The sequence below is a fragment of the Kribbella sindirgiensis genome, assembly GCF_004331435.1.
GTDB lineage: Bacteria > Actinomycetota > Actinomycetes > Propionibacteriales > Kribbellaceae > Kribbella > Kribbella sindirgiensis.
Genome location: NZ_SJKA01000029.1, coordinates 1 through 56328 on the forward strand (window position 1 = coordinate 1; position 56328 = coordinate 56328).

At 68.2% G+C, this 56328-nt stretch carries 54 protein-coding genes and 1 rRNA gene (1 of these 55 only partly in view); 20 read left to right on the plus strand and 35 right to left on the minus strand.

Features of this window, described 5'->3' with window-relative positions; all coding sequences use genetic code 11:
* Positions 1 to 97 (minus strand): 16S ribosomal RNA (locus E0H50_RS40495); the annotation flags it as partial.
* 926 nt (positions 98 to 1023) lie between these two features.
* Between E0H50_RS40495 and E0H50_RS40500 the strand changes: the two genes are divergently transcribed.
* Entirely contained in the window at positions 1024 to 1695 is a 672-nt protein-coding gene (locus E0H50_RS40500; RefSeq protein WP_131296480.1) for a class I SAM-dependent methyltransferase, read from the plus strand.
* A gap of 3 nt (positions 1696 to 1698) precedes the next feature.
* Here E0H50_RS40500 and E0H50_RS40505 read toward each other — a convergent pair whose 3' ends face one another.
* The 3 genes from E0H50_RS40505 to E0H50_RS40515 form a co-directional block, all read right to left on the minus strand.
* Positions 1699 to 1926 carry a hypothetical protein gene (locus E0H50_RS40505; RefSeq protein ID WP_131296481.1) on the minus strand — a complete coding sequence of 76 codons (228 nt, stop codon included), beginning with the start codon at positions 1924 to 1926 and terminating at the stop codon, positions 1699 to 1701.
* Positions 1927 to 2017: 91 nt separating this feature from the next.
* Positions 2018 to 2221 carry a KTSC domain-containing protein gene (locus tag E0H50_RS40510; protein WP_131296482.1) on the minus strand — a complete coding sequence of 68 codons (204 nt, stop codon included), beginning with the start codon at positions 2219 to 2221 and terminating at the stop codon, positions 2018 to 2020.
* Positions 2222 to 2273: 52 nt separating this feature from the next.
* Positions 2274 to 2627, minus strand: a complete 354-nt coding sequence (locus tag E0H50_RS40515) for a helix-turn-helix domain-containing protein (RefSeq protein WP_131296483.1) — start codon at positions 2625 to 2627, stop codon at positions 2274 to 2276.
* A 140-nt stretch (positions 2628 to 2767) separates the two neighbouring features.
* Between E0H50_RS40515 and E0H50_RS43640 the strand changes: the two genes are divergently transcribed.
* Complete coding sequence (locus E0H50_RS43640; protein ID WP_238151683.1) at positions 2768 to 3061, plus strand: hypothetical protein; 294 nt, start codon at positions 2768 to 2770, stop codon at positions 3059 to 3061.
* A 70-nt stretch (positions 3062 to 3131) separates the two neighbouring features.
* On the opposite strand, the gene E0H50_RS40525 is transcribed toward E0H50_RS43640, so the two are convergent.
* Together E0H50_RS40525 and E0H50_RS40530 are read right to left on the minus strand one after the other, a co-directional pair.
* Complete coding sequence (locus tag E0H50_RS40525; protein ID WP_131296484.1) at positions 3132 to 4193, minus strand: hypothetical protein; 1062 nt, start codon at positions 4191 to 4193, stop codon at positions 3132 to 3134.
* Positions 4194 to 4282: 89 nt separating this feature from the next.
* Entirely contained in the window at positions 4283 to 4912 is a 630-nt protein-coding gene (locus tag E0H50_RS40530; protein ID WP_131296485.1) for a hypothetical protein, read from the minus strand.
* A 210-nt stretch (positions 4913 to 5122) separates the two neighbouring features.
* On the opposite strand from E0H50_RS40530, the gene E0H50_RS40535 reads away from it, so the two are divergent.
* The gene (locus tag E0H50_RS40535; protein ID WP_131296486.1) at positions 5123 to 5947 is read left to right on the plus strand and encodes an aldo/keto reductase; all 825 of its coding nucleotides are present in this window, start codon (positions 5123 to 5125) and stop codon (positions 5945 to 5947) included.
* Between the two features lie 249 nt (positions 5948 to 6196).
* Here the strand turns inward: E0H50_RS40535 and E0H50_RS40540 are convergent, their stop codons facing one another.
* From E0H50_RS40540 to E0H50_RS40560, 5 genes are all read right to left on the minus strand, one after another.
* Positions 6197 to 6880, minus strand: a complete 684-nt coding sequence (locus E0H50_RS40540; protein WP_131296487.1) for a hypothetical protein — start codon at positions 6878 to 6880, stop codon at positions 6197 to 6199.
* Complete coding sequence (locus tag E0H50_RS40545) at positions 6873 to 7436, minus strand: hypothetical protein (protein WP_131296488.1); 564 nt, start codon at positions 7434 to 7436, stop codon at positions 6873 to 6875. Before E0H50_RS40545 ends, E0H50_RS40540 begins: the two co-directional genes overlap by 8 nt.
* Before the next feature lie 170 nt (positions 7437 to 7606).
* On the minus strand, positions 7607 to 10513 hold the full coding sequence (locus E0H50_RS40550; protein ID WP_131296489.1) for a vitamin B12-dependent ribonucleotide reductase: 2907 nt from the start codon (positions 10511 to 10513) through the stop codon (positions 7607 to 7609).
* 108 nt (positions 10514 to 10621) lie between these two features.
* Positions 10622 to 11116, minus strand: coding sequence for a transcriptional regulator NrdR (nrdR, locus tag E0H50_RS40555; RefSeq protein WP_130387741.1), 495 nt, complete (start codon positions 11114 to 11116; stop codon positions 10622 to 10624).
* Positions 11117 to 11462: 346 nt separating this feature from the next.
* The gene (locus tag E0H50_RS40560; RefSeq protein ID WP_131296490.1) at positions 11463 to 12887 is read right to left on the minus strand and encodes an MFS transporter; all 1425 of its coding nucleotides are present in this window, start codon (positions 12885 to 12887) and stop codon (positions 11463 to 11465) included.
* A 157-nt stretch (positions 12888 to 13044) separates the two neighbouring features.
* On the opposite strand from E0H50_RS40560, the gene E0H50_RS40565 reads away from it, so the two are divergent.
* Positions 13045 to 13377, plus strand: a complete 333-nt coding sequence (locus E0H50_RS40565) for a metal-sensitive transcriptional regulator (protein ID WP_131296545.1) — start codon at positions 13045 to 13047, stop codon at positions 13375 to 13377.
* A gap of 38 nt (positions 13378 to 13415) precedes the next feature.
* The gene (locus tag E0H50_RS40570; protein WP_131296491.1) at positions 13416 to 14360 is read left to right on the plus strand and encodes a nucleoside hydrolase; all 945 of its coding nucleotides are present in this window, start codon (positions 13416 to 13418) and stop codon (positions 14358 to 14360) included.
* Here the strand turns inward: E0H50_RS40570 and E0H50_RS40575 are convergent.
* On the minus strand, positions 14353 to 14937 hold the full coding sequence (locus tag E0H50_RS40575) for a TetR/AcrR family transcriptional regulator (RefSeq protein WP_131296492.1): 585 nt from the start codon (positions 14935 to 14937) through the stop codon (positions 14353 to 14355). The genes E0H50_RS40570 and E0H50_RS40575 overlap by 8 nt on opposite strands.
* 74 nt (positions 14938 to 15011) lie before the next feature.
* Between E0H50_RS40575 and E0H50_RS40580 the strand changes: the two genes are divergently transcribed.
* Positions 15012 to 15581: a GNAT family N-acetyltransferase gene (locus E0H50_RS40580; protein WP_238151684.1), complete on the plus strand. Its 570-nt coding sequence runs from the start codon at positions 15012 to 15014 to the stop codon at positions 15579 to 15581.
* On the opposite strand, the gene E0H50_RS40585 is transcribed toward E0H50_RS40580, so the two are convergent.
* Positions 15582 to 16076, minus strand: coding sequence for a LysM peptidoglycan-binding domain-containing protein (locus tag E0H50_RS40585; protein WP_131296493.1), 495 nt, complete (start codon positions 16074 to 16076; stop codon positions 15582 to 15584).
* 368 nt (positions 16077 to 16444) lie between these two features.
* On the opposite strand from E0H50_RS40585, the gene lexA reads away from it, so the two are divergent.
* Both lexA and E0H50_RS40595 read left to right on the plus strand, forming a co-directional pair.
* Positions 16445 to 17296, plus strand: coding sequence for a transcriptional repressor LexA (gene lexA, locus E0H50_RS40590; RefSeq protein WP_131296494.1), 852 nt, complete (start codon positions 16445 to 16447; stop codon positions 17294 to 17296).
* Between the two features lie 48 nt (positions 17297 to 17344).
* Complete coding sequence (locus tag E0H50_RS40595) at positions 17345 to 17854, plus strand: glutathione peroxidase (protein WP_131296495.1); 510 nt, start codon at positions 17345 to 17347, stop codon at positions 17852 to 17854.
* Positions 17855 to 17958: 104 nt separating this feature from the next.
* Here E0H50_RS40595 and ligD read toward each other — a convergent pair whose 3' ends face one another.
* The 5 genes from ligD to macS form a co-directional block, all read right to left on the minus strand.
* Complete coding sequence (ligD, locus tag E0H50_RS40600; RefSeq protein ID WP_131296496.1) at positions 17959 to 18933, minus strand: non-homologous end-joining DNA ligase; 975 nt, start codon at positions 18931 to 18933, stop codon at positions 17959 to 17961.
* On the minus strand, positions 18930 to 20927 hold the full coding sequence (locus E0H50_RS40605; protein ID WP_131296497.1) for an ATP-dependent DNA helicase: 1998 nt from the start codon (positions 20925 to 20927) through the stop codon (positions 18930 to 18932). The genes ligD and E0H50_RS40605 overlap by 4 nt, the downstream gene beginning before the upstream one ends.
* Before the next feature lie 799 nt (positions 20928 to 21726).
* On the minus strand, positions 21727 to 24027 hold the full coding sequence (gene secD / locus E0H50_RS40610; RefSeq protein ID WP_131296498.1) for a protein translocase subunit SecD: 2301 nt from the start codon (positions 24025 to 24027) through the stop codon (positions 21727 to 21729).
* 136 nt (positions 24028 to 24163) lie between these two features.
* On the minus strand, positions 24164 to 24799 hold the full coding sequence (locus E0H50_RS40615; RefSeq protein WP_131296547.1) for a response regulator: 636 nt from the start codon (positions 24797 to 24799) through the stop codon (positions 24164 to 24166).
* Positions 24796 to 25911, minus strand: a complete 1116-nt coding sequence (gene macS, locus E0H50_RS40620) for a MacS family sensor histidine kinase (protein ID WP_131296499.1) — start codon at positions 25909 to 25911, stop codon at positions 24796 to 24798. Before macS ends, E0H50_RS40615 begins: the two co-directional genes overlap by 4 nt.
* A 187-nt stretch (positions 25912 to 26098) precedes the next feature.
* Between macS and E0H50_RS40625 the strand changes: the two genes are divergently transcribed.
* Positions 26099 to 28474 carry an immune inhibitor A domain-containing protein gene (locus E0H50_RS40625; protein WP_131296500.1) on the plus strand — a complete coding sequence of 792 codons (2376 nt, stop codon included), beginning with the start codon at positions 26099 to 26101 and terminating at the stop codon, positions 28472 to 28474.
* A 68-nt stretch (positions 28475 to 28542) separates the two neighbouring features.
* Here the strand turns inward: E0H50_RS40625 and hflX are convergent, their stop codons facing one another.
* Both hflX and dapF read right to left on the minus strand, forming a co-directional pair.
* Entirely contained in the window at positions 28543 to 30024 is a 1482-nt protein-coding gene (gene hflX / locus E0H50_RS40630; RefSeq protein WP_131296501.1) for a GTPase HflX, read from the minus strand.
* Positions 30025 to 30096: 72 nt separating this feature from the next.
* Complete coding sequence (dapF, locus tag E0H50_RS40635; protein ID WP_131296502.1) at positions 30097 to 30942, minus strand: diaminopimelate epimerase; 846 nt, start codon at positions 30940 to 30942, stop codon at positions 30097 to 30099.
* 85 nt (positions 30943 to 31027) lie between these two features.
* Here dapF and E0H50_RS40640 point away from each other — a divergent pair, with 85 nt between their 5' ends.
* From E0H50_RS40640 to E0H50_RS40655, 4 genes are read left to right on the plus strand one after another with little or no spacing between them, the layout of a single operon-like run.
* Positions 31028 to 32008, plus strand: a complete 981-nt coding sequence (locus E0H50_RS40640; protein ID WP_131296503.1) for a helix-turn-helix domain-containing protein — start codon at positions 31028 to 31030, stop codon at positions 32006 to 32008.
* A complete protein-coding gene (locus tag E0H50_RS40645) occupies positions 31998 to 32906 on the plus strand; it encodes a hypothetical protein (protein ID WP_131296504.1) in 909 nt (302 codons plus the stop codon). Before E0H50_RS40640 ends, E0H50_RS40645 begins: the two co-directional genes overlap by 11 nt.
* Before the next feature lies 1 nt (position 32907).
* Positions 32908 to 33801, plus strand: coding sequence for a hypothetical protein (locus tag E0H50_RS40650; RefSeq protein WP_131296505.1), 894 nt, complete (start codon positions 32908 to 32910; stop codon positions 33799 to 33801).
* Between the two features lie 9 nt (positions 33802 to 33810).
* On the plus strand, positions 33811 to 34065 hold the full coding sequence (locus E0H50_RS40655; RefSeq protein ID WP_131296506.1) for a hypothetical protein: 255 nt from the start codon (positions 33811 to 33813) through the stop codon (positions 34063 to 34065).
* A gap of 1 nt (position 34066) precedes the next feature.
* Here E0H50_RS40655 and E0H50_RS40660 read toward each other — a convergent pair whose 3' ends face one another.
* Genes E0H50_RS40660 through E0H50_RS40675 form a run of 4 tightly spaced genes read right to left on the minus strand, consistent with a single transcriptional unit; the run spans position 34067 to position 38032 of the window.
* A complete protein-coding gene (locus E0H50_RS40660) occupies positions 34067 to 35602 on the minus strand; it encodes an N-acyl-D-amino-acid deacylase family protein (protein ID WP_131296507.1) in 1536 nt (511 codons plus the stop codon).
* A 4-nt stretch (positions 35603 to 35606) separates the two neighbouring features.
* Positions 35607 to 36743: an o-succinylbenzoate synthase gene (gene menC, locus E0H50_RS40665; RefSeq protein WP_131296508.1), complete on the minus strand. Its 1137-nt coding sequence runs from the start codon at positions 36741 to 36743 to the stop codon at positions 35607 to 35609.
* On the minus strand, positions 36733 to 37377 hold the full coding sequence (locus E0H50_RS40670; RefSeq protein ID WP_131296509.1) for a MurR/RpiR family transcriptional regulator: 645 nt from the start codon (positions 37375 to 37377) through the stop codon (positions 36733 to 36735). Before E0H50_RS40670 ends, menC begins: the two co-directional genes overlap by 11 nt.
* The gene (locus tag E0H50_RS40675; RefSeq protein WP_131296510.1) at positions 37370 to 38032 is read right to left on the minus strand and encodes a GNAT family N-acetyltransferase; all 663 of its coding nucleotides are present in this window, start codon (positions 38030 to 38032) and stop codon (positions 37370 to 37372) included. The genes E0H50_RS40670 and E0H50_RS40675 overlap by 8 nt, the downstream gene beginning before the upstream one ends.
* Positions 38033 to 38101: 69 nt before the next feature.
* On the opposite strand from E0H50_RS40675, the gene E0H50_RS40680 reads away from it, so the two are divergent.
* Positions 38102 to 39184, plus strand: coding sequence for a M20/M25/M40 family metallo-hydrolase (locus E0H50_RS40680; protein WP_131296511.1), 1083 nt, complete (start codon positions 38102 to 38104; stop codon positions 39182 to 39184).
* On the opposite strand, the gene ggt is transcribed toward E0H50_RS40680, so the two are convergent.
* The 4 genes from ggt to miaA form a co-directional block, all read right to left on the minus strand.
* On the minus strand, positions 39176 to 40978 hold the full coding sequence (gene ggt / locus E0H50_RS40685) for a gamma-glutamyltransferase (RefSeq protein ID WP_131296512.1): 1803 nt from the start codon (positions 40976 to 40978) through the stop codon (positions 39176 to 39178). The two genes, E0H50_RS40680 and ggt, sit on opposite strands and share 9 nt — an antisense overlap.
* A gap of 79 nt (positions 40979 to 41057) precedes the next feature.
* A complete protein-coding gene (locus E0H50_RS40690) occupies positions 41058 to 41747 on the minus strand; it encodes a hypothetical protein (RefSeq protein ID WP_131296513.1) in 690 nt (229 codons plus the stop codon).
* A gap of 8 nt (positions 41748 to 41755) precedes the next feature.
* A complete protein-coding gene (locus E0H50_RS40695; RefSeq protein WP_131296514.1) occupies positions 41756 to 42259 on the minus strand; it encodes a SigE family RNA polymerase sigma factor in 504 nt (167 codons plus the stop codon).
* On the minus strand, positions 42246 to 43250 hold the full coding sequence (gene miaA, locus E0H50_RS40700) for a tRNA (adenosine(37)-N6)-dimethylallyltransferase MiaA (RefSeq protein WP_131296515.1): 1005 nt from the start codon (positions 43248 to 43250) through the stop codon (positions 42246 to 42248). Before miaA ends, E0H50_RS40695 begins: the two co-directional genes overlap by 14 nt.
* Before the next feature lie 122 nt (positions 43251 to 43372).
* Between miaA and E0H50_RS40705 the strand changes: the two genes are divergently transcribed.
* From E0H50_RS40705 to E0H50_RS40725, 5 genes are all read left to right on the plus strand, one after another.
* Positions 43373 to 43633, plus strand: a complete 261-nt coding sequence (locus E0H50_RS40705; protein ID WP_131296516.1) for a hypothetical protein — start codon at positions 43373 to 43375, stop codon at positions 43631 to 43633.
* Positions 43634 to 43755: 122 nt separating this feature from the next.
* Complete coding sequence (locus tag E0H50_RS40710) at positions 43756 to 43998, plus strand: antitoxin (RefSeq protein ID WP_131296517.1); 243 nt, start codon at positions 43756 to 43758, stop codon at positions 43996 to 43998.
* 190 nt (positions 43999 to 44188) lie between these two features.
* The gene (locus E0H50_RS40715) at positions 44189 to 44722 is read left to right on the plus strand and encodes a pyridoxamine 5'-phosphate oxidase family protein (protein ID WP_131296518.1); all 534 of its coding nucleotides are present in this window, start codon (positions 44189 to 44191) and stop codon (positions 44720 to 44722) included.
* A 51-nt stretch (positions 44723 to 44773) separates the two neighbouring features.
* On the plus strand, positions 44774 to 45229 hold the full coding sequence (locus tag E0H50_RS40720; protein ID WP_131296519.1) for an NUDIX hydrolase: 456 nt from the start codon (positions 44774 to 44776) through the stop codon (positions 45227 to 45229).
* Positions 45230 to 45299: 70 nt separating this feature from the next.
* A complete protein-coding gene (locus E0H50_RS40725) occupies positions 45300 to 47153 on the plus strand; it encodes a LamG-like jellyroll fold domain-containing protein (protein ID WP_165547464.1) in 1854 nt (617 codons plus the stop codon).
* On the opposite strand, the gene E0H50_RS40730 is transcribed toward E0H50_RS40725, so the two are convergent.
* Entirely contained in the window at positions 47150 to 47839 is a 690-nt protein-coding gene (locus E0H50_RS40730) for a phosphotransferase (protein WP_131296520.1), read from the minus strand. The genes E0H50_RS40725 and E0H50_RS40730 overlap by 4 nt on opposite strands.
* Complete coding sequence (gene miaB / locus E0H50_RS40735) at positions 47836 to 49320, minus strand: tRNA (N6-isopentenyl adenosine(37)-C2)-methylthiotransferase MiaB (RefSeq protein ID WP_131296521.1); 1485 nt, start codon at positions 49318 to 49320, stop codon at positions 47836 to 47838. The genes E0H50_RS40730 and miaB overlap by 4 nt, the downstream gene beginning before the upstream one ends.
* A 101-nt stretch (positions 49321 to 49421) precedes the next feature.
* On the opposite strand from miaB, the gene E0H50_RS40740 reads away from it, so the two are divergent.
* Positions 49422 to 50939, plus strand: coding sequence for an amidohydrolase family protein (locus E0H50_RS40740; protein ID WP_131296522.1), 1518 nt, complete (start codon positions 49422 to 49424; stop codon positions 50937 to 50939).
* A 71-nt stretch (positions 50940 to 51010) separates the two neighbouring features.
* Here the strand turns inward: E0H50_RS40740 and E0H50_RS40745 are convergent, their stop codons facing one another.
* From E0H50_RS40745 to E0H50_RS40765, 5 genes are all read right to left on the minus strand, one after another.
* Positions 51011 to 53683: a WD40/YVTN/BNR-like repeat-containing protein gene (locus E0H50_RS40745; RefSeq protein ID WP_131296523.1), complete on the minus strand. Its 2673-nt coding sequence runs from the start codon at positions 53681 to 53683 to the stop codon at positions 51011 to 51013.
* A 62-nt stretch (positions 53684 to 53745) separates the two neighbouring features.
* Positions 53746 to 54171: an ArsR/SmtB family transcription factor gene (locus E0H50_RS40750; protein ID WP_131296524.1), complete on the minus strand. Its 426-nt coding sequence runs from the start codon at positions 54169 to 54171 to the stop codon at positions 53746 to 53748.
* A complete protein-coding gene (locus E0H50_RS40755) occupies positions 54168 to 54371 on the minus strand; it encodes a metal-dependent transcriptional regulator (protein WP_131296525.1) in 204 nt (67 codons plus the stop codon). Before E0H50_RS40755 ends, E0H50_RS40750 begins: the two co-directional genes overlap by 4 nt.
* On the minus strand, positions 54371 to 56020 hold the full coding sequence (gene groL / locus E0H50_RS40760) for a chaperonin GroEL (protein WP_131296526.1): 1650 nt from the start codon (positions 56018 to 56020) through the stop codon (positions 54371 to 54373). The genes E0H50_RS40755 and groL overlap by 1 nt, the downstream gene beginning before the upstream one ends.
* A 12-nt stretch (positions 56021 to 56032) precedes the next feature.
* Positions 56033 to 56328: the 3' portion of an NAD(P)-dependent alcohol dehydrogenase gene (locus E0H50_RS40765; RefSeq protein WP_131296527.1), read on the minus strand. 730 nt of this gene lie beyond the right edge of the window; the window shows 296 of its 1026 coding nt (coding positions 731-1026); its start codon lies off the right edge, out of view; its stop codon occupies positions 56033 to 56035.

Sequence of the window (56328 nt, forward strand, 5' to 3'; positions counted from 1 at the left end):
CCGCTCGTGTACCCCCGAAGGGGCCTTACCGCTCGACTTGCATGTGTTAAGCACGCCGCCAGCGTTCGTCCTGAGCCAGGATCAAACTCTCCGTTGAAATCTATATGTCAACCACGGCGAACCATGGAAAACAGACTACATTGAGTGATCCTTTGAATCAGAAACAAAACCATTACTGGCTTGTCATCCGTATTAATTTCAAAGGAATCCGCCACAGAACAAGACAACCAACCACCCAAAATCTCGAAGAGACCAGGGTAGAAGAATCATTGAAAGTCCCATGGACGGGGTTAATGCATCTTTCGGCATTGACTTTCGGCACGCTGTTGAGTTCTCAAGAATCGGACGCACACCGCGCTTCAGACTTTCGTTTGAAGCTCCGGGGCAACTCGCCCAACTTTACTGTTTCGCTTCCAGCCGGTCAAATCGGCCTTTTCGATCCAGTCTCCCTGCGTGACTCAGTGTCCGAAACCCGCCGAGGCGTGTTTCGGCTTCCGAGACCTTCAGGGAGTTTGTTGGAGGGCCGGCCGCTTTCGCGTCCTGCGCCTCGCTCCAACAAGAAGAACATTACTGACATTCGTGGTGCAGATGCAAATCGGGGTCCCGGACCCTCGTCCGAGCCTCCCGGCACCTGCCCTCGGCACCGTCATCCGGCGTCGAGGGAAGCAGTGCTGGTCCCTCCGTTCACTCCACTCGCACGCGTCTCCACGAGCGACACTTCCATGATGCCGCACCACGCAAGTCGTTTTCGGCGAGCGCCCCACACAGCAGGCGAGCGCCGGCGAGACCACGTACGACCCGGCCAGAAAGACGAGGCGGGAGCTGGTCGGCTCCCGCCTCTCACGTACTGCACCGCCCAGCAGACGCCTCTCCGCGAGTGGCCGCTCGTAGCGGCTTAGGTTGAGGCCCGGGGTCATGCTCCGGACGGCATCAGGTGTAACCCCACTCCCCGGTGACCTATTCCCACACCGGCGGCCCCAGTGACCGGGTCGCTGTGGGCGGGCCCGTCGGTAGTGTCGCGCTATGTCTCGTGCCTCCCAGACAGCTCTGGCCGCCTTGGCTCGCTTCAACGACGCACATCCTTGGTCCCACAACGACGCCTACGCGGCCGTCGTGCTCCACCATGCGCGTCGCGTCCGCGCAGCTGGCGGCACGGAGGCCCTTGACGTGGGCTGCGGGACGGGAAACCTCGTCCGACGGCTTGCAGATGTCTTTCCCGCAGTCACCGGCATCGAGCGCGATGTCCCGACCGCGGAGCTGGCTCGGCGTACAACCGCAGACCTCGCCAACGTCAGCATCCTGACCCAGCCGTTCGACGAGTTCCACGGAAGCCGCTACGACCTGATCACCTTCGTCGCGGTGCTGCACCACCTGCCGTTGGAGGCCACGCTCGAGAAGGTACGCGAGCTGCTGCGCCCGGGCGGCCGGCTCGTCGTGGTCGGCGTCAGCCGGGAAGCGCCGGCAGATCTTCCGTGGTCGATCGCCTCGATGATCCTGAATCCGATCGTTGGAATTGCCAAGAGTCCGCGAGGATCCCAGGCGATCCCCACGCACATGACAGCTCCGACCGCGATGGCCGCGGAATCGTTCGAGCAGATCGCCCTCGCGGCCAAGCGCATCCTGCCTGGCGCCCGGATCGGCCGCAGCCTGTTCTGGCGTTACAGGCTGTCCTGGACGGCTCCGGGCCCGCGCTAGCCGCTATCGCGACGGCTGAGGCGCGGAACAGTCGATCTTCGGGTTGGCACCGATGTAGTTGAGCGGACCGGCGACGACCGTGACCAGCGTCGTGCCGACTTTCGCACAGGTCGCGTCGGAGCCTGAGAAGTAATTTCGTTGCGCGGCGGCTGCCAGTCCGATGAACAACCAGACCACCACAACGATCGCAACGACGCGGGACCCATTGGTCGACGCTCTTCGAGTGCGCATGCCCACCTCCCGGATTGTGCGCACCCCCGTGTGGACGCTCTCCCGGTGCCCGGCGTGCCACGCGCGGAAACTCAGAGTTCGCGGCGGAAACTCAGAGTTCGCGAACGTCGAAGTACGGCTTGATGTGTTTGTTCACGTATGCGCCGATGCTCGGTGCGGCCAGGAGTGCCGCATAGGTCGGCTGCGGTACGTCGAAGTACTGGTAGATGTAGCCGTTGACGTACTCGAGCTCCAGCGTGCCGTCGGACCATCCGACCGATCGCACATTCGACGAGTCCACCAGGCGTCGCCTCATCCGCGGCTCCTTCCGCGCTCGCACCGCGCCGCCCAGTCTGCCCTTTCGACGGTCAAGGGGAGGGTGATCGCTCCGGATCTTCGGCCTGCAGCCGTGCCAGGACGCGGGTCAGGTCGCCGAGCGCCGTGTTGAGCTGCGTCAGCACGGTCTTGTCGATCGGTCCACCCCCTTGGTGCAGGCCGAGGTTCGCCGCGAACCGGAGATGGGCGTCGGGCGGCGCCTTCTTGAGGTAGGTGTCGAGGGCCTCCTGGAGAAAGGGACTCGGCACGAGCTCGGGTCTCTCGCGCCACTTGGTGAGCGTGCGCGGCGATATGCCGAGCTGTTCGGCGAACGCCTCGTTCGTCAGCCGCAGCGCCGTACGCAAGGCATGCGCATGCCGGCCGGTCCACTCCTCGATGACTGTCATCCGTGCTCTCTCCCTTGCGCGTCAATTACTCCCTGCAATGAGAATATTCGTTTCGGTGACCGCCGGTGGGCAGAATTTGTGCGCTGTGGATACCGGTCGAGTTCCTGGTGAGGACGCCGGGCCACGCGTTGACTTGGGCCATGGACGAGATCAGCGGGAGAACCGCGACGCTGCTGCGCACCACGCGACAGCGTCATCTGCGCATCGCGAGCAAGTCCGGACCACGCCGCTTCGAGCTGGTCCGGCACCGCGACGTCTCCGGTGTCAGCGGTACGGGCGTTGTCGCGGAAGGAGTCGAGTGGAGCGACGGGACGGTCGCGCTGCGCTGGGGCGGCCACTACCCGACGACGACCGTGTGGCAGGACGGGATCGGGGCACTGCTCAGCGTCCACGGGCACAACGGCGCGACCACGATCCACTGGCTGGACGACTAGACAGGACCTCGCCATGCGCACTCGACTCCGGTGGGGCGGGACAACCCTGCAGACAGCCCGCCTCACCGGCCTATTCGGTGAAGAACTGCTCCCGGTACGACGGATCCGGCTCGGACTGCGAGCCGTTCAGTTCACGCCGGACCGGACCCGTGTCGTGGCGGCCCTCTTCACTGGCACCGGAATGCTTCGGCACCGGACGCTGCGCCGAGTCCCCCGACCTGTCCTCGCTGGTGCTGTCCGGAGCCTTGTCGTCCCGGTCCGCAGCAGTGTCGGCGTTGCCGGCCTCGGTCAGGTCCTCGATTGCCGTGCTGAAGGCGAGTTCGGCGCGGGTCGGCCGCTGGCGTTCGATCTCCTCGGCGGCGGACCGCCGTACGGGGAGATCGTTCGCCGCGGCCGACAGTTCGGCGAGCGTGTCGAGCAGGCCGAGCGCCGTCTCGACCTCACCCGGATGGTTGACCATCCACCAGACCGCGGCCGATCCAGGCGTGGCGAACACGTCGTCCTTGAGGTACGCGCGTTTGTCCTGCTCCATCCGGCGTTCGAGCAACGTGGTCTGCTCGCGGCGATGCAGGGCGGCCAGGTGCAGCAGGTGCTTCTGATCCGCGTCCGGCAGCCGCAGTCGTACTTCGGTCGCCCAGCTCCGGACCTGCCCCTTCTCGTCCAGCGCCGGCTCACCGAGAAGCGCAGCGAGACGGTGCTGGTTGAGCGATTCCTCGGTCACCTGCTGCCGCACCGTCAACGACCGAGCCCTTTCCAGCAAGGCATCCACAGCGACAGCCCCGAGATCAGCGTGCCGCGAGCCCGACAGCACAGTCGACCACTGCACAACAGCCGAGAAGCTGAACTGAAAGTCCGGCGAGGCCGACGGCAACCGCACATCAGCAACCGTCCTGGACGGCGGCCCGGAGAACACCGGCTCCGGATCCGGAAGCACCACCGAAGGAGCGGGCGCCGGCTTACTGACCACCGGCCGGGGTTCGTCCGGCTGCTTCCACACAACGGCCAGCAACACCAGCAAAACCACGATCAACACCACAGCCGCCCAAGCCGGCAACCCCACAACCAGCGAAACGACGTACAGAACCAGCACAATCGCGGCAGCCGTGAGCAGAGAGTTCCGGTGCAGCTTCATGGCGGCATTCCTTCACCGGCGTCGAGCGGACGACGAGTCCCCAAAAGTCTCACACGCCTCACCCAAAGTAGCCGCCGGGCGCGTGTCGGTCAGCCAGTGAGGGAGCGGAGGGCCTGGCGGGAGGGGGTTAGGAGGACCGGTTTGTAGGGGCAGGGTTTGTCGGTGAGGGTTTCGTAGGCTCGGATGGCTCGGTTGGCGGCGTCCCAGCCTTGTTCGGCGGGGGTGCGGCCGAGGCCTCGGTTGCGGACCAGGGCGCCGTAGAAGGCGGAGCAAAAGACGGTGGCTTCGTACCAGCCGATGACGGTGCTGGTGCCGATGTAGGTGACGTCGCCCTGGATGCAGTCGCGGATGGCGCGTTGCCACTTGCCGATGCCGGTCTTGCAGCCGTCGGCGATGACGACACCGCTGGCGATCCCCCACTGGTGGTCGAGGAACCAGTCGGCGAGGGACTTCAGTGACACCTGGGTCTCGCCGTCGGTGGACAGGAACGACGGCTCCTCGCTGTGGTCACCGTGTGCCATCACGTGCAGGACGGTCGACGGGGTGGTGAGGGCGGAGAAGGCGGTCTCGTGGTCACGGGTACGGACGAAGTTCACGTCGAGGTACGGGCGGTTCCAGCCGGCGTTGATATTGCCGGTGATGCCCTGCACGAACGACATCGACGCGTCGAACGAACTGTCCAGACCCAGATCGACCAGAGTGATCTGCCGGTTCTTCATAAGCCCACCCCTCCAACGCTTTTCCGCACTTCTCACGTCCCGTCGCACCATGATGAACCACAGGTCCGACAGTTCGCGTCCCCCTATCCCGGGGCTGAGACAGCCCGTCCGAGCCGTACGCCGTACGGCGGAATCCAGGGACCGCGGCGACGGGTGCGGACCGTGATCGGCCTATCGTGGCCGGGCGCGTACGCCGAGGGAGGAGACGGGATGAGCCAGGTTCCGATGGTCACGTTGAGTCACGGATCCGCGATGCCGCGGCTCGGGCTCGGGACATCGCCGATGAACGACGCGGACGCCGAACGGGCGGTGGGTACGGCGCTCGAACTCGGGTACCGCCTGATCGACACCGCCGAGAACTACCGCAACGAGGTCGGCGTCGGCCGAGCACTGAAGAACGCGTCACGCGACGAGGTGTTCGTGACGTCCAAGTTCAACAGGCGCTGGCACAGCGTCGACGGCGCACGCCAGGCGTTCGAAGCGAGCGCGGAGAAGCTCGGCGTCGAGTACCTGGACCTCCTGCTGATCCACTGGCCGAATCCCGACCAGAACCGGTACGTCGATGCGTGGCAGGGCCTCATCGCGCTCCGCGACGCCGGCCTGGTGCGCGCCATCGGTACGTCGAACTTCAAGCCCACGCACCTGCAACGGCTGATCGACGAGACCGGGGTCGCGCCGGAGGTGAACCAGGTCCAGCTGAGCCCGGTCTGGGCGAAGGCCGCCGAGCGCGAGTTCCACCAGCAGCACGGGATCGTGACGGAGGCTTGGAGCCCACTCGGCAAGGGAACCGAGCTGCTGAGTCACCCGGCCGTGCAGGAGATCGCGAAGGCCCACGAGAGGACGCCAGGTCAGGTCGTGCTGCGGTGGGAGACGCAGCAGAACGTCGTACCCATCCCGAAGTCAGCCGACCCGCAAAGGCTCGCGGGCAACCTGGCGGTCTTCGACTTCGACCTGACCGACGGCGAGTTGGCCGCCCTGTCAGCGCTCGACGGCACCGCCAAACCCCCAGCCGACTCGGACAAGGTCGGCCACTGACAGACACGTGACTGGCAGCGGGTCGAGCCAGCAGTGGCGAGCTGAAGACTCGCCGCGGCTCACCACAGCAGGAGGACGTGAGAGCTGGCGTGGACCCGAGCGGCCCGCCTGACGGTCAACCGCTACCCGCCTGACGGTCAACCGCTACCCGGCTGGGGGTCTCTCGGTGCGCATCCTCGGAGAGCCGTCGTTCCGGCAGAACACCCCTAGGTACAGCGTAGGACCAACGCCTCGGACGATCGACGCGAATCAAATGACCGTCGAGGGTGAGTGTTTGTTCAGATAGCCCTTGAAGACCCGACGCACGGCACCTTGCATGTAGACCGCCTGCGGTGCTCCCGGGACGACGTCGCGCTCATACTCCCGCTTTCGGGCGTTGAGATAGCGGACAGCGCTGGGCGACGCGACGTTCGAGACGAACAGCTCATCTTGAGTTCTGATATCGGCCCTGAGTCCTTCGAAGTTCCTGGCCAAACCGATGCCGACATTGCTGGTGACGTAGTACTTGCACTCGACAATCAAGACACACCTACTGCCTCGGGGCGCAATCTTCTGTGCCCTGCTGATCGCTGCCTCCTCGGCAGGAAGGATCAAGACATCGCACTCGTGCAGGACGCCAGACGTGCCCTGCACATAGACGCCGAGATGAACCTCGAGTGCAGGAGCTCCGGCAAACTCGATCACCGCGTGGGTATAGGCAGGGCTGTCGCTGTAGAGCTGGCCGGGATTGGTTCTGAAGACCAGACCCGAAACTCCTGCCCCGTGGACATCCTCGTACGAAACCGTTGCGCCGTGTCTTACCGCGGTGCTCACGATGAGCGAAAAGACATACCCTTCATAAACATCGGCGGGAGCAGACGCCGAGTGGTAGGAGACCGAGCCTGAGCTGACCAGTGACTCGACCTCCCGGAGAAGATCGTCAAACTCACTCAACGCCGGCCTCCTCGCGGATCGCCGTGAAGAGCGCAGAGACCCTTTCTCTGTCCTCGCTGGTCATTCGGTGGGCGATCTTCGTCTGCCGATCGCGACGCCGGCGGAAGCCTTCTTCGGGCTCGAACACCACAGCCGTCACCGTTCTCTCGTAATCCACCGACCTGCCAGGCTCGGCCTGCAACAGGTCCAGCGTCTCTGCCTCGATAGCCGGCAATTCGACAATGACGCGGCGAACGGCATCAAGTAACAGCAAGACCCTCTCCCGCACAGTCATAGGACGGGTCGTCACAACCAGGGTCCCGCTCTTCCTCGACGCCTCGAGCTCACCACTCTCGATCTGGCGGAGGTTCAAAATCATGTATTCCTCCGCTGCGTCGGACCACAGATCCTGCTCTCGCGGTGGACGCGCCTTCCGAGGTCGGCGCCGTAGTATGCCCTCCTCGGGAACCCCTTCGGCGATGGCCTCGTCCACCTCGTCCAGGACCCATTCGAGATCCGTTCCTTCAAGCAACGTTCGAAGTTGCTCTTCGATCTGCAGCAGCTCGGCGTCGTCCACTGTTCCCCTTCACACGCTCCGACAGAAGAGCATCCAGCAGGTTGTCACTTCGGTCTAGCTGTGGCTAAACGATCGCGAGCACCGACCAGGCTTCTGACGCACCTCGGCCCCCGGGGAATCTGGGAAGTTCCCGGGGGCCGTGGCGCTTTCAGCCGATGGTCACCAGCAGGTCAGCTGCAGCCGGAGGTGCTGCCGCAGCCTTCGCAGACGTAGCAGGAGCCGCTGGGGCGCATCTTGGTGCCGCAGGTGAAGCAGAGCGGGGCGTCGACCGAGGTGCCGGTGATGAGCTCCAGCATTTCGGCGGTGGTGTGGGCCTCGCCCTTGACCGGCTTGGCGGCTGCCGCGTCGGCCGGCTTCGCAGGAGCGTCCGTGATCTCGGCTACCGGCTCGACCGTCTTCAGCGACTCGGGCTCGGACACCTCGACCGGAGCCAGCTCGTAGGAGCCGGTGTCGAGCTGCCGGGACCGCTCCTCCGCCGAGTAGATGCCGAGGGCAGCCCGATCGTCGAACGGCAGGTAGTCCAGGGCCAGGCGGCGGAAGATGTAGTCCATGATCGACTGCGCCATCCGGACGTCCGGGTCGTCGGTGAGACCGGCCGGCTCGAACTTCAGGTTGGTGAACTTCTGGACGTAGGTCTCCAGCGGTACGCCGTGCTGCAGCGCGATCGAGATCGCGATCGAGAAGGCGTCCATCACGCCGGCGAGCGTCGAGCCCTGCTTCCCCATCTTCAGGAAGACCTCGCCCAGACCGTCGTCCGGGTAGGAGCCGGCGGTCATGTACCCCTCGGCACCACCGACCGTGAACGACGTGGTCCGCGACGGCCGCGACTTCGGCAGGCGCTTGCGGGTCGGCCGGTACTCGATGATCTTCTCGACGATCTTCTCGGCGACAGCTGCCTCGGCCTCGACCGCCTCCGCCGAGGAGGCCTTCTTCGACTTCGCGTCCGCGAGCGGCTGACCGACCTTGCAGTTGTCGCGGTAGACCGCGAGCGCCTTCAGGCCGAGCTTCCAGCCCTGGAAGTAGACGTCGGCGATCTCCTCGACCGTCGCGGTCTCCGGCAGGTTGACCGTCTTCGAGATCGCGCCGGACAGGAACGGCTGTGCCGCCGCCATCATCCGGACGTGGCCCATCGGCTTGATGGCCCGCTCACCCATCGCGGTGTCGAAGATCTCGTAGTGCTCCGGCTTCAGGCCCGGGGCGTCGACCACGTGACCGTTCTCGGCGATGTACTCGATGATCGCCTCGATGGTCTCCTCGGTGTAGTTGTACTGCCGCAGCGCCCGCGGGACCGTCTGGTTGACGATCTGCATCGAGCCGCCGCCGACCAGCTTCTTGAACTTGACCAGCGAGAAGTCCGGCTCGATACCGGTGGTGTCGCAGTCCATCATGAAGCCGATGGTGCCGGTCGGCGCGAGCACCGAGGCCTGCGCGTTCCGCCAGCCGTTCTTGGCACCGATCTTCAGTACGCCGTCCCACGCCGCGGTGGCGTGCTTCTGGACGTCCTTGTCGATCTCGTGGATGGTCCGGATCGCGTCGTTGGCCGCGGCGTGCTTGCGCATCACCCGGGTGTGCGCGTCCTTGTTCCGCTCGAAGCCGTCGTACGCGCCGACGATCCCGGCGAGCTCGGCGGAGCGCTTGTACGACGTACCCGTCATCAGCGACGTGATAGCGCCCGCCAGTGCGCGACCGCCGTCGGAGTCGTACGCGTGACCGGTTGCCATCAGCAACGCACCGAGGTTCGCGTAGCCGATGCCCAGCTGCCGGTACGCGCGGGTGGTGACGCCGATCGCCTCGGTCGGGAAGTCCGCGAAGCAGATCGAGATGTCCATCGCGGTGATGATCAGCTCGACCGCCTTGACGAACTTCTCCGAGTCGAAGAGGTCGTCGTCGCGGAGGAACTTCATCAGGTTCAGCGAGGCCAGGTTGCAGGACGAGTTGTCCAGGTGCATGTACTCCGAGCACGGGTTGGACGCGGTGATCCGGCCCGTCTCCGGCGTGGTGTGCCAGTCGTTGATGGTGTCGTCGTACTGCAGGCCCGGGTCGGCGCAGGCCCACGCCGCGTGCGAGATCTTGTCGAACAGGGCCCGCGCGTCGACGGTCTCGATCACCGAGTTGTCCAGCCGCGCGCGCAGCCCGAACTCACCCTTCTCCTCGACCGCCCGCATGAACTCGTCCGAGACCCGGACCGAGTTGTTCGCGTTCTGGTACTGCACGGAGGTGATGTCGCGACCACCGAGGTCCATGTCGAAGCCCGCGTCCCGCAGGACCCGGATCTTCTCCTCCTCGCGCATCTTGGTGTCGACGAACTCCTCGATGTCGGGGTGGTCGACGTCCAGGACGACCATCTTCGCCGCGCGCCGGGTGGCGCCGCCGGACTTGATGGTGCCGGCCGACGCGTCCGCGCCGCGCATGAAGCTCACCGGGCCGGACGCCGTACCGCCGGAGGACTGGAGCAGTTCCTTCGAGGAGCGGATCCGGGACAGGTTCAGGCCGGCGCCGGAGCCGCCCTTGAAGATCAGGCCCTCTTCCTTGTACCAGTTCAGGATCGAGTCCATCGAGTCGTCCACGGCGAGGATGAAGCAGGCCGACACCTGCTGCGGGGACGACGTACCGACGTTGAACCAGACCGGCGAGTTGAAGCTGAAGTACTGGTGCAGGAGCATCCAGGTGAGCTCGTGCTCGAACACCTCCGCGTCCTGCGGCGAGGTGAAGTAGCCGTGGTCCTCGCCGGCCTTGCGGTAGGTCTTCACGACCCGGTCGAGGAGCTGCTTGAGGCTCCACTCGCGGTTGTCGTGGCCGATCGCGCCGCGGAAGTACTTGGTGGTGACGATGGTCGAGGCGTTCACGCTCCAGAAGTCGGGGAACTCCACCCCGCGCTGCTCGAAGACCGTCTCACCCGTCTTCCAGTTCTGCTGTACGACGTCGCGACGCTCCCACGTCACCTCGTCGTACGGGTGGACGCCTTCGGTGCTGAATACGCGCTCGATGGTGAGTCCCGTGGGCGCGTTCTTGCGCCCTCGGAACCCGGCCGCCGACCGCTTGGTCGACCCCGAGTGGCCGGTCACCGTCTCTGTCATGGTTGCTCCTCGCCCTGTGTCTACTACCGCGGTCTGTCGGGACCGCCCCGTTGGAGTACTGCGTAACGCCCTGCTACTGCGACTACCTGGAACTACCGTTCCCCCGGTTTATGTCTGCTGGGTCGGCTTCAGCGGGTCCGGCTCGGTGCCCTGCGGTTCCTTCTCGGCCCGCAGCAGCGCGATCTCCGTCTCGAAGTCGTCGGCGGACTCGAACTGCCGGTACACGCTCGCGAAGCGCAGGTACGCGACCTCGTCGAGCTCCCGCAGCGGCCCGAGGATCGCCAGTCCGACCTCGTGCGCGGGCACCTCCGGCGAGCCGCTGCCCTTCAGCGCGTCCTCGACCTTCTGACCCAGGCGCGCGAGCTGGTCGGCGTTCACCGGCCGGCCCTTGCACGCCTTTCCGACCCCGTTGATGACCTTCTCCCGGCTGAACGGCTCGGTCGCGCCGGAGCGCTTCACAACCGTGAGCTGCATCTGCTCGACGGTGGTGAACCGCTTCTCGCAGACCGGGCACTGCCGGCGGCGGCGGATCGCTCCGCCGTCCTCGGCCACCCGGCTGTCGACGACCCGGGAATCGGCGTGCCGGCAATACGGACAGTGCACGGCAACACTCCTCCCGTGACCACCCCGCGAGGGGTGGGTTGTGGATCAGCCTGGGGACAACTTGTGTAGAACCTGTGTGCAACCAACCACTACCTGTGGAAAATTACACCCGTGTAACCACTACATCTAGGGATCCTAGATCGCTGCTCCGACAGTTTGCAAGCACGCCCCGCATCACCCGTGTGGCCCGCGCGTGTCATCAGGTTTCAACACTCGCGCGGCCCCGTGTACTCCCGCGTGGCGCCACCGCGACAACCCTTTCGAGGCGCAAACTACGGCCCGCACAGACCGCTCCCCAGACTGCTCCCCAGACCGGCCGAGCCGCCCTGGGGAGCTTGTCCACAGATCACCGGGTCGTCGAAACGGTCCGCCGTTCAGGTTCGGCCGGAGCCCGTGGAGTACGCAGCGACGCGGCAGCCAGTACGGCGCCGACCGCCGCGATCACCGCCGCGCCGATGACGGCCGCCGAGTACCCCTCGGTCAGCGCCACGACGTCGTCCAGCAGGTCGGCCCCGTTCGCAGCGGCCACCGCGGTCATCGCCGCCAGCCCGAGAGCGGACCCGATCTGGTAACTGGTGTTCACGATGCCGGACGCCAGACCGCCCTCCTCGGGCCGCGCGGACGACAAGGCGATACCGAGGCTGGGGATGAACGCCAGCGACATCCCGGCGGCGGCGACCAGCGAGCCCGGCAGTACGTCGACCCAGAACGAGCCGGTGGGGCGGATCAAGGACAGTCCGAACAGGCCTGCGGCGAGGACCGCCATACCGCCCACCAGCGTCTTCTTCGGACCCACCTTGGCGATCACGCGCGGCGCGACGACGATCATCCCGACCATGGTCAGCGTGGTCATCGGCAACAGCGCCGAGCCGCTCGGGAACGCGCTCAGCCCGAGGACCTGCTGCAGGTACAGGTTCAGGAAGAACCACATCGGCACCCAGGCCGCGCCGAGCAGGAACTGCGCGATGTTGGCGGCGGCCAGGTTCGGCGTCGCGAAGATCCCGAGCCGCATCAACGGCTCGCGCCGCTTCGCCTGCACCGCGACGAACACTCCGAGCAGTACGACGGCCAGCGCGGCGACGAGCAGCGTCGACGCCCAGCCGACCTGGGGCGCGCGAACGATGGCGTAGACGCCCGCGGCGAGACCGCCCGTCACCGTCAGCGCGCCGAGCACGTCAACCGATCCGGAGCGGGCAGCGGCCCGCGGCATCAAGGCAGGTGTGGCGAGCAGGGCAGCCAGCGCGATCGGGATGTTCAGGTAGAACACCCACGGCCACGAGAGGTACTCGGTGATCACGCCACCGAGGAACACACCCGCCGTACCTCCGGCCGGCGCCGCTGCGCCGTACAGAGCGATCGCCTTGTTCAACTCACGCGGGTCGGCGCCGAACAACATCATCAGCAGCGTCAGGGCGGACGGTGCGATCAGCGCGGCGCCGACACCCTGGACAGCCCGGCCGGCGAGCTCTGAACCGACACCGGTTGCCAGGCCTGCGACCAGCGAGCCGACCAGCAGGACGCCCCAGCCGGCCGCGAAGACGCGGCGAGCGCCGAGCAGGTCCGACAGCCGGCCACCGAGCAGCAACAGCCCACCGAACGCCACGACGTACGCGTTGAACACCCAGGACAGGTTGCCCGGGCCGAACCCGAGCTCGGCCTGCATCTTCGGCAGCGCGACGCCGACGATCGAGGTGTCCATGATCACCATGAACTGCGCCGCGGCGATGACGGCGAGCGCCCACCACCGTCGCGACGACTTCGTCTCACTCATATCAAACTCCTTACCGGTATGGGGTATATCCCCAGACCGCAGCGGGATCAGTCGAGAACTGAAGGATGCCGGATACCCTAGGGGGGTATCGCTGAAAACACAAGAGCGATCCGGCGGACGATAGGGTTCGGCGGGACCCAGGGAGGATGTGGTGAGCGTGACCGAACCGGTCGACGAGCAGGCCCACGACCATGCACAAGACCATGCACAGCACGGTTACATCGGTGACAAGAAGGCGTACCTCGCGCGGCTGAAGCGGATCGAGGGCCAGGCCCGCGGGTTGCAGCGGATGGTCGAGGACGAGAAGTACTGCATCGACATCCTCACCCAGATCTCGGCGATGACGAAGGCGCTGGAGTCCGTCGCGCTCGGCCTGCTCGACGACCACCTCACGCACTGCGTCGTCGACGCCGCCGCGGCCGGCGGTCCGGAGGCCGACGCGAAGATCAAGGAGGCGTCCGCCGCGATCGCGCGACTGGTGCGCTCCTGACCGGCGCGCCTCCGGCGGCGGTGCCTCAGGATGGGCGCATGAAGCCGGTGATTCTCGATGTCGACACAGGCCTGGACGATGCGTGTGCACTGCTGCTGGCGGCGCGGCATCCCGAGCTCGATCTGAAGGCCGTGACCTGCGTCGGCGGGAACGTCGGCATCGACGATGTCGTGCGCAACACGCTCACGGTCCTCGACGCCGCGGGCCGGCCGGACGTCCCGGTCGCCCGCGGTGCCGCCGTACCGCTGATCCAGCCGGTGCGGTCGGCGCGGCATGTCCACGGCGAGGACGGGCTCGGCGATCTGGACTGGCCGCGGTCGACGCGTCCGACGGACCCACGGCATGCCGTCGAACTCCTCCGCGACGTACTGCGGGATGCGGCGGCGACCGGTGAACTCGTCACCTTGATCCCGTTGGCGCCGTTGACGAACATCGCGTTGCTGCTGCGGACGTATCCGGAGGCGGCGCGCGGGCTGCGCGAGATCGTGTTCATGGGCGGCGCGGCCGGGATCGGGAACGCGACGGCCGCGGCCGAGTTCAACATCTGGACCGATCCGGAGGCGGCGGCGATCGTGCTCGCCGCGGCCAAGGACCTCGGCGTCGCGGTGACCATGTACGGACTGGACGTCTTCTACGACGTCGTGGTCACGCTCGAGCAGGCGCGTGCGTTGGGCGGATCGCCCTCGGCGGAGCTGGCGTGCAAGCTGATCGAGAAGCGCAGCGAGCGGTATCAGTCGGACGGCGGCAGCATCGGCGACGGCGGCGCGGTGTGCGCGGTGATCGATCCGTCGGGGCTGACGACACGGGAGTACCCGGTCCGCGTCGAGCTGTCCGGGAGCTGGTCGCGGGGGCGGACGATCGTCGACACGCGGGAGGCGTCGGACGTCGCGAACGATCCACTGGGAACGGCGACGACGATTCAGGTCGCGACGGCAGTCGACGGCAAGCGGTACGCCGAGCTTTGGCTGGCAACCGTCAGCTGAGCAGCTCGAGAAGGCGGGCGCGGACGCCGTACAGGAACAGGGCGAGGCCGTCGGCGAAGAGGGCTTCGGACTGTTCCGCGACCACGGCGGCCAGACTCCAGCGCGCGGTGACCTCGAAGAGGTGACGTGCGTCGGGCTCCGGTACGCCGATGCGCACGAGGGCCTCGATCTGGGCGCGGATGAGTCCGGCCCGCGAGCCGGCGCCCTGGTCGCGGTCCGGTGTCGCCTTGGACTGCATCAGCCCAGCCAGGCCCGGATGGTCGGCGTAGAAGGCCCGGAGTTCGAGCGAGCCGGACCGGGTGAGCTCGATCCACTCGTCGACGGTCGTGAGCTCGTCGTACGCCGTCTTGTCCCCCGTGAACTGGTCGAACGCGTTCCGGGCGACCAGGTCGAGGAGCTCGGACTTGTTGTGGACGTGGTGGTACAGCGACGGGGCCCGGACGTCGAGACGCTCCGCGACGGCGCGCATGGTGAGGCCGTCCACACCGTCGCCGCGGATGATCGCCAGGGCCGCGTCGGCGATCGCGGCGATGGTGATGCCGGCCGCCGCGTGGGACGAAGGGTCGCGTCTGGTCATGAAAGCTGTTGTCCGCGGTGGTCGGTGGTGGGTACTGTCTAACGTCATTAGACAGCGTAGCCGAGGATGGTGCCGTGACTGGATTTCGACCCGCGTACCCGCTGCTGACCGAGCGGCTGGAGTTGCGGCCGCATCGGATGGACGACCTGGACGACCTGTTCGCGTTTCACTCGCGGCCGGAGGTCGTGCGATACACGCCGTGGCCCGTACGGAACCGGGAGGAAACGCGGGCCGCACTGGAGCGGAAGCTCCCGCAGGGTGAGTTGACCGCTGACGGTCAATGGCTGGTACTGGCGATCGAGCTGCGCGAGACCGGGACCGTGATCGGCGAAGTGCTACTGAAGTGGGCGAGCGAGGCCGATCGTCAGGGCGAGATCGGGTTCGCGCTGCACACCGATTTTCAGGGCAAGGGGCTCGCGGCGGAGGCTGCGCGGGAGATGCTGCGGGTCGGCTTCGAGGAGCTCGGGTTGCACCGGATCGTGGCTGTCCTGGACGCCCGGAACGCTGCCTCGGCGCGGTTGCTCGAACGGCTCGGGATGCGGCGCGAGGCGCATCACCTGCATGCCCTTCGATTCAAGGGCGAATGGGGCGACGAATACGTCTACGCGCTCCTCGACGACGAGTGGCGCACCGCGCGGGAGTGATCAACGGGCGACGGGGATCTGCAGGGTTTGGCCGGGGGTGATGTCGGCGGGGGTGGTGAGGTTGTTGAGGTTGGCGATCCTCTCCACGACCGTGGCAGGGTCCTGGCCGGGGTTGGTGTCCTGAGCGATGGACCACAGGGTCTGGCCCGGGGCGACCTGCACCGGGACGGTGTGGGTGAACTGCGGGCCGGGCTCGAGAACGCCGGCGACCCGGAGGCCGAGGACGAGGATCGCCGCGCCGAAGACCAGGACCGAGACGGCGGTCAGCAACATCCGGCCGCGTCGGGTCAGCCGGAGGGTGGCCGGCTCCGCCTGCACCGACGCGCGGCGCCCGAGCTCTTCACCCGAGCACCCGCGAACCGGCATCCGGTCGGTGCTCGCACCCTCGATCCGAGGACGCCGCCGCGGCGCCTTCGTGGGAGTCGGCACAACCGGCGTGGCCTCCGGCGAGCGGTGTCGGCCCAGTACTTCGGCCGCTACGGCTGCTGTGCTCATCGGGTCCTCCAGACCTCTGTTCGGTGCGCGTCCTGCGGTGTCGAGTCCTGTCTACTAGCCGCCTCCGACAGTTTCCGGAGACCACCTGTCCGACCAACCCGAACACCTGTTCGATCGAACGTCTGTACGAATGATTAACCGACAGCCGCCCTTCGCGCAACCACTTCCAACCAGGACACGCCCAGGAAATTCCCTGCCGCGACAGCACCCCGCGTGCGCCTTATAACCTGACACCCGAACAAACATGCGAACCGACACGCCTTCGAACAGATGTTTGAAGAATCTCAGGATTCGGTCTACGGTCATCTCAGTCGAGCAAGTTTCGGCCGGTGGGACGATCGCCGGCCCGACCCGAGGAGCTACCACCGATGGCCAGGACGCCGAGCGGTTCCAGCAAAGACGACCGGGGCGGCGGGGCGGGGCAGCAAAACCCGGCCCGGGGCGGCGGGGCGGGGCAGCAAAACCCGGCCCGGGGCGGCGAGGAGAAGGCCGCGAGCAAGGCGGACCGCACCGTCGCGGAGCTGCCGGACGGACCGGCGGACGCGACCGGGCTGACCCCGCGCCAGCGCCGCGTGCTGGACGTGATCCGCGACTCGGTGGACAGCCGCGGCTACCCGCCGTCGATGCGCGAGATCGGTGAGCGGGTCGGCCTGACCAGCTCGTCCTCGGTGTCGCACCAGCTGCGGGTGCTCGAGCAGAAGGGCCTGCTCCGCCGCGACCCGAACCGGCCGCGGGCGATCGAGGTCCGCTACCCCGGCGAGCTCGACGCGGCGGCGCGCCGGTCGGCGATCGGTTCGGTGCGGCAGACGACGTACGACGAGACCGGGGCCGGCGACGCGCATCCGGACGCCGTGTACGTGCCGGTGGTCGGCCAGATCGCCGCCGGTAACCCGATCCTCGCCGAGCAGGAGATCGAAGAGGTCTTCCCGTTGCCCAAGGCAATGGTCGGCGAGGGCACGCTGTTCATGCTGAAGGTCAAGGGCGAGTCGATGATCGACGCGGCCATCTGCGACGGCGACTGGGTGGTCGTGCGGCAGGAGCAGACCGCGGAGAACGGCGACATCGTGGCCGCGATGATCGACGGCGAGGCGACCGTGAAGACGTTCAAGAAGACCAAGACCGAGATCCTGCTGCTACCACACAACCCCGCTTTCGAGCCGATCGACGGCAAGGACGCGGTCATTCTCGGAAAGGTCGTAACAGTTCTGCGCCGAGTCTGACATATCGGACGGCGAGCGAAGTCGGGCGGGTCGTGTCAGCATTGAGTCATGACGACTGTCTATGACTTCAGCGCCACGCGGATCGAAGGCAATGAACAGTCTCTTGCCGATTTCCGCGACCAGGTGCTCCTGGTGGTGAACACGGCCTCGCAGTGCGCCCAGACTCCGCAGTACACGGGTCTGCAGAAGCTCTACCGGACGTACCGCCGGCAGGGCTTCTCGGTCCTCGGTTTCCCCTGCGACCAGTTCGGCCACCAGGAGCCCGGTGACGAGAACGAGATCGCGAACTTCTGCTCGACGATCTACCACGTCACGTTCCCGATGTTCGCCAAGATCGACGTCAACGGGTCGCGGACGCTCCCGTTGTACAACTGGCTGAAGCGCGAGCAGGGCGGCCTGCTCGGCGGCCGGATCAAGTGGAACTTCACCAAGTTCCTCCTGGGTCGCGACGGGGCGGTGATCGCGCGCTACGCGCCGACCCACGCGCCGGAGAAACTGGTCGACAAGATCGAGTCCGCACTCGCGGTACCGGCGCCGTCCCGGGAAACGAACGACTGAAATTCGGTCATTTTCTGCGACAGTTGAACAGCGAATGTCTCAGCGCCGCAGAACATTATCCGCATTTCGAACAATTCGGTCGCTGCCGCATGTCTCGAATGTATTCAGGGGCGCTCTACGAGGACCGATTCCGGGTTGATGTCGAGGCGTAGACCGCGCCATACCGGATGCCGCAACCGGCCGTCGCCGCCCCAGCCGGAGTAGGTGACCTCGGCGACCAGCGCGGGGTCGAGCCAGTGCGCGCGGCGCCGGTCCGTCAGCGGGATGCTCGACGGGTCGAACGCCGGCCGGTCGATCTCGAGACCGGTCAGTTCGGCGCTCAGAAGGTCCAGGGTCGCGAAGTCGAGTCCGGAGCCGACCTTCCCGATCAGCACCAGCTCGCCGTCGGCGTACGCGCCGCAGTAGAAGGAGCCGATCTTCCCTTCCCGGTTGCCCTCCCCCGGATGCCAGCCGCACAGTACGACGTCTCTGGTCAGCACCGGCTTGATCTTGATCCAGTCGGCGCTGCGCCGCCCCGGCAGGTACCGCGACTTGCGCCGCTTCGCCACCACTCCCTCGAGTCCTTGCGCAGCGGACTGTTCGAGTGCCTGGTCGCCGTCCAGCAGCGCCGGCGGCACTTCCCAGAACGGGTCGCCGATGTCCAGTGATTCGAGCAGTCCGCGACGATCGTCGTACGTTGCCTCTAGCAACCACTCGCCGTCGAAGCGGAGCAGGTCGAACAGCCGGACGGACACCGGCACCTCGGTGATCAGATGCCGGAGCTGGCGGGGGTCGCGGACATGCATCCGGCGCTGCAGCAGGCCGAAGGACGGTGCGCCGTTCTCGTCGAGCGTGACGATCTCGCCGTCCAGTACGGCGGGCAGTCGCAGTCCCGGCGCCTCCGCCAGGCCGATCAGCTCGGGGTAGCCGCCGGACACGTCGTGGCTGTTGCGCGACCACAGCCGGCAGACTCCGTCGTCGACCTCCGCGATGACGCGGATGCCGTCCCACTTCATCTCGTAGGACCAGCCCGCTCCGGACGGCATCTGCCCCAGCGACGCCATCATCGGCAGCACCGGCGGACCGGTCACGGGGCTCATGTGGTCTGCAACCGCTTCAGCGCGCCGAGCACCTTCTCACGATCGGCGGTCGGCCACATCGGCGGCAAGGAGGCGCGCAGGAACGCGCCGTACCGCTGGGTGACGATGCGGGGGTCGAGGATCGCGACGACGCCGCGGTCCGAGCTGCGGCGGATCAGCCGGCCGGTGCCCTGCGCGAGCAGCAGTCCGGCGTGCGTCGCGGCCACGGACATGAACCCGTTGCCGCCCGCTTCGTCGACGGCACGCTGGCGGGCCGCCATCAACGGCTCGTCCGGGCGCGGGAACGGGATCCGGTCGATGATCACCAGGTTGCAGGTCGACCCCGGTACGTCGATCCCCTGCCACAGCGACAGCGTGCCGAACAGCGAGGTCTCCGGGTCCTCGACGAACTCGCGGGCCAGCTCGCCGAGTTGTGCGTCGCCCTGGCAGAGCACCTTGAGGTCGGTGGCCTCGCGGACCGCGGCCGTCGCCGCCTCCGCCGCGCGGCGGGACGAGAACAGGCCGAGGGTCCGTCCGCCGGCCGCGGTGATCAGGTCGATGATCTCCTCGAACTGCTTCTTGCCCAGCCCGTCGCGGTGCGGTGCGGGGAGGTGCTTGGCGACGTACAGGATCGCCTGCTTCTCGTACTCGAACGGGGAGCCGACGTCGAGCCCGCGCCACGGCAGCGGGCCCTTCTCCTCGGCGTCGTCCAGCTCCGGCATCTCGTCGTCGTCGGCGAGCTTGTCGGCGGGCCGCAGGCCGACCTGGCGAGCGATCGCGTCGAAGTCACCGCCGAGCGTCAGCGTCGCCGAGGTGAGCACCGCCGTACGGTCGCGGAGCACCAGTTCGCGGAGCAGGCCGGCGACGGTGAGCGGGGCGATCCGGAGCTCGCGGCCGTAGCGGTCGCGGTCGGTCATCCAGACGACGTCGGCGTCGCTCAGCGCGGCGACGCGTTCGGCGACGTCGAAGATCTCCTTGACGGCACCCTTGGACTGCCGCTTGGCGCCGTCCGGGTCGTCATCCTTGTCGTCGGACTTCTTGTTCAGGTCGGAGTACATGCCGCGGGCCGCGTCGCGGACCAGGGCGGCGGCCTCCAGGACCGGTGCGTTGGACGGCTCGATCCGGCCCTCGCGGGTGCCGTCGAGCGCGGCCCGGAGCGCGTCGGAGGCGTCGATCAGGTCGTCGGCCTTGTCGTCGTCGACGAACCGGCGACCGCGCTTGGCGGCCCGCTCGACCATCTGCGGTGACAGCTCGTCGCCGGCCGCACCGGTGACCCGGGCGGGCAGCTCGTGGGCCTCGTCGACGATGACGACGTCGTGCTCAGGCAGGACGGTGCGGTTCTCGAAGGCGTCGATCGAGAGCAGGGCGTGGTTGGTGATGACGATATCGGCCTTGCGGGCGTGTTCCTTGGCCTTCTCGGCGAAGCACTCCTCGCCGTACGGGCACTTCTGCGCGCCGAGACACTCGCGCGCGCTGATCGCGACCTGCTGCCACGCCTGGTACTGGTGCGACGGGGCGTGGTCCCGGTCGCCGGCCTCACCGTCGGCGAGCTGCTGCTCCGCCCAGTCGCGGAGCTCGACGACCTGACGGCCGACCTCCCCCGACGGCGGCACGTCGACGAGCATGCCGTCGTCGTCCGGAGCACCCTCCCGGATCCGGTGCAGGCAGGCGTAGTTGTTCCGCCCCTTCTGGATCGCATACACCGGGCGGCGGGGCAAGAGCTTCTCGGTCGCGTCGAGCAACGCCGGTACGTCGCGGTCGACGAGCTGGGACTGCAGCGCGAGGGTCGCCGTGGAAACGACCACGCGACGGTCCTCGATCGCGTGCAGCAGCGCGGGCACGAGGTACCCGAGGGACTTGCCGGTGCCGGTACCCGCCTGGACGAGCAGATGCGATCCGTCGTGCATCGCGGTGTCGACGGCCTGCGCCATCTCCACCTGCCCCGGCCGTGTCTGACCGGCAATCCCGGCCACGGCAGCTTCCAGCAGATCCCGCACATCAACACCCACCGCCATACCCTAGCCCGCACCCCGGACAGATTTCGCTCCGGCGGACCGGGGTGTGGATAACCGGATCTTGTGACCGATGTGTGGGTGGTCGGCGCGGCGCGGGCGCCTGAGTGTGCGTTCTCATGAGGACGTGTCGAGCGGCTGGGTAGTGCACCTGAACGTGATCACGCCCGCGCGCACGGCGCCCCACCGGCGCACTACCTATCGAGCCGCCCCGCACCCCACAAACCCCGCCGCCGCTGTCGCTCCCCAAACCAGTTCGGGGAGCCCCACACCCCTCACAACAGCAGGTAATCCGCCCCAAACCAGTTCGGGGAGCGACACACCCCCACGACAGCAGGTGATCCCCCCGAACCGGTTTGGGGAGCCCTGCACCCCCCACAACGGCACGTCATCGTCCCCAAACCGGTTTGGGGAGCTCTGTCCCCCCCCGGGAAGTCGTGCCCTGGAGAAGTCGTGGGTGGCAGTGTGGGCTTGCTCTGCTGCCCGGACCAGGGGCGAACCCCGAACAGCGGGGAAACAAAGTTGCAGATCGTGACAGTTTCTTTCCCACCAAGACAGCTCACCCGCTCCGACGAGAGCACTCACCGTCGCGGGGCGCCGCCGAAACCCGCCACTCGATGCACCCGACCGATCGCGGCAACCGAGGACACGCACCAGGAACACGCACTAGGGACTGGGAACAGGCAATGGTGACTCGGGACAGGCAATACCAGGTGCCTACCCACCATTGCCTGTTCCCTGATCCCAGACCGGGTTGATCACCACCCACACATCGGACAGGGGAGCCGGATGACCCCTCGGGTCAGACGACGGCGCCGCGGTCGGGTTGGGCGTCGCGGTCCACTTGGGTGCGTTTGGGGCGCGGGGGCGGCGCCGGGTAGCGGCGTTCGAGTTCGAGGAGGAACGGGGCCGCGGTGAGGTTGGAGGAGTAGGTGCCGACGAGGATTCCGAGCAACAGCGCCAGGGAGAAGTCGGCGAGCGAGTCGCCGCCGAGGAACAGCAACGCGGCGAGGATGAACAGGGTCGAGATACCGGTGTTGATGGTTCGTGGCAGGACGTTCACGATCGCGGTGTCGATGGTCGTGCCGAGGTTATCGGTGGCCCGGGCGCTGCGGGTCTCGCGGATCCGGTCGAAGACGACCACCGAGTCGTTCACCGTGTACCCGATGACGGTCAGGATCGCGGCCAGGAAGATGCCGTCGATCGGCTTGCCGGTCCAGGCGAAGACACCGACCACGACCGAGACGTTCTGCAGCAGCGCGAGGACGGCGCCGGCGCCGAACGTCCACCGGAACCGCGCGGCGAGGTACGCCAGCTGGGCGAGCAGGGCGATGCCGAGGGCGATCAGGCCCTTGTTCCGCAGCTCCTCACCGAGTGACGGGCCGATGCTCTCGTTGCGGATCACCTCGGCGTCGCCCCCGATCCGGGCCAGCGACTCCTTGATCTTCACCGCCTCGTCGTCGCTGATCGTGCCGGTCCGCACGGTGATGTCATCGGTCCCGGACGCTTGTACGACGGCGGTCGGGTACCCGGCCTCGGCAACGGCGGCGCGCGCCTGGTCCGGGGTGATCCGTTGCGCCGTACTGACCTCGATCAGCCGGCCGCCGGTGAACTCGATGCCGAGGTTCAGCCCGCGGACGGCGACGCCCGCGACGCTCACGACGATCGCGACCGCGGTGATCACCAGCCAGCGGCGGCTGTGCTTCATCAACGCGGGCCGCCGGGCTTCCAGCCAGGTCCGCACCCGGCCGTGGCCGGCGATCCCGCTCAGGGCCGGACGACGCAGGACGAACCCGCGCGACACGACGAACTCGGCGAGGACGCGGGTCACCACGAGCGCCGACAGCATCGAGGCGATCACACCGATCGAGAGCGTGACGCCGAAGCCGCGGACGGGACCGGCCGCCAGGAAGAACAGCAGAGCGGCCGCCAGGAGCGTGGTGATGTTGGAGTCGGCGATCGCGGACAGCGCGTTCTGGAAACCGCTGCGCAGCGATCGGCGCAGGCCGTCGGTGCGGCCCGCGATGAAGTCCTCACGGGCGCGTTCGAAGACCAGGACGTTCGCGTCGACCGCCATTCCGATCGCGAGGACGAAACCTGCGAGGCCGGGCAGGGTGAGCGTGGCCCCGAGCGCGGTCAGGGCGGCGTACGACATCGCGGCGTACCCCAGCAGGCCGATGACGGCCATCAGGCCGACGAGGCGATAGACCACGATGATGAACAGCGCGGTCAGCGCGAGGCCGATGATCGCGGCCAGCGCGCTGGCCTGGATCGCGTTCTGACCGAGCGACGGGCCGACCGTGCGCTGGTCGATCACCTCGACCGGAACGGGCAGCGCGCCACCGGAGATCAGCGCAGCCAGGTCCTTCGCGCCTTCCTCGGTGAAGGAACCGGAGATCGTGGTGGAGCCGCCGGCGATGCCGACCTTGCACAGCTGGTTGCCGCCGTTCGGGTCGACCTGCGGCGAGCTGATCACCTCGTTGTCGAGGACGATCGCGATCAGGCGTTGCGGCGTACCGACCGGCTGGCAGGCGGCCTTGCCGGTGATGTTCGCCCAGATCTTGCCGCCGTCGCCCTTGAAGTTCATCTCGACGAACCAGCCCTGCGCGACCTGCTGCGGGTCGAGCCGGCCCTCGGCGCCGCTGACCAGCTCGCCGGTCATGGCGGGTTTGGCGAGCCGCAGGAGGCCCTGGCCGCTCTCGGGCGGCAGGTACGTCTCCCCCGCCGCCGGTTTGGCCGGTTTGGCCGCGACCTGGTCGAGCACCTCGTGGAACGTGAGCTGCGCGGTCTTGCCGATCACCTTGGCGGCCTCGCGCGGGTCCTGGACGCCGGGCAGCTCGACGATGATCCGCTTCTCGCCCTGGCGGGTGACGTTCGGCTCGCTGACGCCGAGCGCGTCGATCCGCCGGCGCAGGACCTGGGTGGCCTTGTCGGTGGTCTCCTTGTTCGCCTTGACCGTCGGCGAGTCCTTCGCCTCGAGCACGATCTGCGTCCCGCCGCGCAGATCGAGACCGAGCTGCGGCTTCGCCGTCAGCGTGACGTACGTGGACGCCGCCAGAATCATAAAGGCGAGCAGTGCGCGGACGAGGGACGACCGGTTCACCGAATCCTCCGGAGATAGGCACCCGCAGTACAGGTGTCATGACAGAGAGCATCCACGCAGACGTGGAACGCACAGTGTACGAACGCCATTCAACCCCTCCCCCTCACAACCCCACAAGCGACCACGTCGCGCCTGGTCAGTCGGTGTCGAGGCCGTTTTCTATGGCGTAGCGGACCAGCTCGGCTCGGTTGTGGAGTTGGAGTTTTCGGAGGGTGTTCTGGACGTGGTTCTCTACGGTGCGGTGGGAGAGGACCAGGCGGGTGGCGATCTGTTTGGCGGTGAGGCCTCGGGCTACCAGGCGGAGGACTTCGGTTTCGCGGTCGGTGAGGTGCGGGACCTCGGGGCCGGTCTCCCCCAGGCGGCGGTACTCGCCCAGCAGCAGTCCGGCCAGGCCCGCGCTGAAGATCGCGTCGCCTTCGGCGGTACGGCGTACCGCCTCGTCGAACTCGTCCAGCGAGGCGGACTTCACCAGATACCCGGACGCGCCGTTCTTGACCGCCGCGAGTACGTCGTCCTGCTCGGCGCTGGCCGACAGCACCAGGACGCGGGTGTCGGGGAGGGCCGTGGTGATCTCGCGGGTCGCGTCGACGCCGGAGCCGTCGCCGAGTTGCAGGTCCATCACGACCACGTCCGGGCGGGTCGCCAGCGCGATCTTCACCGCGCTCGCGACGTCCGAGGCGGTCGCGCACACGTCGTACCCGCGACTCCCCAGATCCCGTGCGACACCTTCGCGCCACATCGGATGGTCGTCGACGATCATCACCCGCGTCATATCTTCAGCTCCCATTCGGTTCCTTCGCCCGGGGCGGTGCGGACCGTGACGGTGCCGCCCAGGTCGGCGATCCGGCCGCGGATCGACTGGCTCACGCCGAGGTGCCCGTCCGCGCGGGCCTGTTCCAGGCGCGCCGGCGTCGTACCGACTCCGTCGTCGCGGACCGACACCAGGATTTCCGCGCCGAGGTCCTCGACCACTACCCAGGACCTGGCGCCGGGCCCGGCGTGCTTCGTCACGTTGCTCAGTGCTTCCTTGACCGCGGCAACCAGTTCTCCGGCGGTGGACGCGGGCAGCAGGACCTGCGTGGCGGGGACGACGACGTCGATCCGGGTCGTGGCCAGTGGCAACAACAATCCACACAGATCAACGCGATCACCCGTCGCCACGGTCGGGCGGGTGGACATCAAGGTGCGGAGGGCAACTTCCTGTTCGGCGGCCAGCTGGGCCAGTTCGGTCGCTTCGCCGCCGATCGCCGTACCGCGCCGCTGTACCTGCGCCAGGACCTGCAGTACGCCGTCGTGGATCGAGCGACTGAGCCGCAGCCGCTCCGCGGTCGCGCTCTCCGCCGCGATCGCCTCACGCAGCCGCACGCCCGCCTGCCGCATGGTCGAAGCGGCGTATCCGACGACCAGACCGGCCACCAGCAGCAACTGGACGTTCGACAGGATCTTCGACACGTTGTCGACCCCGCGCAGCGACAGCAGAGCGAGGCTGATCGTCGCGGCGCCGAGCAGGCCGCCGTCGCGGCCGCGGGAGATCGCGAGCGCGAGGACCGGCCCGGCCGCCCACACCGAGGTCAGTACGGAGGCGCCGGCGCGGATGTCGAGCAGCGGCTGCGCCCACAGGGTCGCGAACATGCAGCCGACCGTGATGATCAGGTCGGCGAACGCGAGCCGCGTGTTCCGGCGTCCCCAGCGGCGGCTGTAGCCGTACGACGAGATCAGCGTCCAGACCCCCATCACGGCCAGCTGCAGCACTGCGCCGTACGGGCGGACGATGCCGTCCCAGCGGGTCCACACGCCGAAGCACGCGAACGCCCAGGTCAGCAGGCGGAACACGACCAGCGCACGCCACAGGGGCTGCAGCAGGTCCACGGTCTCGCGCTCCACCCGGGACAGTCTGCCAAGGAGCGGGGCTGCGGCGCGTGAGCCCTACTACTCAGAACGCAGGTTTCCCCGCTCGTTCACAGCATTTCCTCAGTTCCACTTCAGCTGACGCTAATTTCCCCGTACTCTCGCGCAAAACACGCTCGGGGGAGCTACGAACACTATGCGTTATCAGACACGGAGGGGAATCGTGCGCAAGCTACCCGCTGGGCTGTTCAGCCTGGCTTTGGCGGCGACGACCGGGCTCGGCATCGCCGCAGCCTCGTCAGGCAACGCCGCCACACCGTCCAAACCAGGGTCGGCGCCGAGCGCAAGTGAGCCTGCACCGGTGTCCGACGAGCTGTCCAGCCCGCTCGAGGACAAGCGCCGCGAGCTGCGGCAGGAGGCGCTGACCAAGGTCATCAACGGCCAGGCGACGCCCGAGCAGCGCAACGGCAGCACGGTCGTCAAGCTCGGAACCAAGGCCGCCGGTGCCAAGGGCACCAAGAACGCCAAGGGCCGGGTCGACCAGTACGTCGAGCTGTCCCGCGAGAAGACCGACAAGATCTTCGTCGTACTGGCCGAGTTCGGAAACGAGCGGCACCCGAACTACCCGGACAAGGACCAGGCACCGAGCATCCCCGGTCCCGCGACCTTCGAGGGCCCGCTGCACAACGCGATCCCGGAGCCGGACCGGTCCGTCGACAACTCGACCGTCTGGCAGTCGGACTACAACCGCCAGCACTACCAGGACCTGTACTTCGGCACCGGCAACTCGGTGAAGAAGTACTACGAGAAGCAGTCGTCCGGCCGGTACAGCGTCGACGGCCAGGTCACCGACTGGGTCAAGGTCAAGTACAACGAGGCCCGCTACGGCCGGTCGAACGGGTACCCGTGCGCCGGGAACGTCTGCAGCAACACCTGGGCGCTGATCCAGGACGCGGTGAACCAGTGGGTCGTCGACCAGAAGGCGGCCGGCCGGACCACGGCGCAGATCGCCGCCGACCTGAAGTCGTTCGACCAGTGGGACCGCTACGACTTCGACGGTGACGGCAACTTCAACGAGGCCGACGGCTACATCGACCACTTCCAGATCGTGCACTCCGGCGGCGACCAGGCCGACGGCGACCCGCAGCAGGGCGAGGACGCGATCTGGTCGCACCGCTGGGCCGTCCAGGTCCCCGGTGGCCCGAGCAACAACCCGTCCGGCGGTGCCCAGATCGGCGACACCGGCATGTACGTGTTCGACTACACGATCCAGCCGGAGAACGGCGGCATCAGCGTCTTCGCGCACGAGTACGGCCACGACCTCGGTCTGCCGGACCACTACGACACCTCCGGCGCGGCCGTCGAGAACGGCGTGAACTGGTGGACGATCATGGCGCAGAGCCGGGTCGGCAAGCCGAGCGACGGCGGGATCGGCGAGCAGGCGGCCGACTTCGGCGCCTGGGACAAGCTGCAGCTCGGCTGGCTCGACTACGAGATCGTGGCGTCCGGCCAGAACCGGACCGTCGAGCTCGGCCCGCACGAGTACAACTCGAAGAAGGCCCAGGGCCTGGTGGTGACGCTTCCGAAGAAGGAGGTCACGCACCAGCTCGTCGACCCCGCGGCCGGGACGAAGTCCTGGTGGAGCGGTCAGGGCAACCAGTTCACGCACACGATGAGCCGCCAGGTCACGCTGCCGGCCGGTCAGCCCGCGGAACTCACCTTCCAGGCGAACTGGGACATCGAGGACTGCGGTCCGGACGCTTGCGACTACGCGTACGTCGACGTGAACGACGGCACCGGCGCGAAGCCGATCAAGGGCAGCATCACCAAGGACGCCGAGGGCAACGGTATCGACGGCAAGAGCGCCGGCTGGGTGCCCGCGACGTTCGACCTGTCGGCGTACGCCGGTAAGACGATCACCCTGCAGTTCCGCTACGCTACCGACCCGGCGGCCGGCGGGCTCGGGTTCTTCGCCGACGACATCACGGTGACGTCGGGCACCACGACGGTGCTCGCCTCCGGTGCGGAGACCTCGCCGGACGGGTGGACGCTGAACGGGTTCAGCTCGGTCGGTTCGTCGTACACGAGCCTGCACGACAACTACTACCTGGCGTCGAACATCAACTACGTCGCCCAGGACCAGTACCTGAAGACCGGCCCGTACAACTTCGGTTGGGTGAGCACGCTCGGCGACAAGGTGGAGCACTTCCCGTACCAGGACGGTCTGCTGATCTGGTACTGGGACACCTCGCAGGAGGACAACAACACCAACGAGCACCCCGGTCAGGGCCTGGTCCTGCCGATCGACTCGCACCCGACCCCGATCAACCGCATCGACGGTCAGCTGTGGCGGCCGCGGGTCGGCGGGTACGACGCTCCGTTCGGCCTGGAGAAGTCGGACTCGTTCACCCTGCACATCAACGGGCAGGCGAGCTACATCCGCGGCCAGAACGCCGTCCCGACCTTCAACGACAGCAAGTCGTACTGGACCGCGGACCAGCCGACGAGCAGCGTGAAGATCCCCAACAACGGCGTCAACATCAAGGTTGTCGCCAAGAACGGCACCTCGACGACCGTCCAGGTGAGCAAGCGCAAGTGACCGCATGACAACAGCCCCCGAGGTCCTCGCGGACTTCGGGGGCTGTTGTTTTGTTCAGGCTGCGTTGCTCAGGCGGTTGCGTACGGCGTGAGGTCGCCGGCCAGCGCGGGATGCACGCGGGCCGTCATCCGGGTGCCGTCGGCGGTGTGCTCGAGGTGTTCGACCGAGCCCTCCGAGTGGATCCGCGAGACCAGGTCGCCGCGGTCGTACGGCAGCAGGACCTCGAGGGCCACGTGCGGCTGCGGCAGCGCACCCTCGAGCAGCTCACGGAGCTTGTCGATGCCTTCGCCGGTGCGGGCCGACACGACGATCGCGCCCGGCTCGCGGTGCAGGATCGGCGCCAGCGCGAGCGGGTCGGCGGCGTCGGCCTTGTTGATCACGATGATCTCCGGCACGTCGGTCGCGTTGATCTCGGCCAGCACCTCGCGGACTGCCTGGATCTGCGCGATCGGGTCCGGGTGCGAACCGTCGACCACGTGCAGCAGCAGATCGGCGTCCGCGACCTCCTCCAGCGTCGAACGGAACGCCTCGACGATGTCGTGCGGCAGGTGCCGAACGAACCCGACCGTGTCGGTCAGCGTGTACACGCGGCCGTCCGCGGTCGTCGTCCGGCGGGTCGTCGGGTCCAGGGTCGCGAACAGCGCGTCCTCGACCAGCACGCCCGCGCCGGTGATCTGGTTCAGCAGCGAGGACTTGCCGGCGTTGGTGTACCCCGCGATCGCGACCGACGGGACCAGGTTGCGGCGACGCTCCTGGCGCATCGTCGACCGGGTGCTCTTCATGTTCTTGAGCGTCCGGCGGAGCTTCGCGATCTTGGTGTTGATCCGCCGCCGGTCGGTCTCGATCTTGGTTTCACCAGGACCACGGCCGCCGATACCGCCGCCGGCCGCGCCGACCCGGCCACCGGCCTGGCGGGACAGGTTGCCACCCCAGCCACGCAGGCGCTGCTTCATGTACTGCAGCTGGGCCAGCTCGACCTGGGCCTTGCCTTCCTTGCTCTTCGCGTGCTGCGCGAAGATGTCCAGGATCAGCGCGGTCCGGTCGACCACCTTGACCTTGAGCCGGTCTTCCAGGTTGCGCAGCTGCGCGGGCGCCAGCTCGCCGTCGGCGATCACGGTGTCCGCGCCGAGCGACGCGACCAGGTTGCGCAGGTCGGCCACCTTGCCGGAACCGATGAAGGTCGCCGGGTCGGGCTTCTTGCGCCGCTGGATCACGCCGTCCAGGACCTCGGAGCCGGCGGTCTCGGCGAGCAGCTTCAGCTCGGCCAGCGAGTTTTCCGCGTCCTCGGCGCTGCCCTCGGTCCAGACGCCGACCAGCAGCACCCGCTCGAGCAGCAGTTTCCGGTACTCGACCTCGCTGATGTCGGTCAGCTCGGTGGACATACCGACGACGCGCCGGAGCGCCTGGCGCTCTTCGAGGTCGAGGCCCTCGGTAGTCAGTTCTTGGTCATACTCATCGTGACCCGTCAACGAATCGCCGGAGTCATCGCCCTGAGTCAGGTCGGTTTCGACGTCGGTGGTCTCTTCGTATGCGTGTGATTGGGTCGTCATATACCTTCCATGGTGGCACGGGCCTCAAGTACAAGCGACCCGTTTACCAGGAGTCAACGCCCCACGCAGAACTCAGATTCCCGGCAGCCAGGCCCGGTCGAACTCCCCGCGGGCGTGCAGAACGGCCGGTCCGGTCAGTTCCAGGTGGTTGTCCGCACGCCACGTCACGCTCACTTCACCACCCGGTACGCCGACGCGGTACGTGACTGGGCGCTCGTCACGGGCTTGGCGTGCCGCGGCCACGGTCACGGCGCAAGTACCTGTGCCGCACGACCTCGTCTCCCCCGCACCCCGCTCGTGGACGCGCATCTGGACGTCGCGCGGACCACGCCGTACGACGAACTCCACGTTGACCCCGTGCGGGAAGGCGTCGGCCGGCGACCACGTCGGCTGATCGCACAGATTGCCCGGCTCGTTCAGGTCGTCGACGAACGCGACCGCGTGCGGGTTGCCCATGTCGACGTGCACGGCGGTCCATTGGTGACCGTTGGCGTCGACCACGATCCCGGCGGCGTCGGGGAGCTTCGGCTCGCCCATGTCGGCGGTCAGCGTGCCGTCGTCGTTCTGCGCGACCTCCTTGACGCCCGCGCGGGTGCCGATCCGGACCGGCTTGCCGTCGATCAGGCCCGCCTCCGCCAGGTACTTCACGAAGACCCGGATGCCGTTCCCGCACATCTCCGCGATCGAACCGTCCGCATTCCGGTAGTCCATGAACCAGTCGCCGCCGTCCTCGACGTACGACTGCTTGTCGCCCTGGATCACCCGCAGCACCCCGTCGGCGCCGAGCCCCGCGTGCCGGTCGCAGAGGAACCGCACCACCGACGCGTCCAGCGCACCGTGCACGGAACCGTCGGGATCGGGCAGGATCACGAAGTCGTTCTCGGTCCCGTGCCCCTTCAACCAGGGAAACGTACTCATACCGCCCAAGCCTACGTCGAGAGCCTTTTCACCGAGCCGAAAACCCCGGACGGCATGGACCGCGCTCACTGTCAGACTTCCAACCGTGACGCTGCGGATGGTCTTCGACCGGGACGACCTCCACCGGGTCCGGCTCGCCGACGGGCCCGATCCGCTGTGGGAGCTCGTCCTCAGCCTGCATGCAGCCCGGGAGCCGCTGGTGCCGGCGCATCTGGCACGGTGGCGGGAGCAGGCCACAGTCCGTGTCGCGGCGCACGACCACGCCCGGAAGTGGCTGGGCATCCTGTTCACCCTCGTACCGCTCGAAGGGAACTTCCCCGACTTCCTCACCCCGGCCTACTCCGGTGACAGCATCGGCGCCGGCTGCGAGATCGTCGCCCGCACGCAGCGCACGTTGCTGCGTCCGGACCTCGAAGCGGTGTTCACGGGCCGCACACCGCCGCAGTGGGTCCGCGAGCTCGCTGCGGGCGATCATCGCCGCCTCACCGACGTGGCCGGCGCGATGCACACCGGGTACGACGTACTCCTCGAACCCGTGTGGCACGAGCTGACCCGAACCGTCGGCACCGACCGCAGGACCCGGGCCGATGCGCTCGCCCGCGGCGGTGTGGATGCCTTGCTCCGCTCTATCCCTGGGGTGATCGGCTGGGACGGACAGGTGCTGGAGGTCGGCTACGGCCTCCGGCACCACACCGTGCAACTGCGCGGCCGCGGCCTCACGATCCTGCCGAGCTTCTTCTGTACCGAGCGTCCGATCACGCTCATCGACCCCGAACTCCCGCCGGTCCTCGTCTACCCCGCGGCCGCTGGATCCCCGGCCGGACCCCGGACGGCGTCCGCACAGCTCGTGGCGCTGCTGGGCAAGACCCGCGCCGAATGCCTGGCCGCGCTGGCCACGACCCTCACGACAAGCGGGCTCGCGGCCCACGTCGGTACGTCGGTCGGCAGCGCCAGCAAGCACGCCACGGTACTGCGGGAAGCCGGCCTGATCACCACCGTCCGCCACGGCGGCGCCGTCCGCCACCACGTCACCGAACTGGGAGCAGCCCTCCTCGATGAACGCTGACCGCCTCTCTGTCTGCCTGCTGCTTGTCGTCGGGCTTCTCAGCGCCTGCTCCGGTCAGGACGACCGAGTCAAACTCAAGGCCGCCCTCGAGAACGGACCGTTGTCGGTCTCGGTGGACTCCTCCGGCAAGGCCGACTTCGGCGCCGCCGAGCAGTTCGAGCTCGACATCCTCCACCCCGGCAAGGGGGTGTCCACCGCCGCGGAACGCGTCGAGGAGCAGCGCGCGAAGGAAGCCGCCGAGCTCCGCTGGTACGTCGTGTTCGTGCTGGCGTCCGAGGGCGGGAAGGAGGCGGTGTTCGAGTTCGCGCCGGACGGGCTGCTGCAGGTCTCCCTGTCGGGGAAGGTCGTCCAGTCACTGCGGATGCGGATCACGGTGGTCGAGCTGACCCCGGGCGCGACCGCCGAGATCACCCAGATCGCCGCCGCGACCTCCGGCCCGGGCGGCACGTTGCCGGATCCGCTGCTGCCGAAGGAGCTGGTCGGCCGGTGGACCGGGAAGCTCAGCTTCTTCGAGCGCAGCAACCCGCTGGGCAAGGGATACACCCGACCCGACCGCCCGATCACGATCACGATCCCGTCCCGGAAACTTCCCGGCTCGAAGGTCGTCGGTACGGCGTACCTGCCGAAGGCGGACTTCACCGTCAGCTTCGGCGACCGGGAGCAGCACGAGTCCCGGCCGGCGCAGAAGAACACCTTCGTCCTGGACACCACCTCGGACCGGCCGATCTCGATCCAGCGCGTCTATGTCCGGATCGCGGACGGCAGCGGGCCGCCGTTCAGTCTCACAGTGCTTGCCAACGGCAAGTTGTACGTCGAGCAGTACAAGAGCGTCAGTGCCCAGTCGGAGCTCGACCTCGGGCAACTCGAGCAGGCCGCCCTGCTCACGAGGGCGGACTGACATGCGCAAGCTGATCCTTCTCGTCCCCCTGTTGCTGCTCATGGCGGGCTGCGTGCAGAAGGACTCGATCTCGTTCGGTCCGGTGGAGATCTCGGTCGACGAGGCCGGGTCGGTCGAGGTGTTCGTCGGCCCGTCGTTCGCGACCCCGATGGGCGATTTCAAGGTCGGCGCCGCGATCACGGTCATCGACCGGCAGCCGGACGATCACTGGTACGTCGTCATCCGGCACACCTCTCGATCCGTGGTCACGGACACCGTCTACCGGATCGGCTCCGCGAGCGGGTTGCGGATCGAGTCCGGCGGGCAGCTGGTCGAGGAGTTCGCCCGGCATCGCGCGCTGATCGTCGTACCGCCGGGGCAGGCCAACACGATCCGGATCAGCCCGATCGGCGACGGCGAGTACTCGGTGCGTGATGCCGGGGCGGTGGCGATGCCTGCGGGGCTGGCGGGTGCCTGGTCCGGTGCGGTACGCGGCGGGGACCGAAACGTGTGGACGAACAAGACGAACGAGTACTGGCCGCGGACGCAGGTCCGGCTGCGGTTGTTCGGCGGCGAGATCGGGCAACCCGTCGGCGAGTTCAGTTATCCGGCGTGGAACTGTTCAGGAGTGGTCGTGCTCGCCGATGTCGGTACCACGTTCCGGCCGCTCACCGGCGAGGACGGGAAGCCGGTCGTCGGGGTTCGGCTGAAGCACGTCGTACTGGAGAGTGGCCGGTCCCAGCGCTGCGGTGGATTCATCAAGGCCGGGCAGGGCGATCCGGACCAGGGCCGGTTGGTGCTCCGAGCCGTTGCCGGCGGCAAACTCCGGATGGACACGAGCCTGGAGTGGACGCCCGAGGCCACCGAGGACGAGCCGAACCCGGAGCGGGCGATCTCGACGACGCTGACGCGCTAGTTTTGCCTCATGATCGCGTACTTCTGGGAGCAGGACGACGCTGTCGCGGTCGCGGAGCGGCTGGGCGGGGAGGTACGGCGCGGGCGCTTTCACGGCGAGGACGACGACGAGGACCATCCGTGGCTCGTCGTACTGGACGAGGTGGATCAGGCCGCCCTCGACGAGCTGCTGACCGAACACGACGGCTGGCTGGAACCCGACACCGACGCCCCACCCGCAACCCCTCCCCCACTCCCGACCGCCCCGAAGCGCTTCAAGAAGTAGCTCACACCATCCGCCCAGGGCGGGCATCAGTTGGCGCGGCGTTGGCGAGGGTTGGCTGGCCGGCTACGAGGACGTGGGTGACGCCGGTGGAGAGTTGCCAAGGGTCGTCGTACGTCGAGTTGTCGGTGATCGTGTGCGGGTCCAGGACCACCAGGTCGGCGATTGCGCCTGGTTTGATGTGGCCGCGGTCGGTGAGGCCTAGGCGGGTGGCAGGGAGGGAGGTCATGCGGCGGATGGCTTCGGGGAGGGTGAGGATGCCGCGGTCGCGGGCGTAGTGGCCGAGGACGCGGGGGAACGTGCCGAAGTTGCGGGGATGCGGATGGCCCGGGCCGGTGGCGTCCATGATCCAGCCGTCGCTGGCGACCGCCGTTCGCGGATGCGCGAGAACGGTCGTCACGTCGTCCTCGCTCATCGCGTGGTTGACCACGCTGACCGCGGCCTGATGAGACTCGAGGATGCGGAGCACGATCTCGGCGGCGTCCACCCCGTCGCGCTGCGCGATCTCAGTGACGCTGAGGCCGCGGCTGTCCTCGTAGCGGCCGGGCGGCAGCGATGCGATCACGACCGAGTCCGGCGAGAGCAGTACGTCGGCGCGGAGGGCGTCGGCGATCCGCCCGCGTTCAGCGGGATCCGCGAGCCGGTCGAGCAATTCGCCACCTGCCAATGCCCAGGTCGGGAGCCGGGTTGTGAGCGTCGTGCTGGTGGCGGTGTAGGGGTAGGCGTCCCATCCGAGGTCGACGTCGTCGACCTGATCCAGGTGTTCGAGGGCGGCGTCGACGAGCCCGTAGTTGGCCTTGCCAACGGCCTTGAGATGCGAGATCTCCAGCCGGGCGCCACCCGCTCGCGCCGCCGCGATCGCCTCGTCCAGGGCGGTCAGCAGTCCGGCGCCCTCGTTGCGGATATGGGTCGAGTACAGCAGGCCGCACTCAGCCGCAGTGGCGACGAGTGCGGCCACCTCCTCGGATGCCGCGTAGGCGCCGGGCGCGTAGATCAAACCGGTGGAGAAGCCGACCGCTCCCTGGTCGGCAGCCGCGCGCAGCAGGTCCTGCATCGTCCGGAGTTCCGTGGGCGAGGGCGCTCGGCGAGCGCTGCCCATCGCGGCGATCCGCAGCGTGCAATGACCGACCTGCAACGCCAGGTTCACCGCCGGCCGCAGCGTCGCGGCGAATCCCGCGAGGTCGTTCCACGTCCAGTCGTGCTTCGGTCCGAGGAACGCCGTACCTGCCCGGAGCGTCTCGAGGTCGGTGATCGGGAACGGTGACCAGCCGCAGTTTCCCGCGACCAGCGTGGTGACGCCCTGGGCGAGCTGCGACTCGGCGGCGGGGCTCGCGCCGAGACTGAAATCCGCGTGTGAGTGCAGATCGACGAACCCCGGTGCCACAATGTTGCCCGTGGCATCGATGACGTCGGCTTCGACGACCGGCTCACCAGGTGGCAGCACCGCGGTGATGCGCTCTCCCTCGACCAGCACCGTCCCGGGTACCAGATCGGCGCCAGTGCCGTCCACGATCAGGCCGCCGGTCAGTGCCACGCGCATCGAATCACTCCTCTTCTGGCCCGAGGGGCAGCTGGAGGGACAGTTCGGCGACCGTGTTCGCGGTGATCAGGTCGCGGTCCACGGTATGGCCGAGACCGGTTGCCTGGGGCACCTGTACGACGCCCTGGACGGCGACCACGGCGGGTATGACGAGGTCCCGGGCGTAGTACTTCTCCGAGGCGGACACATCCGATGGGAGGGTGAACCCGGGGAGACTGGACAGGGCCACGTTCGCGAGCCGGCCGATACCGAACTCGTGCATGCCGCCGCACCAAACGGCGATCCCCGCGTCCCGCGCCCGGTCGTGCGCTTCACGCGCTGGGGTCAGGCCGCCCATCCGGGACACCTTGATGTTGAGGACCTGCAGCGCTTCTAGTTTCAGCGCGATTTCCAGGTCGGCAACCGTTTCGACGCTCTCGTCCAGGCACACCGGCGTACCGATCGTCCGCTGCAGCTCGGCGTGGGTGAGCAGGTCGCGCGGCGCGAACGGCTGCTCGATCATCGTCAACCGGTACTCGTCGAGTTTCCGCAGGTGTTCCAGGTCGCCGGCGGTATAGATCCCGTTGGCGTCGACGTGCAGATCCAGCTCGGGGTACGCCGTACGCACCGCACGGACCGGCTCTACGTCCCAGTCGTGGGCGATCTTCAACTTGACCCTCGGGTACCCGGCGGCGACCTGCTGCTGTACCTGCGTCAGCAGCTCGTCGATCGTCGGCTCGATTCCGAGCGAGACACCTGCCACGACCTCGGTCCGGGTCCCGCCCAGGACCGTTGCGAGCGGCAACGAGCGGGTCTCCGCCCACAGGGCCCAGGCGGCCGTGTCCACACCGGCCTTCGCGAAGTTGTTGCCGCGGACCTTCCGGTTGGTCAGCTGCTCGGGGTGGTTCCACGGGCGGCCGAGGATCGCGGGCAGCAGGTACTGAGAAGCGATGTGCCAGCAGGACTCGACCGTTTCGGGGGCGTAGTACGGGTCCGAGGACGACGCGATCTCTCCCCAGCCGATCGCACCCGACGCGTCCTCCAGCTCGACCAGGATGTGATCGAGGTGCGTCTTGCGGTGCGAGCTGGTCTGGAACTCGTGCACCAACGGCAGCCGCACCCGATGCAGCCGGGCGCCCACGATCCTCAGCTCAGTTGACATACAGGCCCAGCTCCGTGTTCAACCGGTCCCGCTCCATCAGCCGTCTGCGGGCGCCCTTCGAGCTCGCCGTGGTCAGCGTGGCGAGCACGTGCAGCACCGACGCGACGACGGTCGGCGAGTCGACGTACGACGCGCTCCCGGTCGCGATGTAGATGCTCTGGTCGGCGAGCGTCGCCAGCGGCGCGTCCTCGAAATCCGTGACCGCGACGAGTTCACCACCGGCCTCGACGAACCGGCGGGCGATCTCGACGGTGTCGCGCCGGTACCGGCGGAACGAGAACGCGACCATCAGGTCGTTGGTCCGGACGTCGGACAGCACGTCGACACCGCGGACGACGGTGCCGTCGATCAGCGTCACCTGCGAGAGCCCGACGCCGAGGTCGAAGGCCAGCAACGACGCGTACGAGTACGACTTCGCCGAGCCGATGATGAAGCGCCGGCGGGCGGCGACGATCCGGGCCGCGGCCTGCGCGATCGACTCGTCGGTGAGGATCTGGTCCAGGGCCTCGTCGATCGAGGCGCGTTCCTGCTCGACCACGCGGCGCTGCAGCAACGTCGACGACCGCCGTTGCAGCCGGGCGTCGTACCGCTCGTGGGGGCTCGCGAGCTCGCGGTTGAGGGGATCGTCAGGCATGATCGGCCGGCCCGAAGTAGTAGGCGCCGTTACCGTCCGGGAGCCGTCGGCACGAGACGGCGACGAGGCCCTTGCCGAGCAGTTCTTCGAACGACCTGCGCAGTTCGCCCGCGTCGGCCGGCACGATCAACTCGGTCACAGCATCTGGCGTGGTGGGGTGCTCGCGCGTCAGGTCCCACTCGACGACCACGCGGTCGGTGCCCGGGCCGTACATGTCGGGCGCGAACCAGCGGCCGCGGGCGCCGAGGACGTCGAGGTTGAAGTGCGCGTTGCGGATCTGCGCCGGGTCGTAGGTCCAGCGCATCCGCGACATCCCGTGGCTGAGGGCAACCTCTCGCTGCGCGTGCTTCAGCATCCGGCCGAGGCCGTGGCCCTGCTGCTCGGCGGCCACCACAGCCGACTGCGAGTAGTGGTAGAAACCGCGCCGGTCGGTGCCGCAGAAGCCGTACGCGAACGCGACCAGCCGGTCGCTCTCGTCGAGGATGCCGACCACCGAGCCGCCGTTGCTCGCCAGCGCGCCGAGCAGCCGCGGGTTCAGCCCGTACGCCGGGTCGAGGTAGCCGAAGACCTCGCGGTACAGCGCCGAGGCCTCGGCGAACCGGGACGCCGTGGTGAGCGAGACCGCGCGGAAGCTCACCTCAGAGATACGATTCATATCCTGATCCTATCCCCGGAGGATCATCGCTGGTCAATCGCCGATCGGATGATGATACGTTGACTATCTATGATGATCGAGCGACTCAGGGAGTACGTCGGCGCGGAGACCCCGACCGGTGACGCGGCCGCACTGAACGCCTTCGCCGACCGGCTCGGGACGCGGTACGCCGAGCTCGGCGCGACCGTCCGCCGGGTGCCGATGCCGACCGGCGACCATCTGGTGGCCGACTTCCCCGGCCGCGCCGGTGCGGCTCCTCTACTCTTCCTCGCCCACCACGACACCGTCTGGCCGATCGGGCAACTGCGGGGCGCGATGCCGTGGCGCGAACAGGACGGCGTCATCCACGGACCCGGCGTCTTCGACATGAAAGGCGGACTCGTCGTTCTCGAGACCGCCCTGGAGCAGGTGGTTGGCCGCGATCACCGCCCGCTGCGGGTCGTCGTGGTCGCCGACGAGGAGGTCGGCTCGCCGTCGGCGCGTTCACTGGTGACGGCCGAGGCGCAGGGCGCGTACGCCGCGTTCGGGTTCGAGCCGCCGCATCCGAACGGCGACCTGAAGACCTCACGCTGGGGCAGCACCAGGGTCCGCATCGAGGTCACCGGCCGCGAGGCGCATGCCGCGCTCGATCCGGCGAACGGCGTGTCCGCGATCGACGAGCTCGTCGACCAGTTGCTCGCCGTACGGCGGATCGTCGCCGGGTACGACGAGGTGCTGTGCAACGTCGGCACCATCACGGGCGGCGGGCGCACCAACGTCGTACCGGGATCGGCGGCGGCCGACATCGGGTTCCGCTTCGTCGATCCGGCGACCGAAGAGGCCGTGCTGCAGGCCGTCGCCGAACTGCAGCCGGTGCGGAACGCCCAGTTGGCGGTGCGCGTCATGTCGAATCGCCCGGCCTGGCAGCCGTCGGCGGCCACCGACGCGTTGCTGGCGCAGGTCGTCGCGGCCGGGCGGTCCGTCGGTCAGGAGGTCGGCGGTGCGGCCGCGACCGGCGCGGCCGACACCAACCTCACCGGATGGTTGGGGATCCCAACACTGGACGGCCTGGGCCCCATCGGCCAGGGCGCCCACGCCGTCCACGAGCAGGTGATCGCGGCGACCCTGACGGAACGAGCCGCCCTGGTCGCCGCCATCATCACGTCACTTTAGGGGCCACGCGGTTCCGGCTGCCCCGCCGCCGCGTCGGCTCGGTTCCGCGGCCGCGAGGATCGCGCCTCCCGGCAGGAATTCGAGGGCCGCGACCGCTCCGATCTCCGAGGCCGAACTCCCCGGAGCACCCGCCGGCGTGAACGTGTGCCCGTACGGCGTCAGCGCCGCGCCGTACCGATCGATGAACGCCTGCTCCGCCGTCACCGACGCGGTGTTGCGCTGCGACGCCCGCGGCGCCGCGATCGCCTCCGGCAGCGTCATCCGGCGATCGAGCCGGTTGGTCAACGTCTGCAGGACGGTCGTGATGATCGTCGAACCGCCCGGCGAACCGAGCGCGAGGTACGGCTTGCCGCCCCGCACCACGATCGTCGGCGACATCGACGACCGCGGCCGCTTCCCCGCCTCGACCTGGTTCGGGTCCGCCGGGTTCGGTGCGGCGGAGAAGTCCGTCAGCTCGTTGTTCAGCAGGAAGCCACGACCCGGCACGGTGATGCCGCTGCCGCCGGTCTGCTCGATCGTCAACGTGTACGACACGACGTTGCCCCACTTGTCGGCCGCGACCATGTGCGTCGTCGAACGCCCCTCGGTGTCCGGGCGATCCTCCACCGCAGTGCTCTTGCCGCACCGCGAGTAGTCGCCGTCCGGGGCGCCCGCCGGCACCGGCTTTGTCGCCGCGTGCTGCGGGTCGATCAGGCAGGACCGCTCGGCCCCGAATCCCTTGGACAACAGCTCCTTGACAGGTACGTCGACGTACGCCGGGTCACCGACGTACGCACCGCGATCCGCGAACGCCAGTGCCGACGCCTCGAGGTACGTGTGCAGGGCCTGCGTCGTCGACTGCTGCCGTAGGTGCTGCGGTTGCAGGATGTTCAACGCCTCACCGACCGTGGTGCCGCCGGAGGACGAGGGCGCCATGCCGTAGACGTCCAGGCCGTCGTACCTGACCTTGGTCGGGGCCTGGTTGAGCGCCTTGTACGACGCAAGATCGCTGGTCTCCAGGTAGCCGGGGAAGAACGGCAGCGTCGCGCCTGGTGTCTTCGGCGGGTTCTTGGCGACGGCCGCCATCTCGCCGGCCAGTGCGCCGCGGTAGAACGCCGACGAGCCCTGCTGACCGATCAGCTTGTAGGTGGCGGCGAGCTCGGGGTTCTTGAACAGCGAGCCGACCTGCGGCGCGTCGCCGTTCGGCAGGAACAGCTTCGCGGTCGGCACCACCTGCGCGAACCGGTCCTTGTTCTCCAAGGTCTGCAGCCGGAACGTCGGATCCACCACGAAGCCGCGGTCGGCCAGCTCCGCGGCCGGTTTCAGCGCCTTCCCGAGCGACAGCGAACCCCACTGCTTCAGGGCGTTGTCCCAGGTCGCGAGCGTTCCCGGTACGCCGATCGACACACCGGACGTCACGAGCTGCGCGAACGGGTACGGCGTACCGGTCGCGGGGTTGACGAACGCGTTCGACGGCATCGTCGCGGGTGCGGTCTCGCGGCCGTCGATCGTGTACACCTTGCGGGACCTGGCGTTGTAGTACACGAAGTACCCGCCGCCGCCGATACCGGCCGAGTACGGCTCGGTGACGCCGAGCGCGGCAGCCGTCGCGACCGCGGCGTCGACAGCGTTACCGCCGCGACGCAGGACGTCGAGGCCGATGTTCGTCGCGTCGGGATCGACCGACGACACCGCGCCGCCGTACCCGATCGAGGTCGGCTGCCGCGTCGGCGCCTGCGCTTCTGCGGTGGTCGTGGCGGTGAAGGCAGTGAGAACGAGGGTTCCTGCGGACAGTGATGCGACCAGCTTCTTCACGAATTCCCCCACACGGACTCGGGGACAGGGACAAGCCCTGCCTATCTCACCTGGGGGTTGTGCGCCAGTCGCAGCGCGTCTAGTTGACCGTACAAGAGTTCAAGAAGCGGCGGAGCACGTCGTCTGGCCACTCGACCGTGCCGGTGGGCAGCTCGACCAGGAGCCACTGGTCGGACAGCTTGACCTGACCGGTCAGACGGCCTTCGAGGGTGCCGATGTGGAAGGTCTTGCCGCTCGCGTCGGTGACACGGACCTGCTGCAGGCTGCGGGCCTGCGGCAGGGCCTGCAACACCACCTTGGCGGCGCTGTCCGCGGTCCGCATCTCCGGCTGGGACAGCACGACGCGGGTGGCCGTCATCGGAACCTCGGGGCTCCACCCCTTCGGCGCCAGCGTGCAGTTGAACGTGCTCCACGCCTCCTTGTTGGCAACCAGCTCGACGACGGACGCGCCGAACATCGACATCGTCTGGGTGCTCGACGGCGCGGCACGCGGCTTCGTCGCGGGACTCGCGGACGCGGCGGCTGTCTCCTGCTCGGGAGGGCCGCCGGCCACCTCGTCGCCGTTCCCCCACCACTTCACCTGGTTGCCGATCGCGAGCACGAGCGCCGACGCAGCGGCGACGCACAGCACCGCGGTGACCCGCCGCCGGCGCTTGATCCTGCGCAGCGCTCGCCGCCCCCGGCCGACGTCCGCGTCGATATCCGCGTCCGGCAGCCCTTCGGCGGCGCGATCCGCGAACCCCTCCAACAATCTCTTGACCTCGTCCATCGGCGGTCTCAGCTACTCCCCGTCTCTTCCGTCATCAGTTCCTTCAGGCGCTTGAGCGCCTTCGCTGTCTGGCTCTTCACCGTGCCCTCGGTGCACTCCAGGATCCGCGCGCAGCTGGCGACATCGAGATCCTGGAAATACCGCAGTACCAGGACCGCCCGCTGCCGCGGCGCGAGGTCCAGCAGTGCATCCCGGATGGCAAGCGTGTCCGCCTGGTCCGGTACGTCGGTCAACCGCGGCTCGACAGCGTCCGCGGTCACCACCTCCGGGTGGCGGCCGGCCCGGCGGCGTTCGTCGAGGAAGGCGTTGACCAGAATGCGGTGCGCATACGGTCCGGCGCCTTCGTGCTTGATCCGGTGCCAGTGCACGTACACGCGGGTACAGGCGGTCTGGACCAGATCTTCGGCGGTGTGCACATCCCCCGCGGTGAGCAGCAACGCCGTGCGCATCAGCCGCGTGCGGTCCGCGAGCAGGTACTCACGGAACTCGGCCTCACGGTCACCCCCTCGCATCTACGGCCCCTGCATTCGGGTCCTGGCCGTTGTTCACCTCGACTACGCCGGGGGCGCCTGCGCGGTTGCCTTCGGCCACCACAGTTCTACGGAGCACTTGAAAAGCCTTCTCCACGAGATCGGGGGCGTCGTACGGGAGCCAGGTGATGCGTTGGTCCTTACGGAACCACGAGTCCTGCCGGCGCGCGAACCTGCGTGTGGCCTGGGCGGTCCGCTCCCGGGCCTGCTCTTCGTCGATCTCACCGTTCAGCAACGCGATCACCTGCGAGTACCCGAGGGCACGGTTGGCAGTCCTGCCTTCAATCAAACCCTTGTTCAGCAGTCCGCGCACCTCGGCGACGAATCCGGCGTCGAACATCCGGTCCACCCGGCGGTCGATCCGCTCGTCGAGCACCGGCCGCGGTACGTCGAGACCGAGCTGGATCGCGCCCGGATAGACGTAGCGGTGCTCCGGCAGCGTGGCGACGTACGGGCCGCCGGTGATCTCGATGACCTCGAGCGCGCGGACGATCCGCCGACCGTTGCTGGGCAGGATCTGTTCTGCGGCCTTCGGGTCCTTGTGCCGCAGTTCCGCATGCAGGGCGCCGGAGCCGCGGGCCTCGAGCTCGGCCTCGAGGCGGGCGCGGACCACCGGGTCGGTGCCGGGGAAGACGAAGTCGTCCAGGATCGCGCGCACGTACAGCGCCGAGCCGCCGGCGAGCACCGGGACCTTGGCCCTGTCGATGCAGTCGTCGATCGCATGCCGGGCGAGCTCCTGGAACTCGGCCACGGTCGCGGTCTCGGTCACGTCCAGGATGTCCAGCAGATGATGCGGTACGCCGGCGCGCTCCGCCGTACTGATCTTCGCCGTCCCGATGTCCATGCCGCGGTACACCTGCATCGCGTCCGCGTTCACCACCTCGCCACCCAGATGTCGGGACAGGGCGACGGCGAGATCGGACTTCCCGGCCGCGGTGGGACCGACGACCGCGACGACGAGTGCAGCAGGCATCGCTCCAGTCTGGCAGCTCCCCGCTCAAGACTTGGCCAAGAGGTCTGTACCAGCCTTGTGGATGACCCGGGAAGAGCGGTAGGAACTCTGGAGTTCGAGACATTTCTACGGGAGGAACGCACGTGACGAATCCGTTCGATGAAGGGGCTGACGCGGCCAAGGACGCGGCCAAGGACGCGCTCGGGGACGACGCCGACGCCCTGTCCGCCGCGAAGCGCAGCGGTGGCGACGTCGAGTTCAGCGCCGGCGACGTGGATCCCGGCGGCGACTCCGGCGGCGACGTCGAGTCCGGCGGCGACGTCGAGTCCGGCGGCGATGTGGAGTCGGGTGGCGACGTCGAGTCCGGCGGCGGCAGCTCGGACAGCGGCGGCGACGTAGAGTAAGTGCCGTCGGCATCGTTTTGGGTACGGCGCTCGCGGAGATCCCACAGTTGAGGCGTTGCAGGTGCGAAGATCACCGCTAGCTGTCTGTAAGCACTCAACTACGCAGGAATGGGAGCCCCGAGATGGGCATCTTCGACAAGTTCAAGGGCAAGGCCGAGGACCTGAAGGACAAGGCCACCGACCTGGTCGACGGCCACGGCGACAAGGTCGGTGAAGGCCTGGACAAGGCCGGCGACTTCGTCGACGAGAAGACGGGCGGCAAGTACGGCGACAAGATCGACACGGGCGTCGACAAGGCCAAGGAAGGGTTGGACAACCTGGACGGCCAGAACGACGACATCCCGGACCGGCAGAACCCCGCCTGACGTACCCCCACGAAGGGCCGCAAGCACCCCGCTTGCGGCCCTTCGTCATACCCGCCCGCGAGGCAGTCGGGGAGACGAGGGACAGGCGCCGGGGACTGGGAACACGCCATTGCTTGTTCCCAGTAGCTGAGGCCTGTTCCCAGTTCCCGGCAATCGGGAGCTCGAGCGACGACCCGTGCGAAGATCTGGCATGGCGCTGACGAATCCGTGGTTGTCCGGTCCGGCTCCGACGACGAAGCTCCTGCACGACCGGTTGTCCGAACGGATCCTGAACCTGCTGTCGAGCCAGAACATGTGCGTACTGGCGACTGCGGGTCCGGACGGGCCGTTGGCGACACCGGTTCGCTACTACCACCTCGATTTCGAGGTGATGTTCACGGCTTCGCCGCGCTCACCGAAGATGCGGAACCTGGCCGCGGATCCGCGGGTCTCGGTCGGGATCTTCGCGCCACTCGTCGGTCAGGCAAGCAGCCGAGGCGCCCAACTCTTCGGTCGAGCGCAGATTCTGACTCCCGACAGCAACGAGTTCGCCAACTACTGGGAAGCGTTCCGCTGGCAGTCGGACCACGTCGAACGCGGAAACTCCCTCGCGGAACCTCCACTGGGCCCGCTCGTAGTAGTCACCCCCAACCGAATCGTCTACACCGAACACTGGCTCCGCCGCGAGGGCTACGCACCAAGACAGTTCTGGCACCCAAAGCCGACCGACACGACGACGATCTAGCCGCCGCGGAGCGGTGTCCGTGGTGTCGGTGGGGGTGTTTAGGGTGTTTGCATGGATCGGTTTCGGGTGGTGCCTGCGGCTTATGTGATTGTTCGGCGGGGGGATGAGGTGTTGTTGTTGCTGCGGGCCAACACCGGTTACATGGACGGACATTGGGCGGTGCCGGCGGGGCATGTGGAGCACGGTGAGTCCGTGCTGGCGGCGGCGGTGCGGGAACTCAAGGAGGAGGTCGGGCTCGACGTGGACGCGGCGGATCTCGTGCCGGTGACCGCGATGCACCGGACGGGTGGGAACGGTGATCCGATCGACGAGCGGGTCGACTTCTTCTTCACGGCGGAGCGGTGGACCGGCGAGCCGCAGCTGATGGAGCCGGAGAAGGCGGCCGGCCTCGAGTGGTATCCGCTGGACAAGCTGCCCGAGCCGCTGGTCCCGCACGAGGCGCGGGTGCTCGGCGCGGTGGCCGACGGTGCCGCGCTTCCTGCGGTGATCTCCCAGGGTTTCGCCTGAGTTCACCGCCCAGCCGGACGCCACGCCCTAAGGTGCCAACGTTGTCAACGGACCTTGGGAGCGTGGGGCGATGGACGAGCGGTACGACGGGACGAGCCGGCGGCGGCTCCTGCAGGCGGGGGCACTCGGCGCCGGTGCGGTGGTCATGCCAGGTGTACTCAGCACCGGCGAAGCGGCCGCGACCGGCATCGGGGCGACGAAGGGCACCACGAAGAGCAGCACGGAGAGCGCCCGAAGCACCAGGATCGACACCGAGCATCCGCGGTTCACGCTGGCGGTCGTGCCGGACACGCAGTACCAGTTCGACCAGGACCGGGGCGATGCCGCGCCGCTCACCGCGACCTTCAAGTACCTGATCGACCAGCGCGGCGAGGAGAACATCGTCTTCATCGCGCACCTCGGCGACGTGGTCGAGAACGCGCTGGCGAGCGAGTTCGCGCTGGCCGACCCGGTCTTCAGGATCCTCGACCGTGCCCGGTTCCCGTACTCGGTGCTGGCCGGCAACCACGACATCGACGGTTCGAAGGACGACACCCGCGGCCCGTCGCCGTACCTGGACACCTTCGGCCCGCGGCGGTTCCGCTGGATGCCGACGTACGGCGGGTCGACGGCGAACGGCTACAACTCGTACCACGTGTTCCGCGCGGCCGGCCGGCAGTGGTTGCTGCTGGCAATGGATTGGCGCCCGTCGGACGCGAGCTTCGCGTGGGCCCGCGCCGTGATCAAGGCACACCCGAAGTTGCCGGTGATCCTGACCATCCACGAACTGGTGAACGCCGACCACGGCAACCCGGTCGCGTACTTCAGCGACCACGGCAACCGCGTCTGGGACCAGCTGGTCGACGACAGCGACCAGATCTTCCTGACTCTCAACGGCCACTACTGGCCGCCCGGTCGCGTCACCCGGAAGAACGCCGCCGGCCACGACGTGCACCTGCACATCACGAACTATCAGGACCGGTACTACGGCGGCTCCGGCATGGTCCGGCTGTACCACTTCGACCTGGCTCGCAACACGATCGACGTCGAGACGGTCGCGCCGTGGATCATGCAGCAGGACCCGGCGCGGCGCAACGAGCTCGCCGCGGCGGAGATCGAGCTCAGCGACGACACCAATCGGTTCAGCGTCCCGATCGATTTCGCGGAGCGGTTCGCCGGGTTCGCCCCGGAGCCGGTCCGTCCGGCGCGTCCGGCGAAGCAGTTGGTCATTCCGGGTACGGCGGCGTACTGGCGCTTCGACGGGCCGGTCGGGGACAAGGTCGTCGACCAGTCGGGGCAGGGCAACGACCTGACGCGCGTGCAGCTGAGCAGCGACCTGCCGACCGCGTCGGCGGAGTACCACCCGGATCAGCCGGGGCATGCGAGCTGGCTGTTCCCGGGCGGTAAGAACCCGGCGCGCGGCGGCTACTTGAAGACGGCGGACGGCGCGCCGCTGAACGCGATGACGTTCGCAAGCGGCTACACGATCGAGGCGTTCGTGAAGCTGGCCGACGACGGGCAGGACCACTCGTGGGAGGGTCTGCTCACCCGGCTCGGGACGGGACGCGACGCGGGCAAGACGGGCAGCGACCCGGACGAGCCGGCCGCGAAGCTCGGGTTCTCGGGCGGACTGCAGGTGCAGTGGGCGGTGTACCCGGCCGACAAGAACGACACGTTCACCAACTGGGGTCACGAGCAGCGCGCCGGCGAGTGGTTCCACCTGGCGATCGTGAACGACGGCCGGCACAGCGTCGTGTACGTCGACTCGTCGGAGCTGCTCCGCAACCCGGCGACCGCATCGAACGGTCTCGCGACGGCCGGCAAGCCGTGGCTGGTCGCCGCCGGCCACTACGCCAACAACGTCGACCAAGGCTTCGCCGGCCACATCGGCGAACTCCGCATCGTCACCCGCGCCCTCAAGCCGTCGCAGTTCCTGAACGCCTAGAGGTGGGAGCGGATCAGGGCTTCTTGGGCGGGGAGGAGGGCTAGCTCGGCGGGCGTCAGGGTTCGGTTGTTGCCGCGTCGCTCCAGTGCGTCGGGGAGGCCTGGTCCTGGGTCGATCGAGTTCGCGAGGTACGTCGCGAGCGCGTCGCGGAGCAGGTCGGTGAGGTTCTTGTAGGTCGGGTCGAGGGCGACCTGGGCGAAGATGATCGCGGTCATCGCGACGTCGAACTCCGGGGCGCCCTCCTCCGCGTTGCGCCAGTCGATGACGACCGGGCCGTCGGCGGTGGCCATCACGTTCAGCGGGTGCAGGTCACCGTGGACGACCACGCGTCCCGGCGTACCGCTCGGGGCGGGGATGGCCTGCAGCCGGCGGTGCAGGTCGGCGTGGATCAGGCCGATCTCGGTTGCGCTCAGGTCGCCCGCGATCGCGGCGTCACCGAGCGTCGGTCCGTCGAGCCGCTGCAGCACCATGTCCGCGCCGTCGACGTCGCGCACCGCGGGCACCGGGTAGCCGTGCCGCGCCACATGCCGCATGAAATCGGCCTCGTCACGCACCGGATGTCCGTTGCGGTACCGCCGCAACACCCAGTCGTCGTCGATCGAGTAGATGTCCGCGTCCCGCCCGAACGCGAACGGCTCGGCATCCGCCGGCAGAAGACCTCCGGCGCCGGCTGGTTTCTCCGTCATCCGACCTGGCAGCCGCCGGTTGCGGGCTCGAGGGGTTTGGCGCCGACAGTCGGCATCCCGAGCATCACACCGGGCGTCACATCGGGCGCGGCGGCAGGTGCTTCCAGTGAGCGTTCCCAGGCGTCGCCGGCGCGGGTCCGGCGTACGGCGCCGAAAACGTCGGCGACCAGGTGATGCGGAGCGGCGTACGTGACCTCGACCGTGGCCAGGTCACCCGGCCGCGGCGGCTCGACACCTTCCGGTACGGCGAAGTGGACCAGCCGGTTGTCCGCGGCGCGACCGCTGAGCCGATGGGTGGCGGCGTCCTTGCGCCCCTCCCCCTCGGCCACGAGCACCTCGACCGACCGGCCGACGACGCGCTTGTTCTCGGCCCAGGCCATGTCGTCCTGCAGGGCGACGAGCCGCTCGTACCGGTCCTGGACGACGTCGCGCGGGATCTGGTCGGCCATCGACTCGGCCGGCGTCCCGGGACGCTTCGAGTACTGGAACGTGAACGCGCCCGCGAACCGCGCCTGCCGGACCACGTCGAGCGTGCCCTGGAAGTCCTCCTCGGTCTCCCCCGGGAACCCGACGATGATGTCGGTGGTGATCGCCGCGTCGGGCATCGCCGCGCGCACGTCTTCGATGATGCGCAGGTACCGATCCCGCCGGTACGAGCGCCGCATCGCCTTCAGCACGGCGTCCGAGCCCGACTGCAGCGGCATGTGCAGCGAGGGCATCACGTTCGGCGTCTCGGCCATCGCTTCGATCACGTCGGCGGTGAAGTCCCGCGGGTGCGGCGACGTGAACCGGACCCGCTCCAGCCCCTCGATCCCGCCACACGCCCGCAGCAGCTTGCCGAACGCGAACCGGTCGCCGAACTCGACGCCGTACGAGTTCACGTTCTGCCCGAGCAGTGTCACCTCGAGCACGCCCTCGCCGACCAGCGCCTCGACCTCGGCCAGCACATCTCCGGGCCGGCGGTCCTTCTCGCGGCCACGCAGCGCCGGCACGATGCAGAACGTGCAGGTGTTGTTGCAGCCGACGCTGACCGACACCCAGGCGGAGTACGGCGATTCGCGGCGGGTCGGCAGCGTCGACGGGAACACGTCGAGCGACTCGAGGATCTCGACCTGGGACTCCTCGGCGATCCGCGCCCGCTCCAGCAGCACCGGCAGCGCGCCGATGTTGTGGGTGCCGAACACGACGTCGACCCACGGGGCCTTGCGAACGATCGACGCCTTGTCCTTCTGCGCCAGGCAGCCGCCGACGGCGATCTGCATGCCGGGTTTGCGCGCCTTCACCGGCGCCAGGTGACCGAGGTTGCCGTACAGCTTGTTGTCGGCGTTCTCCCGGACCGCGCACGTGTTGAAGACGACCACATCGGCCTCGTCGCCCTCGGGCGCACGGACATAGCCCGCGTCCTCCAGCAGACCGCGCAGCCGCTCGGAGTCGTGGACATTCATCTGGCACCCGTAGGTGCGGACCTCGTAAGTACGCATGACAGCCACCTAGAGTACGTGCCGCGGTAGACATTTCCCTACCTGGGACCGGCTGCCTGCCGCTCCTGTGCCGATGCCCCCGCTGCACAACAGTGGAGGGCATGAACAGTTCCCGCCGTCAGTTCCTCGCCCGCACCGCCGCCGGAGCCGCCGTGCTCGCCGGCGGCTCCTTCACCACGACGGCCGCCTCGGCCGTCCACAGCACCAGCAAGATCACCGCACTCACCGACGTCACCGTCATCGACGTCGCCACCGGCCGCCGCGACCGGCACCAGACCGTGCTGATCAGCGGCGACCGGATCCTCGGCGTCGGCCGGATCCCGGTCCCCCGCGGCGCAGTGGAGATCAACCTCACCGGGAAGTACGTCGTTCCCGGGCTCGCCGACATGCACGCCCACAGCCTCGGCGACGAGCGGGTCTCTCCCCCGCTGTACCTGGCGAACGGCCTCACGACGATCCGCGAAATGTCCGGCACCAACCCGCAGCTGTACGACTGGCGCGACCGGATCGACTCCGGCGCCCTGCTCGGCCCGCGGATGATCGTCGGGAGCCAGATCATCGACGGCGATCCGACCCTGTGGGACCCGAACCTGCTCCGGGTGCTCGTGGTGAACGACGAGGCCGGCGCTCGGGCTGCCGTCCGTCAGGTCAGGTCCGAGGGCGCCGACTTCGTCAAGGTGTACTCGCGGCTGAGCGCAACGGCGTACCGGGCGATCGTTGACGAGGCCCGCAAGCTGGGGCTGACCGTCCATGGCCACGGGCCGGACAGTCTCACCGCGAAAGAGGTCAGCAACGCCGGACAGCGCAGCATCGAGCACATCCACTCCCTCGGCCTGTCCGTGTCCACGCGGGAGACAGAGGTACGCCGGATGGTGCGTGCGATCACCGTGAAGACCGGCGACTACAACGCCTGGTTCCGTCAGATGCACCCGATCGAGTGGATCGCGGCGAACACCTTCAGCCAAGCCCGCGCCGCCGACGTGTTCGGCACGCTGCGGCGCAACCGGACCCGGGTCACGCCGACCCTGACCATGCACCGCGTTCTCGACATGCCCGACTACACGGCGATGGACCCGGCGCTCGCGAAGTACATGAGCGCGGAAGAGCTCGATGTCTACGACTACGCCGTCAACACCCTCTACAAGCCCAACCGGTCCGCGGAGGAGATCTCGCACCAGCGGCAGATGTGGGCGTGGCGGCAGCGGTTCGTGCGTGAGCTGTTCGCCCACGACGTCCCGATCCTGGCCGGCACCGACACCGGTACGCCGTACTCCGTCCCCGGCTTCGCGCTGCACGACGAACTCGAGCACCTGGTGAACGCCGGCGCGACCCCACGCCAGGCCCTCTACGCCGCCACCGTGGAGCCCGCCAAGTTCCTCGGATCGGAGACGGGCGCAGTGCGGCCGCGGAAGATCGCGGACCTCGTCGTACTCGACGCAGATCCGCTGACCGACATCCGCAACAGCCGACGCATCCACACTGTGGTCACGCGGGGCCGCGTGATCGGCCCCGCGCAGCGCCAACGCATGCTCGCCGACGTCGCGGCAGCTGTGAAGGAACCGCCGACCACCGCATCCCTCACCGCCGGCGGCTGCTGCGGAAGCTACCGCCACGGCTGAGTGAGGCGTCTTTGGGCACCCACCAACCAAAATCCTCGCCGGATAATGGTTGGTGGGTGCCCAAAGTGTGGTCAGGCGGGCGGGGTGATGCTCCAGATGCCGCGGCCGTGGGTTGCGGCGTAGATGTTGCCGTCGGGGCCGGACTCGATGTCCATGACCGTCGTGGTCGGCAGGCCGGTGCCCAGGACCTGCCAGTTCGTGGCGCCGGGTGCGCGGTAGAAGGTGGCGAGGTCGGACCCGACCACCAGCGCACCGTTGGCCAGCTGCTTGACCGCGCTGGTCGGGATGTCCGGCAGGTTCGCCGAGATGTCCGACCAGGTCGCTCCGCCGTCCTTGGTCTCGTAGACGTGGCCGACGCCCGCGCCCGGGCCTTCCGTGAACCGGCGCGAGAAGCCGTTCACGGCGACGTACGCGTGCTGCCCGTTGGCCGGATCGATCCCGACGCCGGCGAGGTAACGGTTCGGGAAGTCGGCCGGCAACGTCACCTGATGCCAGGTGCCGCCCGAGTTGGTGGCCAGACCGCGGGCGAAGCCGTCGTTGTTGCACGGTCCACACCAGGTGACCCACCCGACGCCGCCGCGCATCGCGACCGCCGTCGCCGAGTGTCCGGCGCCGAGGTCGAAGGCCTTGGTCCACTCGGACGCGCTCCGCATGCCCCAGCCCTTGGCGGAGGTGTAGACGTACTGCCCACCCGCGATGAAGCCGCTGGAGTTCGCGGAGTCGATCGCGATCGGGGCGATGAACCGCGGGCTCGGGTCACCCGGGTCCAGGCTCCACGAGCTCGCCTCGGCCTCACTCAACGCACCCTTGTTCAGCGCGCAGTTGTTCGTGATCTTGACAGCCAGGGCGACGTACTCCTGCAGCTGGTTGCACCCGTTCTGCGGATCGGTCGCGCCGTCGCCGCCGTCACCGCCGAAGTTCGAGCCCATCTTGGTGTCGGTGTGGCTGCCGTTGGGCTGTACGCCGAAGAGGTTCGAGACGCCGTTGTCCTGCAGGCCGCCGGACACCACCACGCCGCCGTTCTTGGTGTCCTTGCCGACCGACACCGAGTAGTACTGCAGGGCGTCCATGGTGCCGTCCGCGGTCAGCGAGGACCAGTCGGTGCCGTTGTGGTTGGCGTTGACCTGCCCGTTCACCGGACGCTTGTAGATGCCGCCGTCGTTGCCGACGAAGACGACCGGCTTGCCGCCCGACGTACCCACGGCGACCGAGTGCTGGTCCGAGTGCGGCGCCATCGGACAGGTGTTCTTGGTGTCGTCGATGTTCCAGCACGAGAAGCCGAAGTTCCAGTACGGCCCGACGGTGGCCCAGTGCGACCCCGCGTCGGTCGTCTCGAACACTTCCTCCAGGCCCGCCCACACGTGATCGGCGTTGGCCGGATCAACGGTCAGGAACTGGTTGTACCAGGCCTGCACGCCGACGGCGTACCCCTTGCGGTCGAGGGCGGAGCCGCTGTTGTGCAGGATCTGCGGATCGGCGATCTTGTTCCACGGCCCGGACGGGCTGCCGGTCTTGGAGACGAAGATGCCCGCCAGGCTTGTGCTGCCGTTGATCTTGCTCGGCTGCTGCACGAGCGCGTACAGGCGGTCGCCGGTCTTGCTGAACGCGAACGTCGTGTAGCCGACGTCGGTGCTGTTCTTGATGCCGCCCAGCACCACGTTCAGCCGCTTCCAGCTCGATGGCCCGGCAGTGTAGTCGTTGGTCTCGTAGAACCCGTTGTAGGTGTCGCCCGAGCGCCAGCCGATGGCAGCGATCACATGCTTGGGGTTCTTCGGGTCGATCGCGATGTCGTTGACGATGTTCTTGTACGCCGCGTTCGTCGCGCCGCCGGTCTGGCTGCCGGCCGGCACCAGCACGTTGCCGGCGTCGTCCTTGATCTCCGGCATGAAGTCGGGGTTCGGGTAGAACGCGACCTTCCAGGCGCCCGCGGCGGTCGACGCGTCGTGGTACCAGATGCCGCGGTTCGTCGCGGCGAACACCTGCCCGCCACCCCACCGCAGCCGCCCGACGGTGGTCGACTCCAGTTCCTTGCCGCCGACCCGGTCCGACGGCGAATAGGTGCCGGTCACCGGGTTCGCGAGACGGTAGACACCGGACCCGACGTACGACGTACCGCCGGTGTTCGCCTCGCCCGTCGCGTACCAGAGCGAGCCGTCACCGGCGAGCTGCAGGTCGCCACCGCTGAGGGAGGGCAGCGAGTCGCTGAGCGGTGTCCAGTTGCCACCGCCCGACGTGGAGCGCCACACACCTCCGTTCGCACCGGCGGCGTACACGTGGTCGGCGTTGTCGGCCGCCAGGCCGGTGATGCGGCCGGTGACGTAGCCGGCGCCGCCACTGGAGTTGGAGTACCAGTCGCGGTAGCGGGAGTCGTCCGCGTCGTACGGGACTCTGGTGACGTCGTGCCAGGTCCCGGTGGTGTGCGGGAGCGCCGTGAGCTGAGCGAAGGCGGCCGAGTACGCGCCCGGGGCGACGATGCCCGGTGCGGTTCTCGCCTGCTCGAACTCGTCGGCGATCGTGAAGGCTTCCTTGGACTCGCTCTGCATCTCCGACGGGTTGCCGCCGGCGATCATCAGGGCCTTCTCCATTACGGCGGCGTTGTAGTGCCGGCCGGCCCATTGATGTTTGAGCCATTCTTCCTTCAGCTCGTAGCGGCCGGCATAGCCGCCGATCCCGACGGCGATCAGGGCGGCCCCCAGGCCGCCGGCGATGATCTTGCGAGTGCGTGTGGCCAGCGAGATTCGCATGACGTGCTCCGGATGGTTCTTGGCGGGTCGCCGTCCCGAGGCGGCGCTCCCGTAGCTCCGGGTCAGTGCACGGAGCCGCGGAGACCATACGTCCGGTGCGCGCGCGGCGGAAGCGATCCATCGCGCTCCGGAATCGACAAGGGAAAACATTCGTCACCAATGGATCCTGGCCGGGGTGGGTCCGGGGCGAGGGAGCCGTCGGGGGCGACGTGCTGGAAGATCTGCTCGACCAAGGCGATCACGTGGGGGTCGTCGACGGTGTAGAACTGCCGACGGCCTTCGCGTCGTGCGCTCACCAGACCGGCCAGCCGGAGCTTGGCGAGATGCTGGCTGGCCGTCGGCACGCTGACGCCCACCCGGGCAGCCAGCGTGCCGACGTCGTACTCGCCACAACTCGCCAGCGCGACCAGGTGCAGCCGGACCGGCGCCAGCAACAGGCCGAAAGTCCTGGCCGCGGTAGCGAGCTGTGGCGAGGTCGGCTCGATCATGCGTCCACGCGCTCCTTGGGCGGTATCGGTACCCCGTGCGGATCCCGGGCCGGGTACCCGAGCGCGGCGTCGATCAGGTCCTCGAGCCGATCACTCAACCCCTGCGCGAGGACGACGGCCTCCGCGTGCACCTCGTCGAGCGGTACGCCGAGGACCCGGTGCAGGAAGGTCTCCAGCAACTGGTGCCGTCGCTCGTTCATCAGTAGATGTTGGACGGACGGACCATGCCCTCGGCGAGGTCGCCGAAGCCGGGCGCCATGATCGCGCCGGGGTTGCCGAGGATCTCCTCGACGACCGCGGTCTCGGTGGTGATCAGCAGCGCCGCGATCGAGGCGGCGCTCTCCAGAGCGGCCCGGGTGACCTTGAGCGGGTCGATGACCGCCTCGGCGATCATGTCGCCGTACTCACCGGTGAGTGCGTTGAAGCCGTGGCCGCGCGGCAGTCCGGCGACCTGGGCGACCACCTCGTCGCCGTCGTACCCGGCGTTGATCGCGATCCACCGCAGCGGTTCCGGCAGCGCCCGCCGGACGATCTCCCGGCCGATCGCCGCGTCGCCGGTGAGCTCCAGCTCCGACAACGCCGCCTGGGCCTGGACCAGAGCGGTTCCGCCCCCGGCCAGGACACCCTCCTCGAGCGCGGCACGGGTCGCGGCCAGCGAGTCGTCGACCCGCAGCATCCGCTCCTTCAGCTCGACGCTCGTCGCGCCGCCGACCCGGATCACCGCGACCTTGCCGGCCAGCCGCGCCATCCGCAGTTGCAGACTGTCCTGGTCGGCGTCGATCTTGGCCCGTTCGAACTGCTTCTCCAGCTGGGCGATCCGCGCCTCCACCAGGGACGCGTCGCCGTGGCCGCCGACGATCGTGGTGCTGTTCTCGGTGATCGTGATCCGGTCGCAGGACCCCAGGTGGTCCCGGCTGACCTCGTGCAGGTCGAGGCCGGTGTCCTTCGCGATCACGGTGCCGCCCAGCGCGGTGGCGAGATCCTCCAGCTCCGCGATCCGGCGGTGCCCGAAGCCGGGAGCATGGACGACGACCGACCGCATCGTGTTGTGCATGTTCCCGCCGACCAGCAACTGCAGGGCCGGCCCGTCGACGTCCTCGGCCAGGACGACGAGCGGACGGTCCATGCGCTTGGCGATCTCGACGGTCGGCATGATGTCCTGAACCTGGGTGATCTTCTTGTTCGTCAGCAGGATCACCGGGTTGTCGTAGACGGTCTCCATCCGCTCCCGGTCGGTGACCATGTACGCCGAGACGTACCCGTGGTCGAACTCGATCCCGTCGACGACCTCCACCGACATCCCCAGCGTGTCGGACTCCTCGGTGGTGACGACGCCGTTGCGCCCGACCCAGTCGACCGCGTCGGCGATCACCGCGCCGATGGTCTCGTCGTCGCTGGCCGCCAGCGTCGCGATGTGCCGCAGCTCGTCCCGGCCGCCGACCTCGACCGCCCAGCTCCGCAGCGTCTCGATCACGACCGGCACGGTCTGCTCGATACCGCGCCGTACCCGCATCGGGTTCGCGCCGGCGTCGACCTCGCGCAGCCCTTCGCGGACCATCGCCTGGGCCAGCACGGTCGCGGTGGTGGTGCCGTCGCCGACTACGCCGTTGGTCTTCATCGCGACTTCCTTCACCAGCTGGGCGCCCATGTTCGCGAAGGGTTCGCGCAGCTGGATCTCGCGGGCGATGGTGACGCCGTCGTTGGTGATCGTCGGCGGGCCGGTCAGCTTCTCCAGCACCGCGTTGCGGCCCTTGGGACCGAGTGTCACCTTGATCGCATCGGCCAGCGCGTTCACGCCGGACTCGAGCAACCGCCGGGCGTCGGTGTTGAACCGGAGTTCCTTCGCCATGGTCAGCTCCTTCTAGGGAATGAGGATCGCCCGGCCGCGGACCCGGCCGTGGTCGAGGTCGTCGAGGGCCTGCTGGAAGTCCTCCAGCGGGTACTTCGTGGTGTGCAGCGCGACCTTGCCGCGCGCTGCGAGCTCCATCAGGTCCTGCAGGTCGTTGTAGGAGCCGACCAGGTTCCCGACGAAGTTGATCTCGGTCGAGATGACGTCGATGGTCGGTACGTCGAGGTTCTCGCCGTACCCGACCACGTAGTAGGTGCCGGCCCGGCGCAGCATCTCGATCCCGTCGGCGGTCGCGCCGCCCTCGCCGA

Bases quoted from the DNA above. Each gene is read 5' to 3' on its own strand.
- E0H50_RS40675 (WP_131296510.1), bottom strand. From the start codon at position 38,032: ATGAATCGTATCTCTGAGGTGAGCTTCCGCGCGGTCTCGCTCACCACG.
- E0H50_RS40505 (WP_131296481.1), bottom strand. From the start codon at position 1,926: ATGCGCACTCGAAGAGCGTCGACCAATGGGTCCCGCGTCGTTGCGATC.
- E0H50_RS40740 (WP_131296522.1), top strand. From the start codon at position 49,422: ATGAACAGTTCCCGCCGTCAGTTCCTCGCCCGCACCGCCGCCGGAGCC.
- E0H50_RS40755 (WP_131296525.1), bottom strand. From the start codon at position 54,371: ATGAACGAGCGACGGCACCAGTTGCTGGAGACCTTCCTGCACCGGGTC.
- E0H50_RS40670 (WP_131296509.1), bottom strand. From the start codon at position 37,377: ATGCCTGACGATCCCCTCAACCGCGAGCTCGCGAGCCCCCACGAGCGG.
- miaB (WP_131296521.1), bottom strand. From the start codon at position 49,320: ATGCGTACTTACGAGGTCCGCACCTACGGGTGCCAGATGAATGTCCAC.
- E0H50_RS43640 (WP_238151683.1), top strand. From the start codon at position 2,768: ATGGACGAGATCAGCGGGAGAACCGCGACGCTGCTGCGCACCACGCGA.
- E0H50_RS40655 (WP_131296506.1), top strand. From the start codon at position 33,811: ATGATCGCGTACTTCTGGGAGCAGGACGACGCTGTCGCGGTCGCGGAG.
- groL (WP_131296526.1), bottom strand. From the start codon at position 56,020: ATGGCGAAGGAACTCCGGTTCAACACCGACGCCCGGCGGTTGCTCGAG.
- E0H50_RS40570 (WP_131296491.1), top strand. From the start codon at position 13,416: ATGAAGCCGGTGATTCTCGATGTCGACACAGGCCTGGACGATGCGTGT.
- E0H50_RS40710 (WP_131296517.1), top strand. From the start codon at position 43,756: ATGGGCATCTTCGACAAGTTCAAGGGCAAGGCCGAGGACCTGAAGGAC.
- E0H50_RS40585 (WP_131296493.1), bottom strand. From the start codon at position 16,076: ATGAGCACAGCAGCCGTAGCGGCCGAAGTACTGGGCCGACACCGCTCG.
- E0H50_RS40615 (WP_131296547.1), bottom strand. From the start codon at position 24,799: ATGACGCGGGTGATGATCGTCGACGACCATCCGATGTGGCGCGAAGGT.
- E0H50_RS40715 (WP_131296518.1), top strand. From the start codon at position 44,189: ATGGCGCTGACGAATCCGTGGTTGTCCGGTCCGGCTCCGACGACGAAG.
- E0H50_RS40650 (WP_131296505.1), top strand. From the start codon at position 32,908: ATGCGCAAGCTGATCCTTCTCGTCCCCCTGTTGCTGCTCATGGCGGGC.
- E0H50_RS40500 (WP_131296480.1), top strand. From the start codon at position 1,024: ATGTCTCGTGCCTCCCAGACAGCTCTGGCCGCCTTGGCTCGCTTCAAC.
- menC (WP_131296508.1), bottom strand. From the start codon at position 36,743: ATGTCAACTGAGCTGAGGATCGTGGGCGCCCGGCTGCATCGGGTGCGG.
- miaA (WP_131296515.1), bottom strand. From the start codon at position 43,250: ATGCCTGCTGCACTCGTCGTCGCGGTCGTCGGTCCCACCGCGGCCGGG.
- E0H50_RS40690 (WP_131296513.1), bottom strand. From the start codon at position 41,747: ATGGACGAGGTCAAGAGATTGTTGGAGGGGTTCGCGGATCGCGCCGCC.
- E0H50_RS40560 (WP_131296490.1), bottom strand. From the start codon at position 12,887: ATGAGTGAGACGAAGTCGTCGCGACGGTGGTGGGCGCTCGCCGTCATC.
- E0H50_RS40595 (WP_131296495.1), top strand. From the start codon at position 17,345: ATGACGACTGTCTATGACTTCAGCGCCACGCGGATCGAAGGCAATGAA.
- E0H50_RS40645 (WP_131296504.1), top strand. From the start codon at position 31,998: ATGAACGCTGACCGCCTCTCTGTCTGCCTGCTGCTTGTCGTCGGGCTT.
- hflX (WP_131296501.1), bottom strand. From the start codon at position 30,024: ATGACGACCCAATCACACGCATACGAAGAGACCACCGACGTCGAAACC.
- dapF (WP_131296502.1), bottom strand. From the start codon at position 30,942: ATGAGTACGTTTCCCTGGTTGAAGGGGCACGGGACCGAGAACGACTTC.
- E0H50_RS40525 (WP_131296484.1), bottom strand. From the start codon at position 4,193: ATGAAGCTGCACCGGAACTCTCTGCTCACGGCTGCCGCGATTGTGCTG.
- ligD (WP_131296496.1), bottom strand. From the start codon at position 18,933: ATGAGCCCCGTGACCGGTCCGCCGGTGCTGCCGATGATGGCGTCGCTG.
- E0H50_RS40680 (WP_131296511.1), top strand. From the start codon at position 38,102: ATGATGATCGAGCGACTCAGGGAGTACGTCGGCGCGGAGACCCCGACC.
- E0H50_RS40725 (WP_165547464.1), top strand. From the start codon at position 45,300: ATGGACGAGCGGTACGACGGGACGAGCCGGCGGCGGCTCCTGCAGGCG.
- E0H50_RS40730 (WP_131296520.1), bottom strand. From the start codon at position 47,839: ATGACGGAGAAACCAGCCGGCGCCGGAGGTCTTCTGCCGGCGGATGCC.
- E0H50_RS40745 (WP_131296523.1), bottom strand. From the start codon at position 53,683: ATGCGAATCTCGCTGGCCACACGCACTCGCAAGATCATCGCCGGCGGC.
- E0H50_RS40695 (WP_131296514.1), bottom strand. From the start codon at position 42,259: ATGCGAGGGGGTGACCGTGAGGCCGAGTTCCGTGAGTACCTGCTCGCG.
- E0H50_RS40660 (WP_131296507.1), bottom strand. From the start codon at position 35,602: ATGCGCGTGGCACTGACCGGCGGCCTGATCGTGGACGGCACTGGCGCC.
- E0H50_RS40605 (WP_131296497.1), bottom strand. From the start codon at position 20,927: ATGGCGGTGGGTGTTGATGTGCGGGATCTGCTGGAAGCTGCCGTGGCC.
- E0H50_RS40510 (WP_131296482.1), bottom strand. From the start codon at position 2,221: ATGAGGCGACGCCTGGTGGACTCGTCGAATGTGCGATCGGTCGGATGG.
- E0H50_RS40720 (WP_131296519.1), top strand. From the start codon at position 44,774: ATGGATCGGTTTCGGGTGGTGCCTGCGGCTTATGTGATTGTTCGGCGG.
- E0H50_RS40575 (WP_131296492.1), bottom strand. From the start codon at position 14,937: ATGACCAGACGCGACCCTTCGTCCCACGCGGCGGCCGGCATCACCATC.
- E0H50_RS40750 (WP_131296524.1), bottom strand. From the start codon at position 54,171: ATGATCGAGCCGACCTCGCCACAGCTCGCTACCGCGGCCAGGACTTTC.
- E0H50_RS40530 (WP_131296485.1), bottom strand. From the start codon at position 4,912: ATGAAGAACCGGCAGATCACTCTGGTCGATCTGGGTCTGGACAGTTCG.
- E0H50_RS40550 (WP_131296489.1), bottom strand. From the start codon at position 10,513: ATGACAGAGACGGTGACCGGCCACTCGGGGTCGACCAAGCGGTCGGCG.
- E0H50_RS40535 (WP_131296486.1), top strand. From the start codon at position 5,123: ATGAGCCAGGTTCCGATGGTCACGTTGAGTCACGGATCCGCGATGCCG.
- lexA (WP_131296494.1), top strand. From the start codon at position 16,445: ATGGCCAGGACGCCGAGCGGTTCCAGCAAAGACGACCGGGGCGGCGGG.
- E0H50_RS40515 (WP_131296483.1), bottom strand. From the start codon at position 2,627: ATGACAGTCATCGAGGAGTGGACCGGCCGGCATGCGCATGCCTTGCGT.